This is a genomic window from Martinezella miluonensis (assembly GCF_900094545.1).
Lineage (GTDB): Bacteria > Pseudomonadota > Alphaproteobacteria > Rhizobiales > Rhizobiaceae > Rhizobium > Rhizobium miluonense.
Map to the genome: position 1 here is coordinate 55,306 of NZ_FMAH01000018.1, position 56,796 is coordinate 112,101.

Here is a 56,796-nt window from a genome sequence, read left to right on the forward strand (position 1 = left end):
AGGCTTCAAGGTCATCATTGCCGGCGCCGGCGGCGCAGCTCATCTTCCCGGCATGGCCGCATCCATGACGCCGCTGCCGGTTTTCGGCGTGCCGGTGCAATCGCGTGCGCTGTCCGGACAGGATAGCCTGCTCTCCATCGTGCAGATGCCGGCAGGCATCCCCGTCGGGACGCTGGCGATCGGCAAAGCCGGTGCGGTCAATGCCGCCCTTCTTGCCGCCGCCGTCCTGGCGCTCGGCGACGAAGAGATCGCCGACCGGCTCGACGAATGGCGGGCGCGACAGAGCGCCGCCGTTGCCGAATATCCGATGGACGACCTATGACCGAAAAGACGATCGGCATCATCGGCGGCGGCCAGCTTGGCCGCATGCTGGCCATGGCGGCCGCGCGCCTGAACTTTCGCACCATCATCCTCGAACCGCAGGTCGATTGTCCGGCTGCGCAGGTCGCCAGCGAGCAGATCCTCGCCGCCTATGACGATGCGGCCGCGCTGGCCGATCTGGCGAAGCGCTGCGATGTCGTAACCTACGAATTCGAAAACGTTCCGGTTTACGCTGCCGAAAAGCTTGCTGCAGACGTTGCCGTCTATCCGCCGCCAAAAGCGCTCGAGATGGCGCAGGACAGGCTGACAGAGAAGCGCTTCATCAATGGCTGCGGCATTCCGACCGCCCGCTTCCATGCCGTCGACAGCCAAGCCGACCTCGAAGCCGCGCTCGCCGATTTCGGCGGCCAGGGCGTGCTGAAGACCCGTCGCCTCGGCTATGACGGCAAGGGCCAGCGCGTCTACCGCTCCGCCGCGGACCGCGCCGATGGCGGCTATGCGGCCTTGGGCGGTGTACCCCTTATTCTCGAAAGCTTCGTATCCTTCGAGCGCGAGATTTCGATCATCGCCGCACGCGGCATTGACGGAACGGTCGCCTGCTACGATCCGGCTGAAAACATCCATCGCGGCGGTATCCTCCATACGTCCACGCTGCCTGCCAAAATTTCGGAGCGGACGGCAGCAGTCGCGCGCACGGCTGCGGAAAAGATCCTGACAGCGCTCGGCTATGTCGGCGTGATCGGCATCGAGTTCTTCGTGCTCGCCGATGGGAGCCTGATCGCCAACGAAATGGCGCCGCGCGTGCACAATTCCGGCCACTGGACGGAGGCCGCCTGCATCATCTCGCAATTCGAGCAGCATATCCGCGCAGTCGCCGGCCTGCCGCTCGGAAATCCTCAGCGCCATTCGAACTGCATCATGACGAATCTGATCGGCGACGACATTTTGGCACTGCCGGAATGGCTGCGCCTTGACGATGCGCTTGTGCACCTCTACGGCAAGAGCGAAGCGCGCCCCGGCCGCAAAATGGGCCATGTTACACAGCTTCTCCGCTAACAGCTGCGGGAAAAAGCCCCTGACATGGTTGACAGGCCCCAGGCGACAGGGTATTTGCTCCCCACCCTAAAGAGCGCGCCCCGAGCGCGCTTTTGATTGTTAAAAGATACGGGCGAATGTGACATTCCCCCTCGAACATCGCGGATCAGAAAAATGAAGATCAAGAATTCGCTCAAGTCGCTTAAGGCGCGTCACCGTGACAACCGTCTGGTCCGCCGCAAGGGCCGCATTTACATCATCAACAAGCTGAACCCGCGCTTCAAGGCTCGTCAGGGCTGATTGGCGCGCGGCTCCCATCCCATGGATCGGGCGCTCAGTTTTAGTTGATCGCATCAAATTTGTTTTTGATCTTCGACATTGGCGGGCTACTATGCCCGCCATGCGCGTTTTAGCTTTGTCATATCTAGCCCTGCCGATTCTGCTTGCTCTGACTGCCTTCGCACCTCATGCAGCGTTGGCGGATGAGCCGGTTGCTGTGGAAAAGAAGGATCCCAGTGCTTCCTCCGGCAGCCTCTCGCCCAAGCAGCAGCTCGACAATCTGTTCACGGCGCTGAAGCGCCAGCGAGATCCCGATCAGGCGGGCCTGATCGCAGATCAGATCAATGCCGAGCTCAGCGATTCCGGCAGCGCCACGATCAATCTCCTGATGCAATGGGCCGACAAGGCTATCCTGGACAAGCGCAGCGCCGCTGCCATGGATTATCTCGATCAGGTGATCTCACTGAAGCCCGACTATTGCGAAGGCTGGAACAGGCGCGCGACGCTGAATTTCGCCATCGGCGACTATCGCAAGTCGATGGAAGACATCAATCAGGTCCTGCGCATTGAGCCACGCCATTTCGGCGCGCTGGCCGGCATGGCGACGCTGCTGACCGAACGCGGCAACGATGCACTCGCGCTCAGGGCCTGGGAGCGCTTTCTGGAAGTTTATCCGGCGAATCGCTCGGCGCAGGAAGAAGCAAGCAAACTCTCGGAAAAGATTGCCGGCAGCCGTACCTGATCCCCTACCAAGGGGTGACCATCTTCCGTTGCGGAAACCACCCCAAAAGGGATGAAATGCCGCAGCGCTGCACTAGATTAGTGGTTTGCGATATTTGATCCGTGCCGCGATGATCGATTCTCTACTCACCGCCATTATCACGTTTGTTGTCTTTGCTGCGGGCTTTTCCGCCTACAAGACGCGTGCGATCGAGCAGACCTATCCGAATATCGGCGAGCTGACTGACATCGGCGGCTATCGTTTGAACGCCGTGCATCTGCCGCGCCCGGCGACCGCGGATCTCCCCGCATTGGTCTTCATCCATGGCGCCAGTGGTAATCTGCGCGATCAGTTCGCAGCCTTTGCGGCACCTTTAAGCGGCCGCGCCGAGATGCTGTTCGTCGACCGTCCAGGGCATGGTTACTCCGAACGCGGAACGGCTGAAAACGCCCTTCCCTCCGGCCAGGCCGATGCCGTCGCCAGGTTGATGGACAAGCGCGGCATCAAGAGCGCCATCATCATCGGCCATTCCTTCGGCGGTGCGATTGCTGCCGCTTTCGGCATGCGTCATCCCGAGAAGACAGAGGGGCTGCTGTTTCTGGCACCTGCCACCCACCCTTGGCCCGGCGGCGTCGATTGGTATTACACGCTCGCCGCCATGCCTTTCTTGGGCTGGCTCTTCACGCATTTGTTTGTCATCCCGCTTGGCCTGCGCAGGGTCGAGACCGGCACGCTCAGCATCTTCCGTCCGAACGCGCGACCCGCAGACTATATCATCAAGACGGCGCCAGAGCTGGTGTTGCGGCCACAGACCTTCCGCAACAACGCGGCTGACGTGGTCAACCTCCTTGCCTATGTCTCCGCTCACGCCCCGCGCTATCGCGAGATCAAGGCGCCTACTGTCATCATTACCGGCGACAGCGACGATATCGTACTGGAGGAATTGCATTCGCGCGGGCTTGCGCGGGATATTGTGGGTGCCGAACTCGTCACCATCCGCAACCTCGGTCACAAGCCGGACTACGTCACGACCGATGTCGCAATCGCCGCGATGGAACGATTGGCAGGCCAGCCGCGCGATCTGCAAGTGCTTGCCGCACAGGCGGAAATCCGGATCGCCGACCTGACGGAAGAATCAGCTGAGCCCAGCGCTGTCTCTCAGGCCGTGACGACCTCGTAGCCAGGCATGTCCTCGAATATCCGGCTCTGCGGCACAGCCTCGACCGCCTGCCGCACCGCCTGCAGCATGATCGATGCCAGTCGTTCCGTCGCAGGGCTCGTCTCTGCCTCGGCGCGATGCAATACGAGATCCAGCTTCGGCAAGGCCGGCAGCCCGGCTTGCCCTGGCGTCAGTTGCCGTACCTTCGGAGGCAGGCCGAGCGGGGTGCGCAGCGCCAGGCCGAGGCCCGCCGCCGTTGCCGCCCAAAGGCCTCCGAGGCTGGGGCTGACAAAAGATATCCGCCAGCCTATGCCGGCGCGATCGAGCGTCTTTGTGGCGATGTTGCGTAGCAGGCAGGGCGCCTCGAGCGAGGCAAGCGGCATGGCCTCGCCGCTGTCGGCATGCCATTGCACGTCACCATTCGCCGGACCGACCCAGCAGAGCGGCACTTCAGCGATACGATCCGTATGGGCCGTGCGGAAGCCATCGCTCCAGGCGAGTGCCAGATCGAGCTTGCCTGACGTCACCCGCTCGACCAATTCCACATTACGCACGACGCGCGCCTCGATGCGCACCTTTGGATGGGCGCGCGCGAAACGTCCGAGCACGTCGGGTAGCAGCGTTTCCCCGAAATCCTCCTGCAATCCCAGGCGCACCCAACCCTCAAGCTCGGTCCCGTGCAGCGCGGTAGCCGCCTCGTCATTCAGGTCCAGCAGACGTCTGGCATAGCCGAGCAGGGTCTCGCCGGCATCGGTCAGCGCCAGCCCTCGGCCCGCCTTGCGGAAGATCGGCGTCCCCGCCTGCTCTTCCAGCTTCTTGAGTTGGGCGCTGACCGCAGAGGTCGAGCGCCCGAGCCGGTCTGCCGCCTTGGCATAGCTGCCGAGATCCATGCCGGTGACGAAGCTGCGCAGCACATCGAGATCGAAAATAATCTTCCGCATGGATAACCATCCATATTTTTAGGACTATAAATCCATAATTATCTGATTTTCGGGATGATTATCTGCTGGCATTCTATGATCGTCAAGTGACACGGAAACAGGAGCATCCCATGCCATTCACCCGCATCACCCTTCTGCGCGGCAAGTCGCCGGAATATCTCAGGGCACTGTCGGACAATTTCCACCGTGCTCTGGTCGAAGCCTTCGACGTGCCGCCCACCGATCGCTTCCAGGCCATTCATCAGCTTGAGCCGCACGAACTCGTCTTCGATCGGACCTATTTCGCCAGCACCCCACGCTCGGACAACTACGTCTTCTTCGATGTCACCATCGGCAAGCCGCGCAGCACGGAGGTGAAGAAAGCTTTCTATCACCGGGTCGCCGAACTTCTTGGCGACGCGCCTGGCGTCCGTCCCGAAGACATCATGATCACGATTACGACGGCAACGCGCGAGGACTGGTCTTTTGCCGACGGTCGCGCGCAGATGATCGAACAGGTCTGAGAGCGATGCCCCAGGCCACATCGACCCAATCGCCCGCTGTTCACCGTGCCGGCACGAATATGCGGCCATCGCCCGAAGGCATCGCCACCGCCTCCTTCTTGGTGGAGCCGCTCGTGGAGAGCAGTGAAGACGGTGGGCTGACCGCGATGCGCTGCGCACTCGAGCCCGGCGTCATGACCCGCTGGCATACGCATCCGCACGGACAGATCCTCTATGTCCTGTCCGGCGTCGGCCTTGCCGAACGCTTCGGCGGCCCGACCGAAGAGCTGTATGCCGGCGATTGCATCAGCTTCGCACCGAACGAGCGCCATCGGCACGGCGCGACGCCGGAGAACGCCTTTTCCTATATCAGCATCCAGGCGGCGCAGGATGGAAGCGCCGTGACCTGGCTGGAGGAATGACCATGATCGCCATGCAATATGATTTCCCCCTGCCCGCGGATTACGACATGGCGATCATTGATCGCCGCATCCGCGAGAAAGGTCCCCTGCTCGACAATCTCCCGGGCCTGAAGTTCAAAGCCTACCTGACGGCAAGAAAGGGCGATGCTGTTACAGGGAGCAGGCAGAATCTCTATTCCCCCTTCTACGTCTGGCAGCAAGAGGAAGGCCTGAGCGACTTCGTCTGCGGTCCCGGCTTCCTGGCTCTGACCGAGAATTTCGGCCGTCCCCAGGTCAATACCTGGATCGTCTGGCACGCTGATACGGCTACGGATATTCGCAGCGCCAAGCTCGCCACGCGCGAGGTGGTCGCAATCGAGCCAGACGCATCGCTTGCCGACCTGCGAGGAGAAGAGAGCAAAGCCGTGGCCCAAGCGCTGTCGAATGGCAGCTCGCTCGCCTCGGTCGTCGCCTTCGAGCCGAGCCACTGGACGTTGGTGCGCCTCCATCTCTTGGCCGAGCCACCAAAAGATCCGGCCCAATCCGGGCTTCAGATCTATAATATCGGGCATCTCTCGCTGCCTGGCGGCGCCTGAAGTGTCACGGGGACAATCTCCTTGTTTTAAAGGAAAGGCGGGCGCTCTATGGATGGAAAGTCTTTCTGAATCAGAAGAGTGATCCCTCCATGGTCGATATCGCAATGATCGAAGCCGCCCGCACTCGCCTCGGCGGTCGGGCCCGGCGCACGCCGCTTCTCTCCTCGCCCTTTCTCGATGAGATCGCCGGTCGCCGCCTGTTCGTTAAGGCTGAATGCCTGCAGCATTCCGGCTCCTTCAAGTTTCGCGGCGGCTGGTCGGCGGTTTCGGCGCTGGAACCGGCTGTGCGCGCCAGGGGCGTCATCGCCTTCTCGTCCGGCAACCACGCACAGGGCGTGGCACTGGCAGCAAAGCTGCACGGCGTCCCCGCTGTCATCATTATGCCGACGGATGCTCCGAAGCTGAAGATCGCCAATACCCGCGCCTTTGGCGCCGAGGTCGTACTCTATGATCGCGTCAAGGAAGATCGCGACGAGATCGGCGCACGCATTTCCAGGGAGCGTGGCCTGACGCTCATCAAGCCCTTCGACGAGCCGCAGGTAATCGCCGGCCAGGGAACGACCGGGCTGGAAATCGCCGAACAGGCCGCCGAAGAAGGCATCGAGGCTGCAAGCGTGCTCGTCCCTTGCGGTGGCGGCGGCCTGACCTCAGGCATCGCGCTCGCACTCGAATCCCGTGCACCAGGCCTGAAGGTGCATCCATGCGAACCTCAGGATTTCGACGATACCGCCCGCTCGCTGGCATCCGGCAAGATCGAGCGCAATGCCGCGCTGCAGGGCTCGATCTGCGACGCCATTATCACCCCGCAGCCGGGCAACATCACCTTTCCGATCCTGAAGCGCCTCTGCGGCCCCGGCCTCGTCGTCACCGACGAAGAAGCGCAGAAAGCTATGGCGCTCGCCTTCACCCGCTTGAAGATCGTCGTGGAACCGGGCGGCGCCGTCGCACTGGCCGCAGCGCTTTTCCACAGCAATGATGTCGATGGCGATACGGTGATCGCCGTCACCTCAGGCGGCAATGTCGACAGGGATGTCTTCGAAGCGGCGCTGAGCCGCCACTAAAGCAATTCCAGAAAAACTGCGCAGCGGTTTTCCGCCCGGAATTGCGCGAAAACAAAAGGGCAGAGCGGCTTATTCTGCTCCGCCTCAATTCACAGCGCGACGATAGAGCGCCAGTGATCCGGCAAGAGCCAGCAGCGCGCCGCCACAGGCGCGCTCAAGCCATTTCGCCCCTTCCGACTTCAACACGCGCACAGCCTGCGAGCCGAAAACCGCATAGGCAAACATGATCGTGAAATCGAGCGCAGCGAAGATGACGCCCAGAATGATGTATTGCTGCAGTTGCGGCGCAGAAGGGTCGATGAACTGCGGTAGGAAGGCCGAGAAGAAGAGGTAGCCCTTGGGGTTGGTGACGGCGACCATGAAGCTCTTCAGGCCGATGGCAAAGGCGGTTCCCTTCGGCTGGCTCGCGCCGGCCTGCAAAGCGCCGTCGATGCTCCCCTTTGACCGCAGCATCATGATGCCGAGAAAGGCGAGATAGGCAGCGCCCACCCATTTCAGCGCCGAGAACCAGAATTCGGAAGCCGCAAGCAGGGCGCCAAGACCAATGGTGACGGCGGTGATCAAGACCGCATCGGAAAGAACCGCACCGACCATGCCCGGCAAGGCGCGTTTGACGCCGAAGCGTGAACCGTTGGTCAGCGCCAGAAGCACGGTCGGCCCCGGCGTCGCAATGCCGATGAAAGAAACGGCGACGAAGGCGAGCAGCGTGGTCAGATGCATGATGTCCCTCCTCTTTGGGCGAGGAAGGTTGCATGCGGTGCGGCGGTTAGCAAGTGCCTGCTTGAAGGCTTCCAGTATGCCGAGCCTCTGGCTTATGAACTACTCCGCCAGCCCCGCATCCTTGGCAGCCAAGGCGCCGATGGCCGACCAATCCAGCTCCTCCCCGCCATGCGCAAGCAAGGTCAGGAACCGGTCACGCAGCAGGCTGGCAAGCGGCAATGGCACATTGAGCGCCTCGCCGGCGGCCAGTGCCAGCCGGACATCCTTCTGGCCGAGCGGCGCGGTGAAGCCGGCGGGCTTGAACTTGCGATCCGCGATCAACCCGCCATAGGTCTTGTAGACGGGCGCATTGAACAGCGTCGAGGTCAAGAGATCGAGATAGGCGTGCCTGTCCACACCGCCCTTCTCGACCAGCGCCATGGCCTCGCCAAGCGACTCGATGACGGCGGCGATGAGGAAATTGCCGCTGAGCTTGACGAGATTGGCAGCCTTCGGTTCCTCGCCGAGCACGAAGCTACGCTGACCTATAGCCTCGAAGAGCGGCATGACCGATTGGATCGCGTCGGGCGTACCGGCTGCGGCAACGAAGAGCTTCGCCGCGGCAGCAGCTTCCGGACGACCGAAGACGGGTGCGGAGACGAAACGTTGGCCGGCAGCCGCGTGCTCCTTGGTCAACCGTTCGGACATGGCGACGCTGATCGTGCTTGCGGAGATATGAACTGCACCCTGACCGAGGCTTGCCAGAACGCCACCATCGCCATGAACGACGGCCGACAGCGCATCGTCATGGGCAAGCATCGTAAACACGGCCTTACCGCCGCAAGCCTCCGCCACGGTCGCGCCAACCTTAGCACCCTCGCCGACCAAAGCCTCGGCCTTATCCCGCGAACGATTGTAGACCGTCACTTCGTGCCCGGCCTTGATGAGATTGGCCGCCATGGCGCTGCCCATCTGACCCAATCCGATAAATCCGACTTTCATTGGCATATCTCCTTCTCAATCCGCCTGCTTGGGGTGCCCGCAGGCGCTCGGCTTCAAGAAAAAACCCGCCGTCTTTCGACAGCGGATCTCAGATATTTCAGGGTGCTGCCGCAATCAGATGTCGGCAATTACACGCCGGACTGGCCGTCCGAACCGATATAGGCAATGCGCAGCATGTTGGTAGCGCCCGGCGTGCCGAGCGGAACACCGGCCGAAATGATGATGCGGTCGCCCGGCTTGCCGAAGCCCTCCTCGGCAACGATACGGCAGGCATTGTTGACCATGTCGTCGAGGTCGGTTGCATCATGGGTGACGACGCAGTGCATGCCCCAGACGACGGAAAGGCGGCGTGCCGTCTGGATGATCGGCGACAGCGCCAGGATCGGAACCTGCGGACGTTCGCGCGAGGCGCGCAGGCCGGTGGTGCCGGATGAGGTATAGCAGACGATGGCGGCGAGCTTCAGCGTTTCGGCGATCTGGCGGGCGGCGAGCGAGATCGCGTCGGCGCCGGTTGCTTCAGGCAGAGCGCGCTGGGCATAGATGATGCCCGGATAGTGCGGCTCGCGCTCGATGGTGCCGGCGATGGAAGCCATCATGGAAACGGCTTCGATCGGATAGTCGCCGGATGCGGATTCTGCCGAGAGCATGACCGCATCGGCACCTTCGAAGACGGCGGTTGCGACATCGGAAACTTCGGCGCGGGTCGGAACCGGCGCGGAGATCATCGATTCCAGCATCTGCGTGGCGACGACAACCGGCTTGCCGGAGCGGCGGCAGGCGCGGATCAGCTGCTTCTGAATGCCGGGAACGGCTTCCAGCGGCATTTCCACGCCAAGATCGCCACGGGCCACCATCAGAGCGTCCGAAAGCTCGATGATTTCCTCGATGCGCTCGACAGCCTGCGGCTTCTCGATCTTCGACATCAGGCCCACGCGGCCGTGGGAGATCTTGCGAACTTCCGTCAAGTCTTCCGGGCGCTGGATGAAGGAGAGCGCCACCCAATCGACTTCGTTGGTGGCGAGAACGGCATCGAGGTCGGTGCGGTCCTTATCCGTCAACGCGCCGACGCCGAGCAGGGTGTCGGGCAGGCTGACGCCCTTGCGGTCCGAAATCTTCGTGCCCGAAATAACAGTCGTGACGATGCTCTTGCCATCGCACTTCTCGGCGCGGAGCGCGAGCTTGCCGTCGTCGATCAGCAGGCGGTGGCCCGGCTGGACCGATTCCAGAATTTCCGGATGCGGCAGGTAGACACGCGTGTTATCGCCAGGGATATCCTGATTGTCGAGCGTGAAAGTCTGGCCGGGCTTCAGATCGACCTTGGTTTCAGCAAACTTGCCGACGCGCAGCTTGGGACCCTGCAAGTCAGCGAGAATACCGATCGGACGACCACAGCGCGCTTCAACGGCGCGGATACGCTGAATCAGCGTGCGCATCACATCATGGCTGGCATGGCTCATGTTGATGCGGAACAGGTCCGCCCCGGCCTCATGAAGCTTCTGGATCATTTCCTCGGAAGAAGAGGCCGGACCGAGCGTTGCGAGGATTTTGACTTTTCGGTTTCGTTTCATCAATTCTGGCTTTCCTGGCTGCCCGGGGTATCGGAGAGCTGAACCATCCAGCTCGCCTGACGCCCCGTGTCGTATTCCTTGAATCCCATCTTCTGGTAGCCGCGCGCGTAGCAGTCCTTCACGCCTGGGATCTTGAATTCGTTCTCCGCCACGCACATTTCGACATCGCCGGTCCAGCGGCCGCCGCGGGCCGCATCTTCTGCGTAGAGATAATAATAGCGGGATTGGAGCGGCCCCTCGATCAAGGTGGCGCAGGTGTTGGCCGGAATTTGCCACCAGCCCTCCGTCACCCAGCCTTCCTTGGCGCGATAGCCTATCGCCACACCGACGAGATTCTGCGTACCGTTGCAAGTTCGGAAATCGGCATGAGCGGCATTCGGCAAGAAGAAGAGCGGCGCTGCCGCAGCGAGAATGAGGAACGCGATTCGGGCTAGCGGACCTGACCGCTTAACGAAACGTGGCGCTACTTGGCTGGACACGGCTTCCAATTGGCTCCCGGTTATTCGTTGTTGCGTCTTCTTGCGCCGCCATCCCATGAATGTCAACGCAACTCTAATCGATTATATTTTCTTCACGAGATGCTGACGGCACCACGCGCCGCTCTTCATCCGATCGAAGCTGCAAACCTTGCACCTTCCATCCGCACATGCAATCAAACAAAGAGTTGAAAATTTCAATAATCGACAATCCGCATGACCGACTTCAGACCTTTTGAAATCATACCCGGCAATCGTGACAAAGGCATGGTCATTCTCGGCGACCACGCCATGCGACATCTGCCCGAGCGCTATGGCAACCTCGGCTTGCCGGAAGCCGCTTTTTCCCGCCACATCGCCTATGACATCGGCATCGAAAGCCTGTGCCGCCATCTCTGCGAACGATTGGGCGTGCCGGGCGTGCTCGGCGGTTTTTCCCGCCTGCTGATCGATCCGAACCGCGGCGAGGACGACCCCACCCTGATCATGAAGATCTCGGATGGCGCGATCATATCAGGCAACCATCCGATCACGGATGAAGAATGGAACCACCGCATCAATGCCTTCCACCGCCCCTATCACAAGGCGGTCGACGAGACGATTTCCGCAGTGGCCGAGGCGACGGGCAAAGCACCCCTGGTATTCTCGATGCATTCCTTTACGCCGGCATGGAAGAGTGTGCCCCGGCCCTGGCATGCAAGCGTGCTTTGGGACAGCGACGAACGCGCCGTCGTGCCGCTTCTTGCAAAGCTCGGCGCCGATACCGATCTCGTTATTGGCGACAACGAGCCCTACGACGGTGCCTTGCGCAACGACACCATGTTCCGCCATTGCATGATGAAAGGCATTCCGCATGCGCTGCTGGAGGTCCGACAGGATCTGATCGGCGACGAGGCCGAGGTTATCGAATGGGCCGACCGGCTGGCACCGATCTTCGCCGAGATCAATGCCGATCCGGCATTGCACGAATACAAACGCTATCCTTCGCGCACCGGTCCTTACGAGGCGTGACGCGGCGAGCGAGTCGAGGAGAAAAGAGATGACCGCACTTACCAAGGAACAAGAGACCGAGCTTGAGGCCGCCGCGTTCCGCCGCCTCGTTGCGCACTTGCGCGAACGCAGCGACGTCCAGAACATCGACCTGATGAACCTGGCCGGCTTCTGCCGCAACTGTCTTTCCAACTGGTATCGCGAAGCGGCCGAAGAGGCGGGCCTGCCCGTCAGCAAGGACGAGTCGCGCGAGATGATCTACGGCATGCCTTATGAGGATTGGAAGAACCTGCATCAGAAAGAAGCCTCGCCTGTGCAAAAAGCTTCTTTCGAGCAAAACAAGCCGAAAGATTAACGTTCCCTTCACCAATCCGGCTTGACCTTGCGCGCCATTCGCGGCACGTCAACTGCCCGATCGAATTCGAAATACCGAGCAGGCCCTGAAGCGAAGTGAAGCATCGGCTGACCTACCGATCCCATTTGCGACCGGCTTCAAGCGACACTCTAAGACCCTTTAGGAGAAGTGCATGGAAGAAAATAGCGTCGAGAACGTAGCGGCAGCGGAACTGCGTCAATTCATTGAGCGCATCGAGCGTCTGGAAGAGGAAAAGGCCGCAATCGCCTCCGACATCAAGGACGTGATGGGCGAGGCCAAGGGCCGCGGCTACGATACCAAGGCGATCCGCACCATCATCCGCCTTCGCAAGAAGGACGCGAATGAGCGCCTGGAAGAAGAATCCATCCTTCAGACCTACATGGCCGCACTCGGCATGGAATAATCGAGGCTCTCAACAGCCTTGTGAGACGATCGGGAGCCGGCTTGCCGGCTCCTTTCTTTTTGGCATGGAGCCGGTGAAAGCTCACTCCGCAAACAGGCGGCCGATCAAATCGGCAGCGCTGCCCTGCCAGAGTTCGCCCTTGCCGGTTCCCGACCACAGAGACAGGAAATCTGCCGATCCCTTCGTCGTCGATGCGCCGCGCATATCGCGCGTAAATTTGTTTTGCGCCGGAAAAGGCAGAATGGCATCCGGCTTCCCGTCCATCTCGATCATGAAGCGATTTTCGATGCCGCGTGCAAAACGGCCCGAAAAGACGCGCGTCGTCCGCGTCCTGCGTTCCGGCGTTTCGAGAAGCTTCTTGCGATAGGGAGCCGATGTTCCGGCCTCGATGCAAGCAAGGAAGGCCGTGCCCATCTGGACGGCCTGCGCGCCCGCTTGCAGCGCCGCCCGAATATCACGACCCGTCATGATGCCGCCGGCTGCGATCAGCGGCACACGGATGGTGCCGACGCATTGCGCCAGGAGATCGCGAATGCCGATTTCCGGATCGGCCGCCTTGGCACCGAAAATGCCGCGATGGCCGCCAGCTTCGAAACCCTGCAGCGTCACCGCATCCACGCCGCTCTCTTCCAGCGCCCTTGCCTCATCAAGCGTCGTCGCCGTACCGATCAGCGGAATACCGGCCTTCTTTGCCTCACTTACGTGATCGGCGGCCAGCAAACCGAAGACGAAGCTGAAGCAGGCCGGCTTGACGCGCAGCACAGCCTCGAACTGCGCGTCGAAATCCTCTTCATAGGGAGGGCTAAGCTGCGGCGAAGGCACTTCCAATTCCCGGCGATATCGCGCGGTCGCCTCGACTGCACGCTCAACCCGATCGGCCGCAACCTCCGGGATCAAGTGCGGAATGAAGAGATTGATCGAAAACGGCTTGTCGGTTCGCTGGCGCACCTGGGCCGCGAAGGCTTCGATCGCCGCAGCATTCGAATAGGCGCCGCCCATGGCGCCGAGCGCGCCCGCGGCAGAAGCAGCCGCTACGAGGTCCACGGATGAGGGACCGCCGGCCATCGGCGCGACGATCAACGGATGCTTCAGACCAAGTTGTTGAAAGAGATTACTGTCCATAGGGGCAGACATGTCCGTTTTCCTTTCAGGAATGTCTGTTTAGATCTCAATCCAACATAGGCATTGCAGGGTGGTTTGCCAGAACAATTCCAAGAAAAACGCCTAGCGGTTTTCCGCCTGGAATTTCGTAAAACCTAATAGATAGAATGGGTTAGAAATTTCGCGAGGCGCCGAACCGACCTAAGAGCGACCAAGCGCCGCGGTGCGGGCCTCAATGGCTGCAACCACCGACATCATGTCGAGCCGGCCATTGCCGAGTTCGACGCTCTCCCCATAGAGAGTGCGGCAGAGATCGAGGATCGGCGACGCCATACCGGCGGCGCGCGCCGCCTGCGCGATCAGATTGGTGCTGTTGAACGCGTCGGCGGTTGCCGCTTGCACTGAAAAATCCCGGGCGATGAGCTTCGGAATTTTCACGCGCGCCAGATCGCTGGCCATCGGCCCGGAGTCGATCGCCGCCTGGAACGTCGCAAGATCGAGCCCGTTCCGCTCGGCAAAATGCGCCGCCTCGGCGAGCCCCGCTAGCATCGTGCACAGATAGAGATTGACGGTGAGCTTCATCAGCAGCGCGTTGCCGACCGGACCGCACAGGATCGTTTCGCGGCACATGCGCGCAAGCACCGGCCGCACCTCGGCAACCGTCTCCTCATCGCCGCCAAGCAAAGCAACAAGCTGTGCCGTCTCTGCCGGCTTCCTCGAGCCCGAAACCGGAGCCTCGACATAACGCCCGCGCGCAGCGACGATGTCGGCGGCAAGCTCGCGCGAATAGTCGGGCGGATTGGATCCCATCGAAACGACGATGTGCCCCGCGACCAGCTTGGCAAAGCTCGCTGTCCCGCGCTGCAGCACCGTATCCAGCGCGGTTTCGTTGACAAGCATCAGGATGACGATGCGCGCGCGCTCGAACACTTCCTCGATGCTTGCCGCCACAGCGGCGCCGGCCTCGCGCAGCGGATCGGCCGCTTCCGGCGAACGGTTCCAAACGACGAGTTTCGTGCCTGCTTTCGCGAGATTGAGGGCCATCGGCTGGCCCATGACGCCGAGACCGACAAAACCGATCTCCTCGCCCGGCTCGACGCCGGGACGTTCGCTGACCTTGGTCATCAAGACAACTCCGATTTTTCGGGTGACGATGCGATCTCAGATGTCAGAGCCCGGCGGAAGAGCTCATTGCCTTTCCCGCCGGATATCGATCACGATCCGGTCAGAGCCTGACGCGGATCAAGCGGCTTTCCGCTCAGAACAGGCGGTCGAGCCACTCATTCTTGTCCGGCGCGCGGCCGAACTGGATATCGGTCAGCGCGGCCTTCAGGCGGAGCGTGGTAGCCCCGGCATTGCCGTCGCCGATCGTGAAGTTGTGCTTGCGGCCCTTGACCTTGCCGATCGGCGTCACGACTGCAGCCGTGCCGCAGGCAAAGGCTTCGCGCAGACGTCCGCTCTGGGCGTCAGCCTGCCACTGCTCGATCGAATAGGGCTCCTCGCGAACGGTCAGGCCCATGTCGCGTCCGAGCTTGATCAGCGAGTCGCGGGTGATGCCCGGCAGGATCGTGCCCGTCAGCGGCGGCGTCTGCAGCGAGCCGTCGTCGAAGACGAAGAAGATGTTCATGCCGCCAAGCTCTTCGATCCAGCGCTTTTCGACGGCATCGAGGAAGACGACCTGATCGCAGCCTTCCCGCTGGCCTTCGGCGAGCGCGGAAAGGCTCGCAGCGTAGTTGCCGCCGCACTTGGCAGCACCGGTGCCGCCGGGGGCTGCGCGCGTGTAGTTTTCGGAAACCCAAAGCGTGACAGCCGATGCGCCACCCTTGAAGTAGGAGGCGACGGGAGAGGCAATGACACAGAAAAGGTAGTCGGTCGCGGGCCGCGTGCCGAGCGCGGATTCCGAACCGATCATGAAGGGACGCAGATAGAGCGACGCGCCCTCGGCGGTCGGAATCCACTCGCGATCGATCTTGACCAGTTCACGGACGGACTCGACGAAGAGCCTTTCCGGCAGTGGCGGCATGGCCAGCCGCTCGGCTGAGTTGTGGAAACGCTGCGCGTTGGCGCTCGGGCGGAAGAGCGCCGCCCCGCCGTCAGGCAGGTGGTAGGCTTTCATGCCTTCGAAGATTTCCTGCGCATAATGAAGCACCACGGTCGCCGGATCGAGAGCCAGCGCCTTGCGCGCCTCAATCTTAGCGCCATGCCAGCCGCGGTCCTGCGAATAGCGGATCGTCACCATGTGATCGGTGAATATCCGGCCGAAGCCCGGGTTCTGCAGCAGGGTTTCCCGCTCGCTGGCCGTTGCGGGTTTCGAATTCTTTTCGATGTCGAACGTCAGTGCGTCACCGTTACTCATGGCTCCTCCAATGCTTCATTTGTCGCGGCTTAAGCCGCCCGTCTCCCGAAGGAAGGTTTAAACCAAATCGGGTGGTATTTGATTGCGTTTACGCCTGTTGCCGCGCAAGTTTAAGAGCGCTTTGCGTAAATTTTCGAGCGGAATCGTTATTTTCACGCGGAAGCGCACGGCACTCTCCATCAACTCAGGATCACAGCGCCTTCGCGACCGCCTCGGCCGCAACGACCCCGCTTTCATAGGCACCATGCGCCGTCGAATATCGTGTCTGCGAGCAAGCCTCCCCGGCAAAGAACAGACGATCGTTACAGGGCGCAGCCAGCACGCCGCGCAGGTCGGAGGCGCCGGGGGTAGCATAGGAATAGGAACCGCCGACGAAGGGCTCGCTCGCCCAGGAAGACATGACGAGAGGCGATAGTTTCGCGCCAACATCCGAACCGAAGACACGCTTCAACTGCTCCACGGAGAAATCGAAGGCTGCTTCCATGCCCTGCCGTTCGAGATCGAGCGCAAGATCGCCGGCAAAATAAGCCTCTATGACGGGCGCACCGAACGGCCTCAGCTGATAGGCGCCGGTGCGGCGATCCTGCCGCGACCCCATGACATGCGTGTCCTCGGGGAACATGCCGGGCTCGGACACACGGATGAAAAGCTTGTTTGCCAATCCGAGAGGCAGACGCGAAGCCGCCTCTATCTTTTCCGGCAGCGGCGGCCAGAAAGCGACCCGCTCGGCGGCAAGGACATTGGTGGAGACAGCCACGACAACAGCCTTCGCCTTCAGCTCGCCCTTGCTCGTCGACAGCACAATATGATCGCCGCCGCTATGATCAATCCGGCTGACTTCTGCGCCGAGAATGGTCGGCACCGGCAAACCATAGCTGGCAACAAGCGTGCCGTACCCCTGCCGCACGCGCCAGTCGGGACCTGGCCCGGGATCATAGCGGCCAAGATCGATCACCGAAGACTTCGGCAACTCCGCCCCGGTCATGAATGCGCCGACTGCATAAATCCGCTCGTTCCAGGGAGCGCCAGGCACCAGCATGGTCGACAGATCGGCGTCAGCAACGCCCTCATAGGCATCGACCCGCTCGAAAAATTTGCCCACAGCCGCCGCAGCAGCCTTTGTGGCGGGATCGCCACGCTCGAGCTGCCGGCCGCCGTCGCTCCAGGGAGCGGGCGTGCGATCGACCGTCAGGCCGATCTCCTCTGTGATTTTTGTCCAGGGATTGGTGCTCGCTCCGTGCAGCCAGCCACAGCCGAGGTCAACCGCGGCTCCATCGGCACCGAAAGGATGGATCGTTCGAGCCCGCCCGCCGACGCGATCGGATGCTTCAAGCAGCACGATCGAAAGGTCGGGCCGAAGCACTTGCAGCTGCCGGGCAGTGCCCACACCGGCAGCACCGGCGCCGATCACGGCGATGTCGACATCGCCGCCCCTCCAGGATTCGATGGGCATTCCATTTCCTTTTCGCACAGGCACCTGAAGGCAAAGCGGCTGCAGGATGATGAACGACCCAAAACCCCGCTGAACCGTCAATCCAGACATGCCGACCAATCTGTAGCTGACCTTCGCGCGGCGTGTAAACGGGCACCACAGCGCGGCACACCAAATTGCCGCATTGAGCTACGGCGACGAATGTCGTAGGTGCTTTGGACAATAATGGGGACAAACGTGCGGAAGCGAACCTTTGGGACAACGCAGTGGCTGGTGCGCATTCTTTGCGCCGTCGCATTGCTGTCCGTCGGTTTTGCCCACCGCCCAGCCGTTTCGATCGCGGCTGAACCGCCCCCCTTCGAACTCGCCCAGTATCGTTTGCCCGATGGAACCCTGCCGGTCATCTGCGTCACCGAAAGGACGCCTGACGGTCAGGAGCACAGCAAAGCCTATATGCCGGGATGCGAAGCATGCCGCATTTCCGCCGCCGCCCTGCTCCCTACCCCGCCGACCGACACTTGCGAGCATCTCGCTTTTGTGCGTGAAGATGTCGTCGTTGCCAAAAGCGAGGCATTCCGTCGGCAGCTCTATCCGCCAAACAGCGGCCCGCGCGCTCCCCCCGCCCTCCGAAGCTTTGCCTGAACCCTGCGTCCCGGCCCGCGCCGTGACGCTTGTCGTCAACGGTGGCCAGACCATGCACGAGAGCTGATCGTGCCGGCTGCGGGTAAAGTGCCTTCCTGCCGATGTCACGAAGCTCAGACGGATCGGCTATAGCCGCTCCGCAGGCAACATCGGCACGGGCCGCGACCGGATCGGTCGTATCTCTCCCGCAGACAGGCATCCCTCTTGCAAATTGGATCATTCCGCACCGCCGCATCTTCGGGAAGTCCCCCATGTCTGCCTTCACTGCGACCGAGCCAAGTGCCGTCTCAGCCGATAATATCTCGCTCTACCGAGCGATCTGGCGCTGGCATTTCTTCGCCGGCCTGCTCGTCATTCCCTTCCTGCTCAATCTGGCGATCACCGGGTCCATCTATCTTTTCAAGGACCAGATCGCCGACACCTTCTATGCCCATCGTCACATCGTCGCCGATACCGGCGCAATGCTCCCCCCGCAGAAGATCGTCGACGCGGCGCTTGCGGCAATGCCGGGCGCCAAGGCGACGTCCTACCGGGAGGCCGCCGCCGGAGATCGATCCGCTGTCGTGACGGTGTCGAAAGCCGGCCAATCGACGCTGGTCTACGTCAATCCGCACAATGGCGACGTGCTCGGCTCAGTCGGCTCGAAGCAGGAATTCAGCTGGGTCGTCAAACGCATCCATAGTCTCGAATATTTCGGGACATGGACCAACCGTATCATCGAGATCGTCGGCGGCTTCGCGCTGATGCTGGTCGTAACCGGCATCTATCTCTGGTGGCCAAGACGCCAGACGGGCGGCGTGTTCACGGTGCGGGGTGCGCCTGCGCGCCGCGTCTTCTGGCGCGATCTTCATGCCGTGACCGGCGCCGTCGCGGGCATCGTCATCTTCTTCCTCGCCTTCAGCGGCATGCCCTGGTCGGGCTACTGGGGCGCCAACGTCAATGCGTGGCTGACCTCAAACGATCTCGGCTATCCCGCGGCCCTCTGGGACGAAGTGCCTAAATCCACCAAAGTCACGCAGGATATCGTCAATCGACCCGGCTGGATCGTCGAGAATGCGCCCGTGCCGCTTTCCGATGCGGCAACGACATCGAAGCCGATCGGGTTGGACAAGGCCGTCGAGATCGCCAGAGGGCTGGGCTTAGCTCCGGGCTTCAGCGTCGCTCTTCCTGCCGGCGAAACGGGCGTCTTCACCACCTCGATCTTCCCCGCCGATCTCTCGAAGGAGCGTACCGTCCATATCGATCAATACTCCGGCAAGCCGCTCGTCGATCTCTCCTTCGATCAATATCCGGCGCTCGGCAAGGCGATCGAATGGGGCATCAACGTCCACCAGGGGCAGGAGTGGGGTCTCTTCAATCAGCTGCTGATGCTGGCGACCTGCATTGCCATCATCCTCAGCTGCATCACGGCAGTCATGATGTGGTGGAAGCGCCGGCCTGCCGGTCGTCTCGGCGTGCCGCCCATGCCGCCGCAAAAGTCCGTCTATATCGGCCTGTGGCTGATCGCGATCGTCTTCGGCGCCGCCTTTCCGCTGACCGGCCTCGCCATCGTCGTGATGCTGCTGGTCGATCAAACCATCCTTCGTTTCGTGCCGCCGCTGAAGCGGTTCTTCTCATGAAAGGCTGCGCGGCAGCATCTGCCGCGCAGCACCCAGATCCCCGGAGGAAACCGATCATGAACCGATTTATCAGCTCCCTCATTGCCGTCAGCCTCTGCGTTGCCACTCCCGGGCTGGCTTTCGCCGGCGACGTCACAGTCGGAAATCTCAAGATCGCCGCATCCTATGCGCGCGCCATGGTGCCGGGCGCCGAAGTCGGCGGCGGCTATCTGACGATCACCAATACCGGCAAGACCGACGATCGGCTGATCGCAGCCAGCTCCTCGAGGGCCGGGAAGGTGGAAGTCCATGAAATGAGGATGGACAACGACGTCATGGTCATGCGCCAGCTCGCCGGCGGCCTGCCGCTGCCCGCCGGCAAAACCGTCCAGCTGAAGCCGGGCAGCTATCACCTCATGTTCATGGAGGTCGTCGATCCGTTCAAACAGGGAGAGACGATCAGAGCAAGATTGACCTTCGAAAAGGCCGGCTCGATCGATGTCGATTTCCCCGTGGGTTCGGCGGTCGCCAGCAGGGCTGATAATGGAGGCAAACATGCCAACGCAGCTGAATGAACGGCGCAGCGCCAGCCGCGTCTCTCTTCGGGGCAAACAGGAGAAGCCTATGTTCACCAGCGAATGGTCGATCCCCGCGATCCTGACGATCTTCCTGCTTAGCGTCTGCGGCCTGATCGCTTATTTCACCTGGAGCCTCATTCCTCCGGCGACGGCTGCCGGGAACCAGATGGGTGGACCGTTCAATCTGATCGACGACCGGGGCCAGCCCATCACCGAACAGGCGCTTAAGGGCCATCCGTCGCTGATCTACTTCGGCTATACCCATTGCCCCGATGTCTGCCCTACGACACTGTTCGAGATGGCCGGCTGGCTCAAGACGCTCGGCCCGGAAGCGGACCGGCTGAAAGCCTATTTCTTTTCCGTCGATCTCGAACGCGACACGCCGGAGGTCATGCATAAATACACGGGCAATTTCACCGATCGCATCGTCGGCGTTACCGGCGACGCCGCTGAAATGCAAAAGGCCGTGAAGGGTTGGCGCATCTATGCCAAGAAAGTCCCTTCACCCGACGGCGAATACACCATGGATCACACCGCCTCTGTCCTTCTCGTCGATGCGGGCGGCAATCTGCGCGGGCTGATCGCCTATGGCGAAGACAATGCCGTCGCACTGCAAAAGATTCGCAATCTTCTGAAATGACCGGCCCCGGTCGTCCGCATAGGTCGTGTCGGCCAAGATCCAGACACGATATTCCCGGCGACATCAGTCGCCACCAGACTTGGCGCAGCCCCCTGCGGCGCCTCAACCCGAAAGGAAGACTGACATGCCTCGAATGAAGAAGCTGCTGTTTGCTACCCTTGCGGCCTGCATGGCCCTGACCGGTCAGGCCTTTGCGCACGCTCACCTCAAGTCCTCCACCCCTGCAGCCGACAGCACCATCAAGCAGGCACCGTCTGAACTGGATCTCACCTTCAGCGAGGGCCTCAATCCGAAGTTCAGCGGCGTGACCGTTACCAGCCCGGACAGGAAGACCGTGAAAACAGGCGCTTCCATGCTGATGGATGGCGACAAGACGCTGATGGTGCCCCTGAGCGACACGCTCGCGCCCGGCAAATATACGGTCGAGTGGCACGTGCTCTCAACCGATGGTCATAAGACCAACGGCAGCTACAGCTTCACCGTTGCCCCCTGACCGGACATGTCCGGGGCGGCTGATGGCCGCTCCGGCAACATTCGCCGGATAGAGTACGGTCGATGCCGCCGACTATCCGAATACGCATTTCCTGACGAAGTGCAGCCAACTGTCGTTGCGCCGAACGGTCGCCCGCGGCAAGCCGAACAGATCGTCCTGCGGCCGTGCCCTTCCGCGCTTTGTCGTGGTCGCGGCACTATAACCGGCCTCATAGGTCAGCTTTCGATCCACCTGGGTTTCATCGCCATAGGGAAAGCAAAAGGACGAAACGTCGACGCCAAGCAAATTCTCGAGCAGGCCGCGGGAATCAGAGATCTGGCGGCGTGCCTCCGTCTGCGACAATTGCGGCAAGTGAACATGGTCAAGCGTGTGCGAGCCGATCTCGTGCCCAAAGCTGCTCCAGCGGCGCAATTGCTCGACCGACATGCACGCCGCAGGCGCCACGCCCAGCGGGACGTCCCAGACATTGCTCCCGCCGATCTGATTCGCGACCACGAAGTTCGTCGCGGTGAAGCCGAACTCCTGCAGCACAGGCAGCGCATTCTCATAGACATTGAGATAGCTGTCGTCGAAGGTGATGGCGGCAACCTTGCCGGCCTTCTCCCCGGCGATGTAGGGCAGCGCCTCGCGCAGCGACAGGCCCTTAATTCCAAGCCTTTTCAGCCATTCCATCTGGCGACGGAAAGCCTCCGGATGGACGACCATGCTTCTGAACGGTGCCTTGCCGGAAGGCGGCACGGCAATCTGATGGTATGCGAGGATTGGAACGGCCAAGTTGATCGTCTCAGATGGGGTTGCGCGAGCGCAGTGCAATTCTTGCACGATATAGCGGCCGCAACACCTCTCTGGAAAGCCTTTCCATCAATGTCCGCCGGCTCTTGATGGTGCTGCCGCCGAGCCGCGAGGAGATTTCATGCACGCCACCAGGCAGGACGGAGAGCGGTGAAACCTGCGTGAGCCAGCGCATCTGCACGGTCGTATCGACCGGACGGTCGAAAACGGCGGTTACTTCCAGCAGACGGATGGCGGCATCGCGGCTTACAAGCTGCGCCACCATACCAAGGCCGACGCGGGTCGGCCGAATGACGTCGGTCTTGTCCTGCGTCAAGACGCACTTGCCATCTTCCTTGCCCATACGGAAGGGAAAGCGAATGAAGGCGCCGGGCGCAAGGCAGGCCTTGGCAGCCGCAAAGGCCGCAGGGAACAAATCGTCGATCTCGACATCGTCTTCGAATATGAGGCCCGCATCGATCCCCTGTTCGACAATGGCTGCCCAAGCCTTGCGGTGCGACAGGAAGCAGGCGATCTCGCCGGTGCTCATCTCGAAGGGATAGGACGGCGCGTGAAGCCGGCGGCGATACACCCCATCTATCTCTGCCTTGCTCAAGCTACGGCCGTCGACCGCTTCGACGATTTCGCTGGGAACCGGAAGGCGCGCCATCAGTCTTTCGACCTGCGGCATGCGGTCGCGAGCGCGATCCAGATGGACGACGAAGCCACGGATGACCGGTTGGCCCGGCTCCGACACATGATCGAATCCGAATCCCGCACGTGATCTTTCAAGCGGTATCACCGAAGACGGGTTTAATCCGCGATTCTGCATCAAATAATATCCCGATGTTGTAAAGGCAGGCTCTAGCAATCGTGAATGAAGGCGGGCTTAGGTAAAAATGAGCCAAAACTGAAAACCGCGATGTCCAGCCATACTACACACAGCTTAACGCAGATCTATTGGCGACAGTCAAACAAGTATACTGATTCGACCGCTCGTCATTTTGTCTTCGACCCAACGGCGTTCGTTCAGCAGAGAATGGCGCTTCCACCCTTCCCAACTGAAACCGCACAATTTCACCTCCCATTCGCGGGCGGAAAGTATCGAAAGCATGTATCGAATGCCGAAGAAGCTGGCGCTCGGAGCAGCCCGACGCATCTGGCACTCGGCGACCCCAAGTTCCGCGCAGCCATCGATATAGAACTGCGGCGGCATGATTCGGACTTCCTTGCCCGCAATGCCGGCCAGCTTGATCATTCGCATCATCCATCGCCCTTGCGACCGCCCTTCAGCCGCGAGAGGAAGCGAGACCTGCGGCAATATTTGCCGACAATATGGGGGTGATAGGCAAGAACGATCTTCTTGGCGGCTCGGAAGGTGGCGCTGGTCAGGAATGCCGGATCGATCAATCGGCGCGGCATCCGTCTGCTGGACGCTGCGAGCATGAGGATATCCGTGCGTGAGCCACTCATGCCGGCAGAAGCCTTTGGTTCCTCGAGGCGCATCGTGAACTCCGCATTGTCAACGATCTCGGATAGATCGCGATGCAGCTTTCCGTTGCCGATGATGACCGCCGTCTTGCGCATAAATTGAAAACGCCCGCCTTTCTATCATGCCGTGCAGCTGCGGATATGAATGAAAATTGAGTCAATAATAATGCCAAATAGATGAAATCGTACGGCAACCAGAAAGATCGAGGGCTATTGGCGACAGGCAATAACCGGAGCAAGCCATGCGCTTTGCATCGGAAAGCGCATGGGGCGCGGCGACATGCTCCCACGTTGATCCTGCTGAAGCCGAAATCTTGCCTCGAAATGCAAAGGGGAGCCCGAATGGGCTCCCCTCAAGCTACGCGTTCTGGAATGCAAGGGTCTATTCGACCGAGTTGAACTTCTTCACCTGGAGGAAATTCACGGCCGAACCGCTGAAGCGTTCCGGGTCGATCGAAGCCGTCTGCATCTTGAAGCCATCGGTATAAACGGCTGTCGGCTGGGCACGGAGTGCCGGGCTTACGAAACGCGGCGCCTTGACCGGACGGTTGGCAATCTCGACGCGGGCCTTTGCGATCGCCCACTGGGAAATCATCTTTTCGGTCAGCCTCGGTGCCGTCGTGATCGTGGCGTGGCCGGCATCTGCGTCAACGGCATCCTGCTTGTTCGGTCGTCCACCCTTGGCTGCGATACCGGCGGCAATCGGACGTTCCTGCGGCCTTGCCGCATCGAAGCTGTCATTGAAACGGCGGCTGCTGGCCTTGACCTCATTGCGGATCGGCGCCAGTGCGGCCACCTGCATCGGCATCTGCTGCGCCGGTCTCTGTTGCGGCAGGACCGACGCAATCGCCTGCGCGGCATCGTTACCACCCGCAGCGCCATTGCTCGGCGGCGCAATCTGATCCTTCGACGCGACGTCGTTAAGCGGCGGGTTTACAGGAGCTTCAGCGCTGGCAACCGATCGATCGGGCCGGCTCTGCTCCAGGGCCGCAACGATCGCAGGCGAAAGCGTATTCGCATCGGCCTGGTCGTCGAGGGATTCCTGATCGGCATTGGCGGAAGCCAAAAGATTTTCCGCAATTTCAGGACGTTGTGCCGGCAAAGGCACGGCCGCCAATTGGCCCCTCATGTCAGCCTCGGCCGACGCCACTTCGGCATCGCCGGGCGCACGGCGCTCAAGCAAGGACGGCACCGGCACGCGATAGGAGCGAAGATCGGCATATTGCTGCTGCTCGTCCGCATCCGGCATGGCTGCAGCAAGCGCAGCCTGCGCATCGTTGCGCGGCGGCGATACGAGAGCGGAGGCGACTTCGCTGCCAGCCGGCTGATTGCCAAAGGCCGGACGAACCTGCGGAACAGGTGCGTTTATGCTCGCAACCTGAACCTGGGGCTGAGCAGCTTGTTGCGTCTGGACAGGGCTGCTGTCGTCGCCATCATCACTCGCGGCCGGAGCCGGTTGGCCCTTGCGGCTAGCCGAAGCAACAGCCACCGGTGCTGCCGCCGTTCCGCTTTCTGCATTGTCCTCTTCTTCATCAGCACCGCCGCCGATGCCAAACAGGCGGGCGAAGAAGCCGCGCCGCGGCGAAGAAGAACTGGCGATCTGGATATCGTCCGACGACATGCGGCGCTTGTAGTCAGCCACGGCCTCCTGATAGCCCGGCAGCGGACGGCCGTCAGCAGGAATGTGCATCGTCTTGCCGTTCGGGAACAGGCGGACGAGATCCTGGCGATCCATGCGCGGCCAAGCGCGCACGCCGCCGACATCCATGTGCACGAAGGGCGAGCCAGATGTCGGGTAATAGCCGACGCCGCCCACCTGCAGCTTCATGCCGATTTCGCGCAGCTTGGAAAGCTTGACGTCCGGAAGATAGAAATCCATCGCATTGCCGAGCATGTGCTGGCTTTTCTTGGCAACGCCGGTATGGGAGGAGCGCGTGCGCAGCATCTCGTTGGTGCCCGGAGACCGGAAACCGCAGATCACGTAGATGAATTCGTGCGAACCGCTTTCGCGGTAGGCTTCCCAGATGAGGTCGAACAGGCGCGGGTTCATCTTGGTCGGCTGGTTCTTGCGCCAGTCGCGCAGAATGCGGTTCAGCTTTTCCAGGCCATCCGGATCGAACTTGCCATTGCGCTTGTAGGTGATGACGGCCTTTTCGCCGGTATGGACGTAATAGATCTTCAGGCTGCGGGTTTCACCGCCAGCCTGGGAGGGTGTGCTAACGAATACAGGGGTAGAAACAGCCAAAGCAAGGAGGCCAACGGCTGCAACCTTGGCCACCTTGCGAAATAAGTCCGAGCACGCAGAAAACCCGCTCAAGCTTTTAGGCTTGGTATTTCCACTCAAATTCGGCAATTCGATCCCCGTCCGACAGACAATGTCGCATCGTGTTCCAAATGGCTGTCAATTGCGGTGACACGATGACAAAAATGCCACACATGATCGCCCTCTTCATACATGGTGAACGATGCACTAACAAGTGCTTTACGACGGGTAACAAAATATGCTTGCTTAAACGTTAAGCTTTCCTTCATGCGGCGCTTTTTTGCGGGTCATCCGGGTCTATCCCGTAATCCTTCAACTTGCGATAGAGAGTCGAGCGCCCGATCCCGAGTTTCCTCGCGACCTGACTCATCTGCCCCCGATAGAATTTAAGGGCGAATCGGATCAACTCTTCCTCGACATCCGCCAGTTTTCGTACATCTCCTGAAGTATTTGTACTGACTATGACATTGTCGGAGCCGGTCGACAGGGCATCGCCGACGGGAAGCGCAGAGGTTGCAGTCATATCGGATGAGACGACGCGCATGCCGCGTTCCATTCGCTCTCCGGCTGCAACTTCCGCGGCGTGAGCCTGCGAATTATCCACAACTAAGGTCGGATGCTCATTGGCGAAATAGCCGGGCAATTGTGCCGCGATTTGCGGAAAATCACTATCAAGCAGCTCCGGCCCTTCGGACAGGACGACGGCCCGGAAGACGGCATTTTCAAGCTGGCGGATATTTCCCGGCCAGTCGTAGGCCGTCAGCAGAGCAAGCGCACTGTTGCTGATCGAGAGCGGATAGTCGAGCTTTTGCTCAAGCGCAAAGCGATCGGCAAAGGCACGTGCCAGATGCGGAATATCTTCCTTGCGGCGGCGCAGCGCCGGCATGGTGATTGGGAAAACGTTAAGGCGATAGTAGAGATCCTCGCGGAACCGACCGGCCTTTACCTCTTCGATCAGGTCCTTGTTGGTCGCCGAAATCAGCCGGACGTTGACCTTCTGCGCGACGCGCGCGCCAACGGTCTCGATTTCACCCTGCTGCACTGCGCGCAGCAGCTTGACCTGGACTTCCAGCGGCAGGTCGCCGATTTCGTCGAGGAACAGCGTACCGCCGTCGGCTTCCATGAACTTGCCGACATGACGCTCGGTCGCGCCGGTGAACGCGCCCTTCTCATGCCCGAACAGGATGCTTTCGACCAGATTGTGTGGGATCGCGCCGCAGTTGACGGTCACGAACGGCTTGCCGGCGCGGTCGCTGGCAGCCTGGATGGCGCGCGCAACGAGCTCCTTGCCGACGCCGGATTCGCCTTCGAGCACAACCGGGATATTCGATTGCGCCGCACGATGCGCAAGATCGATCACGCGCATCATCGCGGGACTTGCCGAGACGATGTCGTCAAAGCTGATGGCGCTGGAGCGCGACTTGCGCCCGGCGCGGGCTTTTGCCTCGCGCTGGTCGAGCTTCAGAGCATTGGCGATCGACGCTGCAATGCGCTCCGGCGAAACGGGCTTGACGACGAAATCGAAGGCGCCGGCCCGCATGGCCTGCACGACCGTATCGATGCCGCCCTGCCCCGTCTGCACGATGACAGGCAGGTCGATCCCCATATCGTTCAGCGCGCTCAGAAACTCGATGCCGTTCATTTCCGGCATCATGAGATCGAGCACGATCACACTGATCTGATCGCTGTTGCGCTTCAGAACTTCAAGGCCGAAACGGCCATTCTCCGCCAGATGGGCAACGTGTCCGTGCCGCTCGATAGCATTTTTCAGCAGACGACGTTGAATCGGATCATCCTCAACAACGAGAATCTGCGCGCCACCCTTGGCGCTATTATAAACGGTCATTGGTGCCTCACTTCATGCGAAACCTGACACGAACATTCGCAGAAAGGCTTGAACATGAAGTTTTGCCAAATCATCGCATTTTAATCATTATGACGAATGTAACAGCGCCTGTGATTCAACCCGTCGGTGTAGGAAAATCAGGCCTTGCAGCAGGCTTTCCGGCCGAATAGACACGATCGGACCGGACGTTTCGAAATAATAAAGCAGAGGAAATATCGCCCATGAGCCCGACCTCGCTCCGTCAATCCCTTAATTTCTCCGCAAGCCAGGCTGCCGCGAGCAGCGCTCTTGGAGATCTGCCCGCCTGGAAGCTCAGCGACCTCTATCCCTCCTCCACCTCCCCTGCCTTTGTCGGCGACATGGAGAAGGCCGGCAAGATGTCGATCGCCTTCGAGGAAAAGTGGAAGGGAAAGCTCACCGAAGCAGCCAACAAGACCGGCGACGCCGGTATCGGCGCCGCCATCAGGGAATATGAGGCGCTAGACGATATCATGGGCCGCCTCGGTTCGTTCGCTGGACTCACCTATTTTTCCAATACTATCGATCCGGCCAACGGCAAGCTCTATGGCGACGTTCAGGCGAAGCTGACGGATTACGCCGCTCACTTGCTGTTCTTCCCGCTCGAGCTGAACCGCATCGACGACGCGACGATGGACGCCTGCATGGCGAGCGACCCCGCCGCCGGCCACTATCGCCCTTGGATCGTCGATCTGCGCAAGGACAAGCCGCATCAGCTGGACGACAAGCTGGAGCAGCTGTTCCTGGAAAAATCCATGACGAGCGCCGCCGCTTTCAATCGCTTGTTCGACGAGACGATGGCGGAGCTGCGCTTCGAGATCGACGGCGAGAAGCATCCGCTGGAAGTCGCCTTGAACATGCTGCAGGAGCAGGATCCGGAAGTGCGCCGCAAGGCGGCCATGGCGCTTGCCGAAACGTTCAAGGCCAACCTGCGCACCTTCACGCTCATCACCAACACGCTCGCCAAGGACAAGGAAATCTCCGACCGCTGGCGCGGCTTCGAGGATATCGCCGATAGCAGGCATCTGGCCAACCGCGTCGAGCGCGAAGTGGTGGACGCATTGGCCGCCGCCGTGCGCGACGCCTATCCGCGGCTTTCGCACCGCTACTACAAGATGAAGGCCAAGTGGCTCGGCATGGAACAGATGAATTTCTGGGACCGCAATGCGCCGCTGCCGGAAACGCCCAATGCGCTGATCCCCTGGAGCGACGCGAAAGACACGGTTCTTTCCGCCTACGGCAATTTCTCGCCGGAAATGGCTGATATCGCCAAGCGCTTCTTCGACGAGGAATGGATCGATGCGCCGGTGCGTCCCGGCAAGGCGCCAGGCGCCTTCGCGCATCCGACAGTGCCGTCTGCCCACCCTTATGTTCTCGTCAACTATATGGGCAAGCCGCGCGATGTCATGACGCTGGCGCACGAACTCGGCCATGGCGTGCATCAGGTGCTGGCCGGCGGCCAGGGCGCGCTGATGTGCCAGACGCCGTTGACACTGGCCGAAACCGCCTCCGTCTTCGGCGAAATGCTGACATTCCGCGCCCTGCTCGACAAGACTAGCGACAAGCGCGAACGCAAGGCAATGCTCGCCCAGAAGGTGGAGGACATGATCAATACGGTCGTGCGCCAGATCGCCTTCTACGAATTCGAGCGCAAGCTGCATACCGCCCGCAAGAGCGGCGAGCTGACATCAGACAATATCGGCGAGCTGTGGCTCTCGGTACAGGCCGAAAGCTTAGGCCCGGCCATCAGGATCTCCGAGGGTTACGAGACCTACTGGGCCTATATCCCTCACTTTATCCACTCGCCCTTCTACGTCTACGCCTATGCCTTCGGCGATTGCCTGGTGAACTCGCTCTATGCGGTCTACCGCAATGCCGAGAAGAGTTTCCAGGACAAGTATTTCGAGCTCTTGAAGGCCGGTGGCACCAAGCATCACTCCGAACTCCTGAAGCCTTTCGGCCTCGATGCCACCGATCCGTCGTTCTGGAGCAAGGGTCTGTCGATGATCGAAGGGCTGATCGACGAGTTGGAAGCGCTAGATAGCAACTGAGATCTCTCGCCTGCTCTGAGAAGAAACAGGTCAGGTATTTTCGCCATAGCAGCACCGCCGCGCGTAGCCCCTCACCCTAACCCTCTCCCCGCTTGCGGGGAGAGGGAACCGGTTCAACATCAGCCGCACTGTCCTCGTTCAAATCACGGGGAGTGGCTGCGGTAACTCCCTCTCCCCGCAAGCGGGGGAGAGGGTTAGGGTGAGAGGCCATGCGCGAAGACGCATCAGGCGCAATCAAGCCTGAGATCGACTGAACAAAAAACTGGACTAAAATCCGCGCATGGCCGACAGCCGACACTACGTCCTCTTCAGGGACGACAGCACAGGACAGATGATGATCTTTGCCGATCCCGCAGAGATCATTACGGCCCGCACGCGTGCGCAGTTCTTCGACGCGCTGGAGCGGATGGAGAAAGCCAGGCAGGATGGAAAATGGCTGGCGGGCCATATGGCCTATGAAGCCGGCTATCTCTTCGAGGAAAAGCTTGCGGCCTTCGTTGAAGAGGACCGGGAAGCGCCACTGCTCTGCTTCGGGGTTTTCGACGCCCCGGCGGCTGGCGACCATCCGCTTAGCGAACCCATGCAGCGCCGCGAAAATCAGGAATTCCTGACCGAGCCGAAAGCCGCCTGGGATTTCCCAATATATAAGGAGAGGTTCGAGAGGCTGCACCAGCATCTCCGCCTGGGCAACTGCTATCAGGCAAACCTCACCATGCCGATCCATGCCCGCTGGAATGGTGACGCGCGGGCGGCCTTCTGGTCGCTGATCGAGCGGCAGCCCGTGAAATACGGTGCGCTCGTCGAACTCGGCGGACCGATTATCCTGTCGCGCTCCCCGGAGCTCTTCTTCCGGACCGATGAGGAAGGCTGGATCGAGACGCATCCGATGAAGGGCACGGCCAAGCGCGGAGCGAATGCCGCTGAGGATGACGAGATCATCGCCGCGATGCTTGCCGACGAAAAGACGCAGGCGGAGAACCGCATGATCGTCGATCTCCTGCGCAACGACATCTCCCGCGTCACCGAGGTCGGCACGCTTGAAGTGCCCAAGTTGTTCGAGATCGAGACCTATCCCACTCTGCACCAGATGGTGAGCCATGTGCAGGCTAAGCTGCTCTCCGGCATGACAATCCGCGACCTTTTTGCAGCACTCTTCCCCTGCGGCTCTATCACAGGCGCGCCGAAGATGCGGGCGATGGAAATCCTGCATGAGCTCGAGGACAGTCCACGCGACGCCTATTGCGGCGCGATCGGCATGATCTCGCCGACTGGCGCCATGCGTTTTTCGGTGGCGATCCGCACGATCACGCTTTTCGAAGACGGCCGTGCGGTGTTCAATGTCGGCGGAGGCATCGTCTTCGATTCGACGGCGGAAGCGGAATATGAGGAGTGCCTCCTCAAGGCGCGCTTCGCCGTGGGGGACCGATGGATCGACCTGTAGAGGATTTTTGCCTGATCGAGACGCTGCGCTACGAGCCGGAAACCGGCTTCGTCCGTCTGCGCCTGCATCTCGCCCGACTGCAGCGCTCCGCCCGCCGCCTTGGTTTCTCGGCTCCGCAAAACGTGCTTGGAAAACTGGAGCATGCGGTTTCCGGCGCCAACGCGCCCTTGAGGGTCCGGCTGACGCTGGATCGCGAGGGACAAACGGCGGTAACGACGGCCCCCTTTACCCCGCTGCCGCCCGATATCGTCTGGCGCGTCCGCATCGCCGCAACCCGGCTCGATTCCGCCGACAAGCTTCTGCGCGTCAAGACCACGCGCCGGGCGGTTTATGAAGTGGCACGCGCCGAATATCGCCCCGACGAGGCGGACGAGGTGTTGCTGCTCAACGAGAAGGGCGAGGTTTGCGAGGGCACGATCACCTCCGTCTTCCTTGATGACGGCCAGGAGATATTGCGCACGCCGCCGATCTCCTCAGGCCTGCTTGCCGGCGTATTGCGCACGGAATTGATCTGCCAGCGCAAGGCCCGTGTCGGACGCATCCGGCTCGACGACCTGAAAGATCGCACTCTTTATGTCGGTAACTCCCTGCGCGGCCTGATCCGCGCGCAACTCCTGTGGAATTGATTGCATGTTCATTCTCTCGCTTACCTACCTCAAGGGCAATGACGAAGCCGACAAACACATGGAGCCGCATATGGCCTGGGTGAAGGAAGGATATGCCAAGGGCTGGTTCCTTGCGTCGGGCCGCAAGGTGCCGCGCACCGGCGGCGTCATCTTCGCCCGTGGCGATCGCGCCGATCTGGAAGCCTATGTCGCCTCCGATCCCTTCACCATCCATGGCGTCGCCGCCTATGAGGTTCAGGAAATCGCCCTCACCACCGTCATCGACGGATTGGAAACCTTGAGAGCCTGATTGACGGGAGACGCCTCTAACCCTATTCCGCTTTGGTCAGCGAAAACCAACCTTGAAGGCAACAAACTCGTCGCATATGGCGTGTATGTTGGCCGCACTTGACTTTGCCCGGCTAACCCTGAACAGCTCTTTATTGTGACATCAAATTATGATTAGAGCCGCTCACCCCGCGTTTTAGCGCAAACTCTGATTGAATTTCGTGAACCGAACGGCGTCCCGCCTTTCGAAGGAGAAAAGAATGACGAAACACAACTATCCGGTATATGCCGAAATTACCGGTCCGATCGTAATGATCGGCTTTGGCTCCATCGGTCGCGGCACCCTGCCCCTGATCGAGCGCCATTTCAAATTCGACAAGAGCCGGATGGTCGTGATCGACCCGCAGATGGATGCCGAGCACCTGGCGATCCTGGAAAAGCATGGCGTCCGTCATATCCAGGAATATGTCACCAAGGACAATTACAAGGATCTCCTGAAGCCGCTCCTGACGGAAGGCGGCGGCCAGGGCTTCTGCGTCAACCTCTCGGTCGACACCGGCTCGCTCGATCTGGTCAAGCTGTGCCGCAAGCTCGACGTCCTCTACATCGACACCGTCGTCGAACCCTGGCTCGGCTTCTATTTCGACAAGAGCCTGAAGAACGCCGACCGCACGAACTATGCGCTGCGCGAAACCATGCGCAAGGAAAAGGAAAAGAACCCGGGCGGTTCGACGGCCGTTTCCACCTGCGGTGCCAATCCGGGCATGGTCTCCTGGTTCGTCAAGCAGGCGCTCGTCAACCTCGCCAAGGATATCGGCGTGAAGTTCGAAGAGCCGGATCAGCACGACCGCGAAGGTTGGGCCAAGCTGATGAAGAAGGTCGGCGTCAAGGGCGTCCACATTGCCGAGCGCGACACGCAGCGCACCAAGCATCCGAAGCCGCTCAACGTCTTCTGGAACACCTGGTCGGTCGAAGGCTTCATCTCCGAAGGTCTGCAGCCGGCCGAACTCGGCTGGGGCACCCATGAAAACTGGATGCCGAAGAACGCCAAGAAGCACAAGAAGGGCTGCCAAGCCGCCATCTATCTGGAGCAGCCGGGCGCCAACACCCGCGTTCGCACCTGGTGCCCGACGCCTGGCCCGCAGTACGGCTTCCTGGTCACGCACAACGAATCGATCTCGATCGCCGACTTCTTCACGGTCCGCGACAAGGACGGCGAAGTCACCTTCCGCCCGACCTGCCACTATGCCTACCATCCCGCCAACGATGCCGTGCTCTCGCTGCACGAAATGTTCGGCAATGGCGGCACCCCGCAGCCGGTTCACCACGTTCTTGACGAGGACGAACTGGAAGACGGCATCGACGAACTCGGCGTGCTGCTCTACGGCCATGACAAGAACGCCTACTGGTACGGTTCGCGCCTGTCTCTGGAAGAGACCCGCCGAATCGCTCCCTACCAGAACGCCACCGGTCTGCAGGTGACCTCGGCCGTTCTCGCCGGCATGGTCTGGGCACTCGAAAACCCGACCGCCGGCATCGTCGAAGCCGACGAGATCGACTACAAGCGTTGCCTCGAAGTGCAGCTGCCCTATCTCGGTCCGGTTGAGGGTCATTACACCGACTGGACCCCGCTCGACGGCCGTCCGGGCCTGTTCCCGGAAGACATCGACGCGAAGGATCCCTGGCAGTTCAAGAACATCCTCGTTCGCTAAAAGGAATAGCATTCGCGAAACGCAATGCTCGAATGCCCGCACAGGTCGTGCGGGCATTTTTGTTACGCAAGCGGGATAAATCAAGCAGTTGCCTTCTGACGCCTTGCTTTAACCCAATAGCCGCGCCATCTTTCTCGCAACCGACACGACACCACTCCGCCCTTCATCGCGGGAGACCTTTATGAAGCTCAGAACCACCCTTTCCCTCGTTGCTGCCGCAGCAGCCCTGTCCGCCTGTGTCGATTTCGGCGGATCGAGACCGCCTCCGATGACAATGAACTCAGGTGCACAGTCGCGGACAAACTCGGTAGAAGGCAGCTGGGCCGATTCAAACGGCCTGAATTCGACGTTCAATGCCGGTCGGTTCGAGACGCACACGACCGACGGCACGAACCAGCAGATGGCTTCGGGAACCTACACGACCGACCCCTCTGGCGTGATCCAGATCAATCTCTATTCGAACATCAAGCGCACCAGCTCCAAGGTGAATTGCTTCATGGCGAACCCAGGTCAACTGAACTGCACCTCCGAGACGGGCGGACACTTCTCTCTCAATCGCCAGGGCTGAACGGCCCGGGCGGACGGATAGGGCACAATGCGCGGGATGATGGTTCTCTATCTGGCCCTCATCGCAGCCCTGCCCGTCGCCCTTCTGGCGATGGTCGTTCCCGTCAACAGCTATCGGGCTCAAGGCATCGAGGCACTCGATTGCGACGGGCCGATGAGCGTTCTCATGTACGCCGTGCCAGCCCTGCTGATCTATGGCGCCGGCGCGATCCTGCTTTATCGGGATCGCCGTCGGCGTTTTCATGTCGTCGCAGCACTCTGCTGCCTGCTCGTTTTCTGCTCCCTCGGCTGGAAGGTTGCCTCGGCACTACGGGAGTCCTATGGAAGCGCCTCCATCGAGGCATGCGCCTCCTCGTAAAATCCTAATGAAGCCAACAGCTTTTGCTTGCACTCGCTCCGCCGTGATGAAAACATTCGCGAGGGACCGCCATGGGGCATGGGCGGACCGGACTGCAACGACGAACAGGAGAGACAGATGAAGCAGCCCTTCGGAGCGGGTCTTTTGGCCGCCACGCTGCTGGCGCTCAGCAGCAGCGCCGCCTTCGCGGACTATCAGCTCAATATCCTGCACTTCAACGATTTCCATTCGCGCGTGGAGTCGATCAACAAATTCGATTCGACCTGCTCCGCAGCCGAGGAAGCCAAGAACGAATGCTTCGGTGGCGCGGCGCGGCTGAAAGCCGCCATCGACCAGAGGCGCGCAGCTCTTGCCGGCCAGAATGTGGTGGTGCTCGACGCCGGCGATAATTTCCAAGGCTCCCTGTTCTACACGACCTATAAAGGAGCAGCCGAAGTCGAGTTCATCAACGACATGAAGATCGACGCCATGACCGTCGGCAATCACGAATTTGATGATGGCGAAGGTCCGCTTGCCGCCTTCCTCGACAAGGCCCAGTTCCCCGTCGTGACTGCCAATCTGGTGATCGACGACCAGTCGAAGCTTGGCAATCGCATCAAGAAATCGATCGTTCTCAACATTGGCGGGCAAAAGATCGGCATCGTCGGCGCCGTGACCACCGAAACGCCCGAAGTCGCCTCCCCTGGCCCACATGTCAAAGTCACCGACGATGCCGCCGCCATCAGCGCCGAGGTGGACGCGCTGAAGTCACAAGGCATCAACAAGATCATCGCGCTCACCCATGTCGGCTATCCGCGCGATGTCGAAAAGATTGCCAAGATCGCCGGTGTCAGCATCGTCGTCGGCGGTCACTCGCATACGCTGCTGTCGAATACGGATCCGAAGGCGGCCGGCCCCTATCCGACCATGGTCGACAATCCGGCAGGCTACAAAGTGCCGGTGGTTCAGGCCGCGTCCTACAGCAAATATCTCGGCGATCTTGTCGTCACTTTCGACGACAATGGCGCGGTCAAGGACGCCAAGGGCGACCCGATCCTGCTCGATGCCTCCATCAAGCCAGACCCCGCCATTGCCGCCCGCGTCCAGGAAATGGCCAAGCCGATCGAAGAGCTGCGCAAGAAGGTCATTGGCAACTCGCAGGCTCCGATCGAGGGCGCGCGCGAAATCTGCCGCGTGCAGGAATGCTCGATGGGCAACCTCGTCGCCGACGCGATGCTCGACCGCACCAAGGGGCAAGGCATTTCCATCGCCATCCAGAACGGCGGCGGCCTGCGCGCCTCCATTGGCGCCGGTGACGTCAGCATGGGCGACGTGCTGACCGTGCTGCCCTTCCAGAACACGGTCGCGACCTTCCAGCTGACCGGTGCCGGCGTGAAGGCAGCGCTCGAAAACGGCCTCAGCCAGATCGACGACGGTGCCGGACGCTTCCCGCAGGTTGCCGGTCTCAAATACAGCTTCGACAAATCCAAGCCCGCTGGCAGCCGTCTTGTATCCGTCGAGGTGCAGGAAGGCACGGAATTCAAGCCGCTGGACCCGGAAAAGACCTACGGCGTCGTCAGCAACAACTACATGCGCGCCGGCGGCGACGGCTACACGGTCTTCGCCAAGGATGGCAAGAATGCCTATGATTTCGGCCCCAATCTGGAATCGGTGGTCGCCGACTATCTTGCCGCGCACAATCCTTACAAGCCCTATACGGACGGTCGCGTAACTCAGGTCGCCCCAGCTCAGGCGGCAGCACAGCCGGAGCCGGCAAAGCCCGCCGATACCAAGCCGCAAGCCGCACCGGAGCAAAAGCCGGCACCGGCCGCTGCCGAAAGCACCGCCGCCGCGCCCGCAGCGGCGCCTGCCTCTTCGGCTCCCGCCATGACCACGCCAAGCACGACCATGCCGGCAAACCCGACGCCTGCACCAACCGTTCCGGCAAATTCGGATCCGGCAAAGTCGGCGCCTGCGACGTCAGCCCCCGCGGCTAAAACACCGGCTCCCGCGGCTGAAACGCCGGCCGCTTCCGCACCGGCGGCCACAGCTCCGGCAGCCGCCGCGCCGCAAGCCACGGTCAGCGAACCGCCGAAAACACCGACGACGCATGTCGTCGTCGCCGGCGACACTCTCTGGAATCTCGCCAAGACCTACTACGGCAGCGCCAAGCAATGGCACAAGCTTCTGGCCGCCAACCGCAACATCAAGCCGCATCATCTGTCGGTCGGCGAAAAGTTGAGGATTCCAGCCGAGTAAGGACGATTTGTCTCGCATATCCCAGCCGGTCCGGGCTTCCCCGGGCCGGTTTTTGTTCCTATGTGAAGTGCTTCGTATCTTGAGAGGAATTCAATCGATGACAGCAAACCCGACCGCGCTTCCGTCCGATCACCCAAGCGTGAAATACGGCAAGGTTGGCGTGCTGCTCATCAACTTGGGAACACCCGACGGCACCGACTATGCCTCGATGCGCCGCTACTTGCGCGAGTTTCTGACCGACCGCCGCGTCATCGAATGGTCGCGCTGGAAATGGTACCCGATCCTGTTCGGCATCGTGCTCAACACCCGACCGCGGAAGGTCGGCAAGGCCTATGAGACGATCTGGAACAAGGAGAAGAACGAAAGCTATCTGCGCACCTATACGCGCAACCAGTCCGATCTGATGGCCGAGCGCCTGCGCGACCTGCCCAATGTCCGGGTGGATTGGGCGATGCGTTACGGCCAGCCCTCGATCGCAGACCGCATCCAGGCGCTGAAGGATGAGGGATGCGAGCGCATCGTGCTCTTTCCGCTCTATCCGCAATATGCGGCAGCAACGACGGCAACCGTCAACGACAAGGCGTTCGAAAAGCTGGCGACGATGCGCTGGCAGCCGGCGATCCGAACCGTGCCGCAATATCACGACGACGAGACTTATATCGAAGCGCTTGCCAGCTCCGTGACCCGGCACCTCTCGACGCTGGACTGGCAGCCCGAAAAGATCCTCGCCTCCTTCCACGGCATACCGATGTCCTACTTCAAGCTGGGTGACCCCTATTATTGCTTCTGTCAGAAGACCGGCCGCCTGCTGCGCGAGAGACTTGGTCTTTCAGAGGATCAGCTTACGGTCACGTTCCAGTCCCGTTTCGGCCCGGAGGAATGGCTGCAACCCTACACCGACAAGACGGTGGAAGAGCTGGCCAAAAACGGCACCAAGCGCATCGCCGTGCTCAATCCGGGCTTCGTCTCGGACTGCCTGGAGACGCTGGAGGAGATCGCCGAGCAGGCAGCCGAATCCTTCCATCACAATGGCGGCGACAAGTTCACCCATATTCCCTGCCTTAACGACAGCGAAGACGGCATGAACGTGCTGGAAAAGGTCGTGCGGCGAGAGCTGCTCGGCTGGGTTTGAGAACCCGCCGGCAGCAATGCCGGCGATGCAGGTCTATTGAAGCTGCGGCTTCTTGAGGAAGCTGCCGCGATCGCCAGATTTGACGCGCAGCCAAGCCTCGCGGCCGTCGCGCAGCACCCGCATCGGGATCTCGGCGCCCGCCGGTCCGCTCTGCCATATCTTGCGGTAGAAATCGGCGAGCCCGTCGACCTCCCCATCGCGAACCTCGGAAATGACGTCGCCCCGGCGTAACCCTGCCTTGGCCGCAGGCCCGCCTTCAGTGACGCTCATGACGACGACCTCGCCGTTGCTTTCCGCGGAAAAAGCGCCAAGCCAAGGCCGCGGCGGCTTGTTGACCCGGCCGCGCTTGATCAGGTCGTCCAGGATCGGAATCAGCAGGTTGATCGGCACGATCATGTTGATGTCGGCACTGTCACCATTCTGGGTCGCCATCTGCAGGTGCAGCGAACCGATGCCGAGGAGCTTGCCATCCTCGTCGAGAAGCGCAGCTCCGCCCCACGCGGGATGGGCCGGTGCCGTGAAGATCGCCTCGTCGAGCAGATATTCCCAATAGCCGGCGAATTCCTGCTTGGCGACGATCTTCGCCTCGACGAACTGGCCGATCCCGTCGGCGACGACAACTTCATCGCCGATCTCCGCCTTGCTGGCATCGCCGAATTCGAGGGCTGGCACGTCGAGCGGGCCGAGCGCCTGCACCAGGCCGAACCCGGTTTCCTGATCGTAAGCCAGGGCATGGCCAGGCACCACGCGACCGCTATTGGTCGTCAGCCAGACCTCGTCCGCTTCGGTGATCAGATAGCCGATCGTCAAGACCAGGCCGTTTCCCCGGATGACCACACCGCTGCCTTCCCTGCGGATGCCGAGCGTTGTCGCCGTAAAAGCATCTTCCGGAATTGACGCGTGTACGGCCACGACCGACCGCAAGGTCCTATCTATGTTCATAGCCTCACCCCGATGATCCGCAATGGCTTGGCTCGAAAGGCTGCGTGGCAGCGGAGCCGGAAATTCACTTGATAAGGTATGAAGATCAATCGTCCGGCGCAAGACCTTGATCGCGATAGATTGATCGAACCATGCCGCCGCGGCAGGCTTGAACACCCGTCGCAGCCCCATTCCTCACTTGCCGAGAACATGCTAACCCACCACATCTGATTGAGCTGCTGCCTCCTATGCTCGGCCGAGCGTTAGAGGCAGAACGGCGGCGATTTACGCGACGCGGCCCCCGCTGCAGGCGGGCGCGTCCATGGAGGAGTTCGATGGTGGTCGGTGGTTTCAGCATTGTTGTGATTGCCCTGGTGGTCTTGGTCATCCTGGTGCTGTTTGCGGGCATCAAGACCGTGCCGCAGGGCTATCGGTACACGATCCAGCGCTTCGGCCGCTATATCCGAACACTGGAACCGGGGCTCAACCTGATCGTGCCCTTCATTGACACGATCGGCGTCCGGATGAACGTGATGGAGCAGGTGTTGGCCGTTCCAACCCAGGAAGTCATCACCAAGGACAATGCAAGCGTCTCCGCCGATGCGGTGGCTTTCTTCCAGGTGTTGAATGCAGCGCAGGCCGCCTATCAGATCACCAATCTCGAAACCGCGATCCTCAACCTCACCAAGACCAACATCCGTACCGTCATGGGTTCGATGGATCTGGATGAGCTTTTGTCCAACCGCGACGCCATCAACGAGCGATTGCTGCGCGTGGTCGATGAGGCGGTGGAACCTTGGGGCATCAAGGTGACGCGCGTCGAAATCAAGGACATCCAGCCGCCGAAAGATCTGGTCGACGCCATGGGCCGGCAGATGAAGGCCGAGCGTGAAAAGCGTGCCCAGGTTCTGGAAGCGGAAGGCCTGCGCAATGCGCAGATCCTGCGTGCAGAAGGTGCCAAGCAGGCCGCCGTCCTGCAGGCCGAAGGTCAGCGCGAAGCGGCCTTCCGCAATGCCGAGGCCCGCGAACGTCTGGCCGAGGCCGAGGCGAAGGCGACCCGAGTGGTGTCCGAAGCCATCGCCGAAGGCAACGTGCAGGCGATCAACTATTTCATCGCGCAAAAATATACCGAAGCCCTGACCGCGATCGGCTCGGCCGGCAATTCGAAGATCGTGCTGATGCCGATGGAAGCCAGCGCCATTATCGGCTCGCTCGGCGGTATCGGCGCCATCGCCCGCGAAGTTTTCGGCGACAATGGCGACGGCAACGGCGCGCCGCAGCCTTCCCGTCCGCGCTCAGGCTCCACACGCACCACGCCGTCGATCAATCCGCTGACATCAAAGGAGAGCTGAGATGTTCGACAGTCTCGTCGTCGAGCTCGGTCCCTGGAGCTGGTGGCTGGTCGGTCTGGTGCTGCTTGCCGCCGAGTTGATCCTGCCGGGCTTCTTCCTTGTCTGGATCGGGCTTGCCGCCATCATCGTCGGGGCCTTGTCGCTGCTCTTCTGGACGAGTGCCTTCTGGGTCTGGCAAGTGCAGGGACTTGTCTTTGCCGCTACGGCCGTGATCGTCACCCTGCTCGGCCGCCGCTATCTCTACAACAACAACCAAGTCACGGACGAGCCCTTCCTGAACCAGCGCAGCGCCGGCCTGGTCGGGCGCACGGCAACGCTCGATCAGCCGATCAAGGAAGGCCGGGGACGCGTTCGCCTGAACGATACCTATTGGACGGTCAGCGGGCCGGACTTGCCGGTCGGCACCCGCGTCAAGATCGTCGCCAGCAACGGTCGAGAGCTCACGGTCGAACCCGTCTGATCAGGCCACACCGATCCGCAGCAGATCGTGAAAATGCACGACGCCGATCGGCCGCCGTGCGTCATCGATGACGATAAGCGCCGAGATATTGTGGCGATTGAGCACGGCCATGGCGCTCGTCGCCAGTGTCGTTTCCTTCACCGTCTTCGGATTGCGGGTCATCACCTCGTCCACGCGCATATCGGCAAGGCTGGTGCCGAGATTGCGGGCGATATCGCCATCGGTGACGATGCCGCACAGACAGCCGTCGTCGTCGATCACGCCGACGCAGCCGAAACGCATTTTTGAGAGCGTCATCGCTGCTTCCGGCATGCCGGTGCCAAGGCGAACCAGAGGCACGCGGTCGCCCTTGTGCATAATATCGGCGACATGCGAGAGGCTGGCACCCAGCTTGCCGCCAGGATGGAAGGTGCGGAAATCCTCGGCCGTGAAGCCGCGCGCTTCTAGCAGAGCCACGGTCAGCGCATCGCCAATGGCCAATTGCAGCAGCGTCGATGTCGTCGGTGCCAGTCCGTGCGGACAGGCTTCCTGCTCCTTGGGCAGCAGCAGCACCACATCCGACTCACGCGCGAGCGTCGAGGTCTCGCCGGCGGTGATGGCGATCATCGGGATGGAGAAGCGGCGGGAATAGCTGATGATGCCGCGCAGCTCGGCGCTTTCACCTCCCCAGGACATCGCAATGATGACGTCGTCCTGCGTGATCATGCCGAGATCGCCGTGATTGGCCTCGACCGGGTGGACGAAGAAGGCTGGCGTGCCTGTGGAGGCCAGACTTGCGGCGAGCTTGTTGCCGATATGGCCGCTCTTGCCGACACCGGTGATAACGACGCGGCCGCTGATGTCGCCGATGATCTCCACCGCGCGGCTGAAAGGCTCGGCCAGACCGTCGCTCAGCGCATGTTCCAGCGCTTCCATACCCCGTCTTTCGGTCTCGATCGTTCGCATCGCGGACTCGATCGCGCCGTTCTCGACGAATTTCACAGCTCTCTTATTCATGAGGGAGGCCTAACGCTTTTCCGCAAATCTGTCCACCGTAGATCGACCTGTGCCAACAGCGCGGTGCACTGCTCGACCTCGATAATATTGCCGCTGCGATCCGCACAACCGCTCTTCAGCAACCAAGCGTTAACCACACGGCTTTACACTTGGGTAAGGATTTATGCATTTCCAGCAAGGTCAGATATAGACAACATGAACATCGGCAAGAACAAGGCGGGTAAAAGTGCCCTCCGGCTGACGGCATGGGCGACATCCGCCGTGCTGGGCTGGAGTGTCGTATTCGCCGCGCCGATGTCTGCCGACGCCCAGGCACTCGCACCTGACCAAGGCCTCGACGATCCGTTGGCACTACCGAGCTCAAGCACTGCGCCCGACCGGACGGCAGCATCAGCAGCCGATGCGCAGGCGGCACAGTCCGCGAACCAGGTCTCCAGCACCAATGCGGACGCGCCACCGAACATGCGCCTTCGCCTCGAGGGCGTCGATCCGACCACGACGGGCTCCACGCTCGGCGACGATCTGCGCCGCGTCAACTCACGCGAGCCCGCCATCGATGGCTTGAGGACGCGAGCGCATCCCGATCGCGCCGATGCGCAAGGCATACCGCTCGGCACGTTCACCCTGCGCCCCTCGGTCAATCAGTCCATCAATATGGAGCGGAATAAGACCGGCTCCACCGAGAACAACCGCACCTTCCTGCAGACGGACCTGCGCAGCACGCTGACATCGGATTGGGATCGGCACGCCTTGACCATCACCGGCGAAGGCGTCTGGCAGAAGAACCTCAGCGGCGCCGGCGCGGAACAGCCGGTGGTCACGATCAATGCCGACCTGCGGCTCGACCTTCCCGCCAACACCACCGCCCACGTCACCGCCGGCTACCAATTCTATCGGGAAGATACCAACGACCCGAACGCCATAGCCGGCGCTTCGAAACAGTCCGCCGTCAATCAGTTCTCCACCGGGCTCTCGCTGGAACGTGACTTCGGCCTGCTACGCGGCACGACCGCCGTCGCGCTGACCCGAACGGTCTATTCCGATGCCGTGCTCTCTGACGGGACCCAGGTCACACTCAGCGACCGCGACCAGACGGCCGGCACATGGCGCGGCCGCATCGGTTACGAGCTCTCGCCGGTGATCATTCCCTTCGTAGAAGCCGACCTCGGCGTCGCGGTTTACGACCAGACGCGCGACAGCAACGGCTATGCCCGCTCGAACCAGAGCTATGGTGGCAAGGCCGGCGTCGAATTCGATCTCGGCGAAAAATTGAAGGGCGAGCTCGGCTTCGGCTATCAGCATACGGAATTCGACGATGCGCGCCTTGCCTCGATCGACTCGCCGACGATCGACGGCAGCCTCGCCTGGTCGCCGCAGCGCGGCACCGATGTCAGCATCGGCCTTTCCAGCACGGTTCAACCGTCGACCACGCCCGGCCTGGGCGGCTATACCGCTTACCGCCTCACAAGCACCGTGAGCCATCAGCTGCGCGACGATCTCACCGCCAAAGTGACGGGCGGAACGATCTGGCGTGATTATCCTTCCGGCGGCAGTGTGGCCGACGAGACCGAATATGACGCAGCACTCGGCCTGACCTGGGGGATCAACCGCTATCTCGATCTGACGGGCAATATTGGCTACCAGCTGACCACCAGAAAAGCCGGCGACGACACGCGGCAGCTCCAGGCCGGTGTCGGCTTGACGGTGAAGCGCTAATCGCGCCGCGATCCCCATCGAAACCTGTCCGGTTCTACAATGAAAAAGCCCGGCATAGCCGGGCCTAACTTTTCATTTTCGATGAATCGGCAGCTTACTTCAAAGCAGCGATCAGCCCCTTCAGCTCATCTTCGATGGTCGGGCGGATATCCGCGCGCGAAAGAGCAAACGCGACGTTGGCGAGAATGAATCCATCCTTTGCGCCGCAGTCGAAGGTCTGGCCCCGGAAGTGGTAGCCGGCAAAATCCTGAGACTGTGCGAGCTTCAGCATGCCGTCGGTCAGCTGAATCTCGTTGCCGGCGCCGCGCTCTTGGCTCTCCAGGATGCGGAAGATTTCCGGCTGCAGGATGTAGCGGCCGTTGATGAAAAAGTTGGACGGAGCCGTGCCCCTGGCGGGCTTTTCGACCATTTCCGTGATGCGGAAACCGCTGCCGATCGTATCGCCGACGCCGACGATGCCGTATTTGTGGGTTTGATCGGGAGCGCATTCCTCAACGGCGATGACGTTGCCGCCGCTCTGCTCGTAAAGCTCGATCATCCCCTTCATGCAGCCCTTTTCGGCTCGCATGACCATGTCTGGCAGCAGCAGCGCGAAAGGCTCGTCGCCGACGATCTCGCGGGCGCACCAGACGGCGTGGCCAAGACCGAGCGGCTCCTGCTGGCGGGTGAAGCTGGCCGTGCCTGCTTTCGGCAGCAGGCCGTTCAGCAGCGACAGCTCGGCATTCTTGTTGCGCTGGCGCAGCGTATGCTCCAGCTCGAACTGAATATCGAAATAATCTTCGATGACGTGCTTGCTGCGGCCTGTCACGAATACGAAATGCTCGATCCCGGCTTCCATCGCCTCGTCGACGACGTACTGAATCACCGGCTTATCGACGACGGTCAGCATTTCCTTCGGCACCGCCTTGGTCGCCGGCAAGAACCGCGTCCCTAGTCCTGCGACCGGAAATACTGCCTTACGAACCTTCTTATGCTGTCCCACTCATACCTCCTGGGCATTCAATAATTGGCGCCAAGCCATTCTAAAGGTCAGTAGATTAAATTTGCTACTGTTTTGCAAATAATGACTGACCGGCACTTCCATGGTAAAGAATTTGTTGACTTCGTTCGTTTAGTGTCAAGCTTGGGCCGATGCTACGCGCATCGCCGCACCGAAATCCAACGATTGATGGACAAGGCTGTCGATGACCGTAAACCGCAAACACTCCCTTCTTGGTCTCGCTCTGGCGCTCGCGCTCGGTGCCTTCGCGGGACTTGCTCCCGTTAACGCCAATGCTGACCCAGGGTTCCAAAAATGGATCGCGGGCTTCTATACGACCGCCGCAAAGAGCGGCATTACGCAATCGACCTACCGCAATGCATTTGCCGGTGTGACGGACCCCGACCCCACAGTCCTTGAAAAAGCGCAGTATCAACCGGAATTCAAATCCCAAATCTGGGATTACCTGGATTCCCGCGTTAATCCGTATACGGTCGATATTGGCCGGAAGATGGCGGTCAAATACGCGTCCACACTGCGCGCGCTCGAGCAGCATTTCGGCGTGGATCGAAATATCATTCTCGCCATCTGGTCGATGGAGTCGAACTATGGCGCCGTTCTCGCCAAGAACGACCGGCTGCATTACGTGCCGCGCGCGCTGGCGACGCTTGCCTATGCCGATCCGAAGCGGGCCGGCTACGCCAAGAAGCAGCTCATCGCCGCGCTGAAGATCCTGCAGAAGGGCGACATCTCGCGCAAGGATTTGAACGGTTCCTGGGCCGGCGCCATGGGGCACACCCAGTTCATCCCGACCAGCTACCTGCTTTATGCGGTTGATGCCGATGGCAGCGGCCATGCCGATATCTGGAACTCCATTCCGGACGCCTTGGCGACGACAGCCAATCTTCTCGCGAAGAATGGCTGGGACACCGGCCGTACCTGGGGCTACGAAGTCGTCGTGCCCGCCGGCGGCCACGCTCAGACCGGCAAGACGCACACCATCGCTCAATGGGCGGCGCTCGGCTTCGTACGCCCCAACGGCAAGGGCTTCCGCCAGACCTCCGACCGCGCACAGCTGAAGATACCGGGCGGCCCGAACGGCCCCGGCTTCCTGATGACCGGCAACTTCTTCACCGTCAAACGCTACAACGCATCGGACAGCTATGCCCTAGCGGTCGGCCTGCTTGCCGATCAGATCGCCGGCTATGGCGGCATGCAGCAATCCTGGCCACGTCCGAGCGGCACGCTGAACGTGCAGCAGAAGTTCGAGCTGCAGACGCGATTGAAGCAACTCGGCTATTATGACGGCGTCGTCGACGGCAATTTCGGCTCCGGCTCGAAGGCTGCGATCGCTGCGGTTCAGCAGCGCATCGGCATGGATGCCGATGGCGAACCCTCGATGAATCTCTTGAACGCGCTGCGCAAATAGGCCGCCGCCATCTGTCGAATCCGGGATCGCTGGACGAGGGAGCCGCCCTCATGCCACCATGGGCCGTGAGCGGAAAGAAATGATGATAGAGCGACCTGCCCGCGCGACCATGGCAAGCCTGAGGGCCATCTTCACGGCGTTCCTTGCGGCCGTCACCGCCTACGGCTGCCTGTCTCCGGCGGCCGAGGCGCAGGAGCGGCCACGCAAGAACCTGCTCGACATGCTGTTCGGCACCCGCGAACCGGATTATCCCGACCAACCCGAGCAGCCGCCCCCACGAAGAAAGAGCCAGCCGCGCAAGCGACCAACGCCGCCGCCGCGCCAGCCGGTGGTGGTTCAGCCGGAAACGCCGCCGGCTGCGGAAAAACTGCCGGACGCCAAGACTATCCTCGTCGTCGGCGACTTTCTGGCAAGCGGGCTCGGAACCGGATTGGAAGACGCCTTTTCCGCCTCACCGGGCGTGGTCATTCAATCACGCGGCAACGTCGCCTCCGGCCTCGTCCGCCAGGACTATTACAACTGGCCGCAGCAATTGTCCGGAATGATGGATCAGCTGAAGCCGGCAATGGTCGTCGTCATGCTCGGCGCCAATGACCGCCAGCCCATCATCGGTTCCGGTCTCAACGAAAAATACGGCACGGACCCCTGGTTTATTGCCTATGAGGAACGTGTACAGCAGTTCGCCAAGCTGGTGACGAACCGCCATATACCCCTCCTCTGGGTCGGCCTGCCGCCTTTCGGCTCGGACCAGCTGACGGCGAGTGCGGTCAAGCTCAACCACCTCTATCAAAGCCAGATGGCTGCCGTCGGCGGAGAATACGTCGACATCTGGGACGGCTTCACCAATCAGAGCGGCGAGTTCGTCGTTACCGGCTCTGATATCAACGGCCAGCAGGTGCGTCTCAGAACCGCCGACGGCGTCAACATCACCGCGGCAGGCAAGCGCAAGATCGCCTTCTATGTCGAAAAGCCGGCACGCCGGCTGCTGGGCAATCAGGCAAGCCCCGATATTACGCGGCTCGATACCAGTAGCCCGCTGCCGGCGCAGCAGGCGAGCTTGCCCGGGATCGAGCCGGAGAAAGTCACCAGCACCCCGCCGATGAGCCTCTCCGACCCCGAGCTCGATGGTGGCTCGCAGCTGCTTGGAAACACGCCCGCACCGGCCTCCCCGGCAGCGTCGCCGCGAGATCTTCTGGTCGACAAGGGCCAGATGGCCCCCGCTCCCACAGGTCGCGTGGACGATTACCGCTTGCAAGGATCGGTTGCACGGTAAGTACCTCGGATGCCGTTTGACAACATCGCGGCCTATCAATAGAAAAATGCCATGAGCACCGACCGTGCAGATCACATCGATCTTAACCGCACCTGCCTGCAGGCCGTGGTTTTGCGCGCTTTCTCCGGCCGAGGTCTCCGCGTCCAGTCGTGACGACCGGAGGCTTTGCGCGTCCGGCCATTGCTGGACGTAAAGCCCCTCACTCCAAAACATCAACGTTGCCCATGGAGAATGGCACGTGCTCAATATCTATAACGTCAACTCGCTCGTTCACTGGGAAGAGCGAGACATCCGGCTGCGCGACGATCTCGTCCGGTTCTTTTCCGATGAAGTCGCCAGCTTTCTGCGATGCGCAAATTCCGCCTGGGATATCCGAAGGGTCGAAGCTCCTACCCTGATGCCGAGAAATCTGGTCTCCGATGCCTATTCCAATGCAGACATTTGGGTGCAGGAACGGATATCGGAGACCGACACCGAACTCGTGCTGCGGCCGGAAACGACACCGTCCACTTATATCTACATGCAGCATCTTCTCGGAAATCACTCGAAAACGCGCCTGCCCTTGTGTGTCTGGCAGGCCGGAAAATCCTACCGCCGCGAACAGGAGCAACCGAGCAAGCATGTGCGGCTCAAGGAATTCTGGCAGCTCGAATTCCAATGCGCCTTTACCGCCGACAGCGGCAACGACTATCACGCGGCGTGCTTGGAGCCGGTTCGGCGCATGATCGGTTCGGTGATCCATCTGCCGACGAGGATCGTTCCGTCCGATCGCTTGCCGGCCTACTCTGAGATCACGATGGATATAGAGGTCGACAACGGCGACAAATGGATAGAGGTCTGCTCCATCTCGAGGCGCACGGACTTCCCTCAACGTTATCGCAATCAGGCAAGGAAGGGACCGGCGACCGAGCATGATGTCACCGTGCTCGAGATCGCCATCGGGCTCGATCGCTGCATCTATAACTGGAACATCGCTGCAGACAGATAAGAGAAAGGCCGGGTTCCTTGCGAACCCGGCCTTTCCAATTGCTGCTCAAAAATATCGGTCAGGCTTACCGCGGCAGAACCGTCGAGCCCATCAGGGTCTCGTCGATCGCGCGGGCCGCCTGACGCCCCTCGCGGATCGCCCAGACCACCAGCGACTGGCCGCGGCGCACGTCGCCGGCAGTCCAGAGCTTGTCGACCGAAGTTTTGTAGTCCTTGTCGTCGGCGACGACGTTGGTCGAGCCGCGGCGGTCGGTGTTGAGCGTCAGCTTGCCATCGAGCTCCTTGAGCACGCTGTCGGTGAAGGGACCGCGGAAGCCGATGGCGATGAAGGCGAGATCGGCGCGGATGACGAATTCCGTACCGGCGATCGGCTCGCGGCGCTCATCGACTTCGCAGCACTTCACGCCGGTCAGCACGCCGTCTTCGCCGATGAACTCCAGCGTCGCGACCTGGAATTCGCGAACGGCACCCTCGGCCTGCGACGAGGAGGTGCGCATTTTCGTTGCCCAGAAGGGCCAGACGGCGAGCTTGTCTTCCTTTTCCGGCGGCTGCGGGCGGATGTCTAGCTGGGTCACCTTCACGGCGCCTTGGCGGAATGCCGTGCCGACGCAGTCCGAAGCGGTATCGCCGCCGCCGACGACGACGATATGCTTGCCGCCTGCCAGGATCGGATCGGCGGACCAGCCGGCACTGTCAATGTTCTCACGGCCGACGCGGCGGTTCTGCTGCACGAGATACGGCATGGCGTCATGAACGCCGGCGAGGTCCACGCCGGGGATGCCGGCCTCGCGCGGGGTTTCGGAGCCGCCGCAATAAAGCACGGCATCATGATCGGCCAGAAGCTGCTCGATCTTGACGTCGACGCCGACGTTGACGCCGCAATGAAAGGTGACGCCCTCGCCCTTCATCTGTTCGACGCGGCGGTCGATGAAGTTCTTCTCCATCTTGAAGTCGGGAATGCCGTAGCGCAGCAGGCCGCCGGGCTTGCTCTCGCGCTCGTAGAGATGAACCTCATGACCGGCGCGGCCGAGCTGCTGGGCAGCCGCCATGCCGGCGGGACCGGAACCGATGATGGCGACCTTCTTGCCGGTATGCACCGTTGCCGGCTGCGGACGAATGAAGCCAAGTTCATAGGCCTTGTCGGCGATCGCCTGCTCGACCGTCTTGATAGCGACCGGTGCATCCTCGAGGTTCAGCGTGCACGCTTCCTCGCAGGGTGCGGGGCAGACGCGGCCGGTGAATTCCGGGAAGTTGTTGGTCGAATGCAGGTTGCGGATCGCCTCCTCCCAGTTGTTGTTGTAGACGAGATCGTTCCAATCCGGAATTTGGTTGTGCACCGGGCAGCCGGTCGGGCCGTGGCAATAGGGAATGCCACAGTCCATGCAGCGCGCTGCCTGTTTCTGCACTTCCTGGTCCGACATGGGGATCGTGAATTCGCGGAAATGCCGGATGCGATCCGATGCCGGCTGATACTTGCCAACCTGACGGTCGATCTCCAAGAAGCCTGTTACCTTGCCCATGCTTTCGTTTCCTCACTCAAAAAGAGGAGCCGAGGCTCCCGTACCTGAGGGTAAATCCCGTTGCCCTGTCCGGCACTTTAATTCAAATCCGATTCCGCTATTCGACAGTTGCGATCGCCGTGATCAGCGACCGCAATGTGAGGCGAAATCCTCGACTGGCTTGGCGAGCCGGGGCGGATTACTCCGCCGCCACGCTCATGCGACTGCGCTCCATTTCCTCAAGGGCACGGCGGTACTCGACCGGCATGACCTTGCGGAATTTCGGGCGATAGTCGGCCCAGTGATCAAGGATCTCCTTGGCTCGCGTCGAGCCCGTATAGTGGAAATGGTTCGAAATCAGCTGGTAGAGACGCTCTTCATCATGGCGCGTCATGTCATCCGAGACGTCCACACGCCCCTTGTGCATGATGTCGCCGCCGTGATGATGCAGCTTCTCCAACAGTTCGTCCTCTTCGGGAACCGGCTCCAGCTCGACCATGGCCATGTTGCAGCGACGGGCGAAATCGCCAATTTCGTCGAGCACATAAGCTACGCCCCCCGACATGCCGGCTGCGAAGTTACGTCCTGTCTCGCCGAGCACGACGACGACGCCGCCGGTCATGTACTCGCAGCCGTGATCACCCACGCCTTCGACGATGGCGACCGCACCGGAGTTTCTGACCGCAAAGCGCTCGCCCGCGACGCCGCGGAAGTAGCACTCCCCTTCGGTCGCACCGTAAAGCACGGTGTTGCCGACGATGATCGAGTGTTCGGCCTTAATCTTCGAATTCTCCGGCGGGCGGACGATGATGCGGCCGCCCGAAAGGCCCTTGCCGACATAGTCGTTGCCATCGCCGATGAGGTTGAAGGTCACGCCGCGCGCCAGGAATGCGCCGAACGACTGGCCGGCGGTGCCCTTGAGCGTGACGTTGATCGTATCATCCTTCAAGCCGCGATGGCCGTAGCGCTTGGCAACCGCGCCCGAAAGCATGGCGCCGGCCGAACGGTCGACGTTCTTGATGTCGACCTCGAAGGCAACTGGCGTCTTCGAAGACAGGGCAGGTTCGGCCTTCTCGATCAGCTTGCGGTCGAGAATGTCGTCGATCGGATGCTTTTGCACGGTCGTCCAATAGGTCTCTTCCTTCGGCGCATCGACCTTGTGGAAGATACGGCTAAAGTCGAGGCCCTTGGCCTTCCAGTGGGCGAGCATGTCGTCCTTTTCCAGAAGCTCGGAAGCGCCGATGATGTCGTCCAGCTTGGCAACGCCAAGCGAGGCAAGGATCTCGCGCACTTCTTCGGCAACGAAGAAGAAGTAGTTGATGACATGCTCCGGCGCACCCTTGAAGCGCTTGCGCAGCACCGGATCCTGGGTGGCGACACCGACCGGACAGGTGTTCAGGTGGCACTTGCGCATCATGATGCAGCCGGCTGCAATCAGCGGCGCGGTAGCAAAGCCGAACTCGTCCGCACCCAGCAGCGCGCCGATGATGACGTCGCGGCCGGTCTTGAGGCCACCGTCCACCTGCAGGGCGATGCGCGAACGCAGCCCGTTCAGCACCAGCGTCTGCTGGGTTTCGGCAAGGCCGATTTCCCAAGGCGAGCCAGCATGCTTCAGCGAGGTCAGCGGCGAAGCGCCGGTGCCGCCGTCATAGCCCGATACGGTGATATGATCGGCACGCGCCTTGGCGACACCGGCGGCAACCGTGCCGACGCCGACTTCCGAGACGAGCTTGACCGATACATCCGAGGTCGGGTTGACGTTCTTCAGGTCGAAGATCAACTGTGCCAGATCTTCGATCGAATAGATGTCATGGTGCGGCGGCGGCGAGATCAGGCCGACGCCCGGCGTCGAGTGCCGGGTCTTGGCAACCGTCGCATCAACCTTGTGGCCGGGCAGCTGGCCGCCTTCGCCGGGCTTGGCGCCCTGGGCCACCTTGATCTGCAGCACATCGGCATTGACCAGATATTCCGTCGTCACGCCGAAGCGGCCAGACGCGATCTGCTTGATGGCGGAACGTTCCGGGTTCGGCGAACCGTCGACGAGCGGCATATAACGGTCGGACTCCTCGCCGCCTTCGCCAGTGTTCGACTTGCCGCCGATGCGGTTCATGGCGATCGCCAGCGTCGTGTGCGCCTCGCGGCTGATCGAGCCGAAGGACATGGCGCCCGTCGAGAAACGCTTGACGATATCGACCGCCGGCTCGACCTGGTCGACCGAGATCGGCTTGCGGCCGAGCGCTTCCGCGCCCTTGATCGTGAAGAGACCGCGGATGGTGTTCATGCGAAGCGCTGAATCATTGACCATTTCCGAGAATTCGCGATAGCGATCCTCGGCATTGCCGCGTACGGCATGCTGAAGGGCGGCCACCGCATCCGGCGTCCAGGCATGACTTTCGCCGCGCATGCGGTAGGCATACTCGCCGCCGATGTCGAGCGTGCTCGCCAGCAGCGGATCACGGCCGAAAGCAGAGTTGTGACGCGCGACGGTTTCCTCGGCGATCGTATCGAGACCAATACCTTCGATCATCGTCGCCGTGCCGAAGAAGTACTTGTCGACCAGTTCCTGCTGCAGGCCGATCGCATCGAAGATCTGCGCGCCGCAGTAGGACTGATAGGTCGAGATACCCATCTTCGACATGACCTTGAGGATGCCCTTACCGACCGCCTTGATGTAGCGGTACACGACTTCCGACGCGTCCACTTCCTTCGGGAATTCGCCGCGCTGATGCATGTCGAGCAGCGTGTCGAAGGCCATATAGGGGTTGATCGCTTCCGCACCGTAGCCGGCCAGCAGGCAAAAATGGTGCACTTCGCGCGGCTCGCCGGTTTCGACGACGAGACCGACCGAGGTGCGCAGACCCTTGCGGATCAGGTGATGATGCACGGCCGCCGTCGCCAGCAGCGCCGGGATGGCGATACGGTCCGGTCCGATCTGACGGTCGGAAAGCACGATGATGTTGTAGCCGCCGCGGACGGCGGCTTCCGCCCGTTCGCAGAGACGGTCGAGCATCTCGGGCATGCCTTCGGCGCCACGTTCGACATCATAGGTGAAGTCGAGCGTCTTGGTGTCGAAGCGATCCTCGGTGTGACCGATCGAGCGGATCTTTTCGAGATCGCCGTTGGTCAGGATCGGCTGGCGCACTTCCAGGCGCTTGGCATTGGCCATGCCGGTATGGTCGAGCAGGTTCGGGCGCGGGCCGATGAAGGAGACGAGGCTCATGACGAGCTCCTCGCGGATCGGATCGATCGGCGGGTTCGTCACCTGCGCGAAGTTCTGCTTGAAGTAGGTGTAGAGCAGCTTCGGCTTGTCGGACATGGCGGAGATCGGCGTATCGGTCCCCATGGAGCCGACAGCCTCCTGCCCTGTCGTCGCCATCGGCGACATCAGGAGCTTGGTATCTTCAAGCGTATAGCCGAAAGCCTGCTGGCGGTCGAGCAGCGACACGTCGCGGCGCAGCGCCCGCGGTTCCACCGGCTTCAGATCCTCGAGAATCAGCTGCGTGCGCTTGAGCCAGCTCTGGTAGGGATGCTTGCTTGACAGTTCCGACTTCACCTCGTCGTCGGAGATGATGCGACCCTTTTCCATATCGATCAGCAGCATCTTGCCTGGCTGCAGACGCCACTTCTGGATGATCTTCTCTTCGTCAACAGGCAGAACACCGGCCTCGGAGGCCATGATGATGCGATCGTCGTTGGTAACGAGATAGCGGGCCGGACGCAGGCCGTTGCGGTCGAGCGTCGCGCCGATCTGCTTGCCGTCGGTGAAGGCGACAGCGGCTGGGCCATCCCACGGCTCCATCAGGGCGGCGTGATACTCGTAGAATGCCTTGCGCTCGGCAGCCATCAGCTGATTGCCGGCCCATGCCTCAGGGATGAGCATCATCATGGCATGCGCCATGGAATAGCCGCCGCGCACGAGGAATTCGAGCGCGTTGTCAAAACAGGCCGTATCCGACTGTCCTTCATAGGAGATCGGCCAGAGCTTGGAGATATCTTCGCCGAAGAGTGGCGAGGATACCGACGCCTGGCGGGCAGCCATCCAGTTGACGTTGCCGCGCAGCGTGTTGATTTCGCCGTTGTGCGCGACCATGCGGTACGGATGCGCCAGCTTCCACGACGGGAAGGTGTTGGTCGAGAAACGCTGGTGCACGAGAGCAACCGCCGTTTCGAAGCGCGGGTCAGACAAGTCCTTATAATAGGCACCGACCTGATAGGCGAGGAACATGCCCTTGTAGACGATGGTCGAGCTCGACAGCGACACGGGATAGAAGCTGCTCTCCTCACCCTCGTATTCCGCATAGATGCGGTTGGAGATCACCTTGCGCAGGGTGAAAAGACGGCGCTCGAACTCCTCGTTCGTGCCGGCATCGCGACCGGCGCCGATGAAGACCTGCACATGATGCGGCTCGGTGGCAGCAATGTCAGGCGCCTTCGACAGCGATGAGTTATCAACAGGCACATCGCGGAAGCCGAGCAGAACCTGGCCTTCCTCGACAACGACCTGCTTGATGGCGGTCTTGAAATGCTCGATCAGCGCCTCGTCGCGGGGCAGGAAGAAATGGCCGACGCCATATTCGCCCGCCTTCGGCAGGATGACGCCCTGCTTGGCCATCTCCTCGCGGAAGAAACGGTCGGGGATCTGCACGAGGATGCCCGCGCCGTCGCCCATCAGCGGGTCAGCGCCGACGGCACCGCGATGCGTCAGGTTCTCGAGAATGAACAGGCCGTCGCGCACGATCTGATGCGACTTGCGGCCCTTCATATGCGCGACGAAGCCGACGCCGCAGGCGTCATGCTCGTTGCGCGGATCGTAGAGGCCTTGTTTCGGCGGGATGCCGACGGCGCGTTTCGACGTCTTGGCCGTCGCTGCAGCATTGGCTACAGCGGTCTGGTCAAAACTCGTGAACGTCTTCCTGTTCGTCATCGTCTTCCCTCCGGTAAGGCCCGCCTCGCGGGCGCTCCTTCGTCTCGCGCGGTCCGTTTCCGGCGCCGACGCGCGACAGCTCTGTTGCATTGTGAAGATCCGGCCGCGAACCATGGCCCCGCTATGGAGCCTGTCGTCAGCGTTCCGCGCCTTGCTATTCCACCGTCGCCCTGCCCGGCGCCTCGGAGGCGTTAAGGACATGCTCCCGGCAATTATAGCCCGAAATCCCGACATCGTCAGGACCCTCTGGCACATCTTCGGCTTCGGCAGCCAAAATAGGACAGCAACCCTGTCCTAATTCATCAGTTCTATGCCAGAAAGCTTCTTCCTTCGCAAGAGCAAAACGGCAAAATTTCGTCAAGGAGAGACGGAAGATTGCCTATGCTGCATAAATCGAGCAATAAAGTTTCGCTGCGGCGCATCATTTTATTTGTTGATTGCGCAGATCAATTTCTGTGATGGGTTCTTCAAGTTCTTGCTCTTGATAGGTTTTTGCATTGGCTTAATGTCCGGCCGACCCTATTTATGCCACGCGCAGTTCACTCTTTTTAATTGGTGCATTTCCATGTTTTTTGCCTCCGATAACTGGGCCGGCGCCCACTCCAAGATCGCTGAACGTCTCCTTGCCGAGTCAGGAGGCTTTGCCACTGCCTATGGCTTGAGCGACCTGGACCAAAAGGTCGAAGCCAAGTTCAGCGAAATCTTCGAGCGTGAGGTTGCAGTCTTCTTCGTCGCGACGGGCTCTGCCGCCAATTCGCTGTCGCTCGCCAGCGTCCAGAAACCGGGCGGCATCACCTTTTGCCATAGCGAGGCACATGTCGCAGAAGACGAATGCGGTTCACCGGATTTCTTCAGCTCCGCGCGGCTGGCGACGGTCAAGGGCGCAGCCGGCAAGATTGACCCTCAGGCGCTTGCCGCCAAGATTGCCCGTTTCCCGCAGGATGCGGTGCATCACGGTCGCGCCGCTGCCGTGACGATCACGCAGGCGACGGAAATCGGTACGGTCTATTCGCTCGACGAGATCGACGCCGTCGCCGCTGTGGCCAAGGCGAACGGCCTGCCGCTGCATATGGATGGTGCGCGTTTCGCCAACGCCCTGGTCGCGCTCGGCGTCAGCCCAGCTGAGATGACCTGGAAGCGCGGCGTCGACATTCTTTCCTTCGGCGGCACCAAGAACGGCTGCTGGTGCGCCGAGGCGATCGTCATCTTCGATCCCGAGCAAGCAAAAGAGATGCACTTCATCCGCAAGCGCGCCGCACAGCTTTTCTCCAAGTCGCGCTTTATCGCCGCCCAGTTCGACGGCTATTTCCAGGATGGTCTCTGGCTCGATCTGGCCCGCCATTCTAACGGCATGGCCGATCGCCTGCGCGCCGGCATCGAAAAGACCCGTGGCGCCCGCGCTGCCTGGCCGACGATCTCGAACGAGGTTTTCGCGATCATACCGAAATCAGCCTCTAAGGCCGCCGAGGACAAGGGGGCCAAATTCTACGAATGGCCGATCTCGGAATCGCAGCCGGATCTGGTCGGCGATGATGAAACGCTGATCCGTCTCGTGACCAGCTTCGCCACAACCGAAGCCGATGTGGCGAACTTCCTCGCCTGCCTGGGCTAATGACCTATTACGGGTAAAAAAGAGCGCCGCATCAGTCCGTCAGGGCAGATGCAGCGTCTCGGACCGCGGCCCCCTCACCTTGGCCAGAATGTCCTCCGACAAAGCTTTGACAAGAAGCTGATCCGCGCCCTTGCGCGGCACGAGCACGAATTCGACGTCTTCCAGAGCCGGCAGCCATCCCGGCGCAATCTCCATCAATCCGGCAGGCGCCATGCTCTTGGGCTGAACGAGAACGCCCATGCCGGCGCGCGCCGCGGCCGTCAGTCCGCTGAGGCTGCCACAGGTACAGACGATCCGCCACGGCATCTGCTGCCGGCGTAGCGCCTCCAGTGCAACGGCACGGGTGACACTCGGCACGGGAAAGGCGATCAATGGTAGCGGCGATTCGAGCCTGCGGATACGCTCCGGATCGCGCGCCAGCCAGACCAGCGGCTCGCGATAGACGAGCGTTCCCCTGATATCGCCGAGCCGGCGCTTGGCCAGCACCAGATCGAGATCGCCATTGTCCTGCATTTCA

General features: G+C 61.1%; 53 protein-coding genes and 2 pseudogenes (2 of these 55 cut by a window edge). 33 read left to right on the plus strand and 22 right to left on the minus strand.

Going from position 1 to position 56,796, the window contains the following annotated elements; genetic code table 11:
• The 5 genes from purE to GA0061102_RS16095 form a co-directional block, all read left to right on the plus strand.
• Positions 1–322: the 3' portion of a 5-(carboxyamino)imidazole ribonucleotide mutase gene (gene purE / locus GA0061102_RS16075; protein ID WP_092850848.1), read on the plus strand. It extends 173 nt beyond the left edge of the window; only the last 322 of its 495 coding nucleotides appear in the window; its start codon lies off the left edge, out of view; the stop codon is at positions 320–322.
• On the plus strand, positions 319–1,377 hold the full coding sequence (locus GA0061102_RS16080) for a 5-(carboxyamino)imidazole ribonucleotide synthase (RefSeq protein WP_092850665.1): 1,059 nt from the start codon (positions 319–321) through the stop codon (positions 1,375–1,377). The genes purE and GA0061102_RS16080 overlap by 4 nt, the downstream gene beginning before the upstream one ends.
• A gap of 153 nt (positions 1,378–1,530) precedes the next feature.
• Positions 1,531–1,656: a type B 50S ribosomal protein L36 gene (gene ykgO / locus GA0061102_RS16085; protein ID WP_003566454.1), complete on the plus strand. Its 126-nt coding sequence runs from the start codon at positions 1,531–1,533 to the stop codon at positions 1,654–1,656.
• A 91-nt stretch (positions 1,657–1,747) separates the two neighbouring features.
• The gene (locus GA0061102_RS16090) at positions 1,748–2,377 is read left to right on the plus strand and encodes a tetratricopeptide repeat protein (RefSeq protein ID WP_092850671.1); all 630 of its coding nucleotides are present in this window, start codon (positions 1,748–1,750) and stop codon (positions 2,375–2,377) included.
• 109 nt (positions 2,378–2,486) lie between these two features.
• Positions 2,487–3,536 carry an alpha/beta fold hydrolase gene (locus GA0061102_RS16095; protein ID WP_092850849.1) on the plus strand — a complete coding sequence of 350 codons (1,050 nt, stop codon included), beginning with the start codon at positions 2,487–2,489 and terminating at the stop codon, positions 3,534–3,536.
• Here the strand turns inward: GA0061102_RS16095 and GA0061102_RS16100 are convergent.
• A complete protein-coding gene (locus tag GA0061102_RS16100) occupies positions 3,515–4,456 on the minus strand; it encodes a LysR substrate-binding domain-containing protein (protein ID WP_092850674.1) in 942 nt (313 codons plus the stop codon). The two genes, GA0061102_RS16095 and GA0061102_RS16100, sit on opposite strands and share 22 nt — an antisense overlap.
• Positions 4,457–4,566: 110 nt before the next feature.
• On the opposite strand from GA0061102_RS16100, the gene GA0061102_RS16105 reads away from it, so the two are divergent.
• The 4 genes from GA0061102_RS16105 (at position 4,567) to GA0061102_RS16120 (ending at position 6,996) form a co-directional block, all read left to right on the plus strand.
• Positions 4,567–4,959: a tautomerase family protein gene (locus GA0061102_RS16105; protein WP_092850677.1), complete on the plus strand. Its 393-nt coding sequence runs from the start codon at positions 4,567–4,569 to the stop codon at positions 4,957–4,959.
• Positions 4,960–4,964: 5 nt separating this feature from the next.
• Positions 4,965–5,360 (plus strand): cupin domain-containing protein, encoded by a 396-nt coding sequence (locus GA0061102_RS16110; RefSeq protein ID WP_092850680.1) that lies wholly within the window; start codon positions 4,965–4,967, stop codon positions 5,358–5,360.
• A gap of 2 nt (positions 5,361–5,362) precedes the next feature.
• Positions 5,363–5,935: a DUF4865 family protein gene (locus GA0061102_RS16115; protein WP_092850683.1), complete on the plus strand. Its 573-nt coding sequence runs from the start codon at positions 5,363–5,365 to the stop codon at positions 5,933–5,935.
• Positions 5,936–6,024: 89 nt separating this feature from the next.
• Complete coding sequence (locus tag GA0061102_RS16120) at positions 6,025–6,996, plus strand: threonine ammonia-lyase (protein WP_092850686.1); 972 nt, start codon at positions 6,025–6,027, stop codon at positions 6,994–6,996.
• A gap of 84 nt (positions 6,997–7,080) precedes the next feature.
• Here the strand turns inward: GA0061102_RS16120 and GA0061102_RS16125 are convergent, their stop codons facing one another.
• The 4 genes from GA0061102_RS16125 to GA0061102_RS16140 all read right to left on the minus strand — a co-directional run bounded on the left by GA0061102_RS16125 (position 7,081) and on the right by GA0061102_RS16140 (position 10,753).
• Positions 7,081–7,716 carry a LysE family translocator gene (locus GA0061102_RS16125; protein ID WP_092850691.1) on the minus strand — a complete coding sequence of 212 codons (636 nt, stop codon included), beginning with the start codon at positions 7,714–7,716 and terminating at the stop codon, positions 7,081–7,083.
• A gap of 99 nt (positions 7,717–7,815) precedes the next feature.
• Positions 7,816–8,697, minus strand: a complete 882-nt coding sequence (locus tag GA0061102_RS16130; protein ID WP_092850697.1) for an NAD(P)-dependent oxidoreductase — start codon at positions 8,695–8,697, stop codon at positions 7,816–7,818.
• 128 nt (positions 8,698–8,825) lie between these two features.
• Positions 8,826–10,265: a pyruvate kinase gene (gene pyk / locus GA0061102_RS16135; RefSeq protein WP_092850704.1), complete on the minus strand. Its 1,440-nt coding sequence runs from the start codon at positions 10,263–10,265 to the stop codon at positions 8,826–8,828.
• Positions 10,265–10,753, minus strand: a complete 489-nt coding sequence (locus tag GA0061102_RS16140) for a DUF1036 domain-containing protein (RefSeq protein WP_092850707.1) — start codon at positions 10,751–10,753, stop codon at positions 10,265–10,267. Before GA0061102_RS16140 ends, pyk begins: the two co-directional genes overlap by 1 nt.
• Before the next feature lie 204 nt (positions 10,754–10,957).
• Between GA0061102_RS16140 and GA0061102_RS16145 the strand changes: the two genes are divergently transcribed.
• From GA0061102_RS16145 to GA0061102_RS16155, 3 genes are all read left to right on the plus strand, one after another.
• Positions 10,958–11,752, plus strand: coding sequence for an N-formylglutamate amidohydrolase (locus GA0061102_RS16145; RefSeq protein ID WP_092850710.1), 795 nt, complete (start codon positions 10,958–10,960; stop codon positions 11,750–11,752).
• A gap of 28 nt (positions 11,753–11,780) precedes the next feature.
• Positions 11,781–12,086, plus strand: coding sequence for a DUF1244 domain-containing protein (locus GA0061102_RS16150; protein ID WP_092850712.1), 306 nt, complete (start codon positions 11,781–11,783; stop codon positions 12,084–12,086).
• A gap of 172 nt (positions 12,087–12,258) precedes the next feature.
• On the plus strand, positions 12,259–12,510 hold the full coding sequence (locus tag GA0061102_RS16155; protein ID WP_004117455.1) for a DUF2312 domain-containing protein: 252 nt from the start codon (positions 12,259–12,261) through the stop codon (positions 12,508–12,510).
• 81 nt (positions 12,511–12,591) lie between these two features.
• Here the strand turns inward: GA0061102_RS16155 and GA0061102_RS16160 are convergent, their stop codons facing one another.
• The 4 genes from GA0061102_RS16160 to GA0061102_RS16175 all read right to left on the minus strand — a co-directional run bounded on the left by GA0061102_RS16160 (position 12,592) and on the right by GA0061102_RS16175 (position 17,420).
• On the minus strand, positions 12,592–13,644 hold the full coding sequence (locus tag GA0061102_RS16160) for an NAD(P)H-dependent flavin oxidoreductase (protein ID WP_167667993.1): 1,053 nt from the start codon (positions 13,642–13,644) through the stop codon (positions 12,592–12,594).
• 168 nt (positions 13,645–13,812) lie between these two features.
• Entirely contained in the window at positions 13,813–14,736 is a 924-nt protein-coding gene (locus tag GA0061102_RS16165) for an NAD(P)-dependent oxidoreductase (protein ID WP_092850718.1), read from the minus strand.
• Positions 14,737–14,869: 133 nt separating this feature from the next.
• Positions 14,870–15,967, minus strand: a complete 1,098-nt coding sequence (locus tag GA0061102_RS16170; RefSeq protein WP_092850721.1) for a branched-chain amino acid aminotransferase — start codon at positions 15,965–15,967, stop codon at positions 14,870–14,872.
• Between the two features lie 190 nt (positions 15,968–16,157).
• Positions 16,158–17,420 (minus strand): flavin monoamine oxidase family protein, encoded by a 1,263-nt coding sequence (locus GA0061102_RS16175; protein WP_092850724.1) that lies wholly within the window; start codon positions 17,418–17,420, stop codon positions 16,158–16,160.
• Between the two features lie 204 nt (positions 17,421–17,624).
• On the opposite strand from GA0061102_RS16175, the gene GA0061102_RS16180 reads away from it, so the two are divergent.
• The 5 genes from GA0061102_RS16180 (at position 17,625) to copC (ending at position 21,350) form a co-directional block, all read left to right on the plus strand.
• On the plus strand, positions 17,625–18,041 hold the full coding sequence (locus GA0061102_RS16180; RefSeq protein ID WP_092850732.1) for a hypothetical protein: 417 nt from the start codon (positions 17,625–17,627) through the stop codon (positions 18,039–18,041).
• 251 nt (positions 18,042–18,292) lie between these two features.
• The gene (locus GA0061102_RS16185) at positions 18,293–19,660 is read left to right on the plus strand and encodes a PepSY-associated TM helix domain-containing protein (RefSeq protein WP_092850738.1); all 1,368 of its coding nucleotides are present in this window, start codon (positions 18,293–18,295) and stop codon (positions 19,658–19,660) included.
• Positions 19,661–19,716: 56 nt separating this feature from the next.
• On the plus strand, positions 19,717–20,214 hold the full coding sequence (locus GA0061102_RS16190) for a copper chaperone PCu(A)C (protein WP_245298027.1): 498 nt from the start codon (positions 19,717–19,719) through the stop codon (positions 20,212–20,214).
• A 49-nt stretch (positions 20,215–20,263) separates the two neighbouring features.
• On the plus strand, positions 20,264–20,857 hold the full coding sequence (locus GA0061102_RS16195) for an SCO family protein (RefSeq protein ID WP_092850746.1): 594 nt from the start codon (positions 20,264–20,266) through the stop codon (positions 20,855–20,857).
• Positions 20,858–20,981: 124 nt separating this feature from the next.
• Positions 20,982–21,350: a copper homeostasis periplasmic binding protein CopC gene (gene copC / locus GA0061102_RS16200; RefSeq protein WP_092850749.1), complete on the plus strand. Its 369-nt coding sequence runs from the start codon at positions 20,982–20,984 to the stop codon at positions 21,348–21,350.
• Positions 21,351–21,422: 72 nt separating this feature from the next.
• Here copC and GA0061102_RS16205 read toward each other — a convergent pair whose 3' ends face one another.
• The 7 genes and pseudogenes from GA0061102_RS16205 to GA0061102_RS16225 form a co-directional block, all read right to left on the minus strand.
• On the minus strand, positions 21,423–22,124 hold the full coding sequence (locus GA0061102_RS16205; RefSeq protein WP_092850752.1) for a polysaccharide deacetylase family protein: 702 nt from the start codon (positions 22,122–22,124) through the stop codon (positions 21,423–21,425).
• A 10-nt stretch (positions 22,125–22,134) separates the two neighbouring features.
• The gene (locus GA0061102_RS16210; protein ID WP_092850761.1) at positions 22,135–22,953 is read right to left on the minus strand and encodes a glycosyltransferase family 25 protein; all 819 of its coding nucleotides are present in this window, start codon (positions 22,951–22,953) and stop codon (positions 22,135–22,137) included.
• Positions 22,954–23,091: 138 nt separating this feature from the next.
• On the minus strand, positions 23,092–23,379 hold the full coding sequence (locus GA0061102_RS33980; RefSeq protein ID WP_342588037.1) for a hypothetical protein: 288 nt from the start codon (positions 23,377–23,379) through the stop codon (positions 23,092–23,094).
• 5 nt (positions 23,380–23,384) lie between these two features.
• Positions 23,385–23,708, minus strand: coding sequence for a hypothetical protein (locus GA0061102_RS33985; RefSeq protein ID WP_342588038.1), 324 nt, complete (start codon positions 23,706–23,708; stop codon positions 23,385–23,387).
• A gap of 286 nt (positions 23,709–23,994) precedes the next feature.
• Positions 23,995–25,965: a peptidoglycan L,D-endopeptidase MepK gene (locus GA0061102_RS16220; protein WP_092850767.1), complete on the minus strand. Its 1,971-nt coding sequence runs from the start codon at positions 25,963–25,965 to the stop codon at positions 23,995–23,997.
• A gap of 175 nt (positions 25,966–26,140) precedes the next feature.
• Positions 26,141–26,362 (minus strand): annotated as a pseudogene (locus tag GA0061102_RS34055) (helix-turn-helix domain-containing protein); the annotation flags it as partial.
• Positions 26,363–26,469: 107 nt separating this feature from the next.
• Positions 26,470–27,721: pseudogene (locus tag GA0061102_RS16225) on the minus strand (sigma-54-dependent transcriptional regulator); the annotation flags it as partial.
• 221 nt (positions 27,722–27,942) lie between these two features.
• On the opposite strand from GA0061102_RS16225, the gene GA0061102_RS16230 reads away from it, so the two are divergent.
• From GA0061102_RS16230 to hemH, 9 genes are all read left to right on the plus strand, one after another.
• The gene (locus GA0061102_RS16230) at positions 27,943–29,790 is read left to right on the plus strand and encodes a M3 family oligoendopeptidase (RefSeq protein WP_092850774.1); all 1,848 of its coding nucleotides are present in this window, start codon (positions 27,943–27,945) and stop codon (positions 29,788–29,790) included.
• A 280-nt stretch (positions 29,791–30,070) separates the two neighbouring features.
• Positions 30,071–31,231: an aminodeoxychorismate synthase component I gene (locus GA0061102_RS16235; protein ID WP_092850776.1), complete on the plus strand. Its 1,161-nt coding sequence runs from the start codon at positions 30,071–30,073 to the stop codon at positions 31,229–31,231.
• Positions 31,216–31,857 (plus strand): aminotransferase class IV family protein, encoded by a 642-nt coding sequence (locus tag GA0061102_RS16240; RefSeq protein WP_092850778.1) that lies wholly within the window; start codon positions 31,216–31,218, stop codon positions 31,855–31,857. The genes GA0061102_RS16235 and GA0061102_RS16240 overlap by 16 nt, the downstream gene beginning before the upstream one ends.
• Positions 31,858–31,861: 4 nt before the next feature.
• Positions 31,862–32,146 (plus strand): YciI family protein, encoded by a 285-nt coding sequence (locus GA0061102_RS16245; RefSeq protein ID WP_092850780.1) that lies wholly within the window; start codon positions 31,862–31,864, stop codon positions 32,144–32,146.
• A gap of 238 nt (positions 32,147–32,384) precedes the next feature.
• Positions 32,385–33,836 carry a homospermidine synthase gene (locus tag GA0061102_RS16250; protein ID WP_092850782.1) on the plus strand — a complete coding sequence of 484 codons (1,452 nt, stop codon included), beginning with the start codon at positions 32,385–32,387 and terminating at the stop codon, positions 33,834–33,836.
• Between the two features lie 181 nt (positions 33,837–34,017).
• Positions 34,018–34,404, plus strand: coding sequence for an outer membrane lipoprotein Omp10 (gene omp10 / locus GA0061102_RS16255; protein WP_092850785.1), 387 nt, complete (start codon positions 34,018–34,020; stop codon positions 34,402–34,404).
• A gap of 27 nt (positions 34,405–34,431) precedes the next feature.
• The gene (locus GA0061102_RS16260) at positions 34,432–34,761 is read left to right on the plus strand and encodes a hypothetical protein (protein ID WP_092850790.1); all 330 of its coding nucleotides are present in this window, start codon (positions 34,432–34,434) and stop codon (positions 34,759–34,761) included.
• Between the two features lie 117 nt (positions 34,762–34,878).
• Entirely contained in the window at positions 34,879–36,999 is a 2,121-nt protein-coding gene (locus tag GA0061102_RS16265; RefSeq protein WP_092850794.1) for a 5'-nucleotidase C-terminal domain-containing protein, read from the plus strand.
• Between the two features lie 97 nt (positions 37,000–37,096).
• A complete protein-coding gene (gene hemH, locus GA0061102_RS16270) occupies positions 37,097–38,131 on the plus strand; it encodes a ferrochelatase (RefSeq protein WP_092850798.1) in 1,035 nt (344 codons plus the stop codon).
• Between the two features lie 33 nt (positions 38,132–38,164).
• On the opposite strand, the gene GA0061102_RS16275 is transcribed toward hemH, so the two are convergent.
• On the minus strand, positions 38,165–39,073 hold the full coding sequence (locus GA0061102_RS16275; RefSeq protein ID WP_092850850.1) for a S1C family serine protease: 909 nt from the start codon (positions 39,071–39,073) through the stop codon (positions 38,165–38,167).
• A gap of 314 nt (positions 39,074–39,387) precedes the next feature.
• Between GA0061102_RS16275 and GA0061102_RS16280 the strand changes: the two genes are divergently transcribed.
• The gene (locus GA0061102_RS16280) at positions 39,388–40,404 is read left to right on the plus strand and encodes an SPFH domain-containing protein (protein WP_092850805.1); all 1,017 of its coding nucleotides are present in this window, start codon (positions 39,388–39,390) and stop codon (positions 40,402–40,404) included.
• A gap of 1 nt (position 40,405) precedes the next feature.
• Positions 40,406–40,864, plus strand: a complete 459-nt coding sequence (locus tag GA0061102_RS16285; protein WP_092850807.1) for an NfeD family protein — start codon at positions 40,406–40,408, stop codon at positions 40,862–40,864.
• Here the strand turns inward: GA0061102_RS16285 and GA0061102_RS16290 are convergent, their stop codons facing one another.
• Complete coding sequence (locus GA0061102_RS16290) at positions 40,865–41,860, minus strand: KpsF/GutQ family sugar-phosphate isomerase (RefSeq protein ID WP_092850809.1); 996 nt, start codon at positions 41,858–41,860, stop codon at positions 40,865–40,867.
• A 195-nt stretch (positions 41,861–42,055) separates the two neighbouring features.
• Here GA0061102_RS16290 and GA0061102_RS16295 point away from each other — a divergent pair, with 195 nt between their 5' ends.
• Positions 42,056–43,576, plus strand: coding sequence for an outer membrane beta-barrel protein (locus GA0061102_RS16295; RefSeq protein WP_092850811.1), 1,521 nt, complete (start codon positions 42,056–42,058; stop codon positions 43,574–43,576).
• 94 nt (positions 43,577–43,670) lie between these two features.
• Here the strand turns inward: GA0061102_RS16295 and galU are convergent, their stop codons facing one another.
• Positions 43,671–44,558, minus strand: coding sequence for a UTP--glucose-1-phosphate uridylyltransferase GalU (gene galU / locus GA0061102_RS16300; protein ID WP_092850814.1), 888 nt, complete (start codon positions 44,556–44,558; stop codon positions 43,671–43,673).
• Positions 44,559–44,760: 202 nt separating this feature from the next.
• Here galU and GA0061102_RS16305 point away from each other — a divergent pair, with 202 nt between their 5' ends.
• The 3 genes from GA0061102_RS16305 to GA0061102_RS16315 all read left to right on the plus strand — a co-directional run bounded on the left by GA0061102_RS16305 (position 44,761) and on the right by GA0061102_RS16315 (position 48,245).
• Positions 44,761–45,984, plus strand: a complete 1,224-nt coding sequence (locus GA0061102_RS16305; RefSeq protein ID WP_092850816.1) for a lytic murein transglycosylase — start codon at positions 44,761–44,763, stop codon at positions 45,982–45,984.
• 82 nt (positions 45,985–46,066) lie between these two features.
• Positions 46,067–47,257 carry an SGNH/GDSL hydrolase family protein gene (locus tag GA0061102_RS16310; protein ID WP_092850851.1) on the plus strand — a complete coding sequence of 397 codons (1,191 nt, stop codon included), beginning with the start codon at positions 46,067–46,069 and terminating at the stop codon, positions 47,255–47,257.
• A 238-nt stretch (positions 47,258–47,495) separates the two neighbouring features.
• Positions 47,496–48,245: an aminoacyl--tRNA ligase-related protein gene (locus tag GA0061102_RS16315; RefSeq protein WP_092850818.1), complete on the plus strand. Its 750-nt coding sequence runs from the start codon at positions 47,496–47,498 to the stop codon at positions 48,243–48,245.
• A 64-nt stretch (positions 48,246–48,309) separates the two neighbouring features.
• Here GA0061102_RS16315 and GA0061102_RS16320 read toward each other — a convergent pair whose 3' ends face one another.
• Together GA0061102_RS16320 and gltB are read right to left on the minus strand one after the other, a co-directional pair.
• On the minus strand, positions 48,310–49,764 hold the full coding sequence (locus tag GA0061102_RS16320; protein WP_092850820.1) for a glutamate synthase subunit beta: 1,455 nt from the start codon (positions 49,762–49,764) through the stop codon (positions 48,310–48,312).
• A 178-nt stretch (positions 49,765–49,942) separates the two neighbouring features.
• Positions 49,943–54,667, minus strand: coding sequence for a glutamate synthase large subunit (gltB, locus tag GA0061102_RS16325; RefSeq protein ID WP_092850822.1), 4,725 nt, complete (start codon positions 54,665–54,667; stop codon positions 49,943–49,945).
• Positions 54,668–55,232: 565 nt separating this feature from the next.
• Between gltB and GA0061102_RS16330 the strand changes: the two genes are divergently transcribed.
• On the plus strand, positions 55,233–56,279 hold the full coding sequence (locus tag GA0061102_RS16330; RefSeq protein ID WP_092850824.1) for a threonine aldolase family protein: 1,047 nt from the start codon (positions 55,233–55,235) through the stop codon (positions 56,277–56,279).
• A gap of 39 nt (positions 56,280–56,318) precedes the next feature.
• Here the strand turns inward: GA0061102_RS16330 and GA0061102_RS16335 are convergent, their stop codons facing one another.
• On the minus strand, positions 56,319–56,796 hold the 3' portion of the coding sequence (locus GA0061102_RS16335; protein ID WP_092850826.1) for a LysR substrate-binding domain-containing protein. Its footprint extends 395 nt past the window's final position; 478 of the gene's 873 nt are visible here — the last part of the coding sequence; the start codon falls outside the window, past its right edge — the gene reads right to left on this strand; it ends in the stop codon at positions 56,319–56,321.

Bases quoted from the DNA above. Each gene is read 5' to 3' on its own strand.
- GA0061102_RS16240 (WP_092850778.1), top strand. From the start codon at position 31,216: ATGGATCGACCTGTAGAGGATTTTTGCCTGATCGAGACGCTGCGCTAC.
- copC (WP_092850749.1), top strand. From the start codon at position 20,982: ATGCCTCGAATGAAGAAGCTGCTGTTTGCTACCCTTGCGGCCTGCATG.
- GA0061102_RS16210 (WP_092850761.1), bottom strand. From the start codon at position 22,953: ATGCAGAATCGCGGATTAAACCCGTCTTCGGTGATACCGCTTGAAAGA.
- gltB (WP_092850822.1), bottom strand. From the start codon at position 54,667: ATGACGAACAGGAAGACGTTCACGAGTTTTGACCAGACCGCTGTAGCC.
- GA0061102_RS16130 (WP_092850697.1), bottom strand. From the start codon at position 8,697: ATGAAAGTCGGATTTATCGGATTGGGTCAGATGGGCAGCGCCATGGCG.
- GA0061102_RS16260 (WP_092850790.1), top strand. From the start codon at position 34,432: ATGCGCGGGATGATGGTTCTCTATCTGGCCCTCATCGCAGCCCTGCCC.
- GA0061102_RS16310 (WP_092850851.1), top strand. From the start codon at position 46,067: ATGATAGAGCGACCTGCCCGCGCGACCATGGCAAGCCTGAGGGCCATC.
- GA0061102_RS16320 (WP_092850820.1), bottom strand. From the start codon at position 49,764: ATGGGCAAGGTAACAGGCTTCTTGGAGATCGACCGTCAGGTTGGCAAG.
- GA0061102_RS16080 (WP_092850665.1), top strand. From the start codon at position 319: ATGACCGAAAAGACGATCGGCATCATCGGCGGCGGCCAGCTTGGCCGC.
- GA0061102_RS16145 (WP_092850710.1), top strand. From the start codon at position 10,958: ATGACCGACTTCAGACCTTTTGAAATCATACCCGGCAATCGTGACAAA.
- GA0061102_RS16120 (WP_092850686.1), top strand. From the start codon at position 6,025: ATGGTCGATATCGCAATGATCGAAGCCGCCCGCACTCGCCTCGGCGGT.
- GA0061102_RS16090 (WP_092850671.1), top strand. From the start codon at position 1,748: ATGCCCGCCATGCGCGTTTTAGCTTTGTCATATCTAGCCCTGCCGATT.
- GA0061102_RS16295 (WP_092850811.1), top strand. From the start codon at position 42,056: ATGAACATCGGCAAGAACAAGGCGGGTAAAAGTGCCCTCCGGCTGACG.
- ykgO (WP_003566454.1), top strand. From the start codon at position 1,531: ATGAAGATCAAGAATTCGCTCAAGTCGCTTAAGGCGCGTCACCGTGAC.
- GA0061102_RS16305 (WP_092850816.1), top strand. From the start codon at position 44,761: ATGACCGTAAACCGCAAACACTCCCTTCTTGGTCTCGCTCTGGCGCTC.
- GA0061102_RS16290 (WP_092850809.1), bottom strand. From the start codon at position 41,860: ATGAATAAGAGAGCTGTGAAATTCGTCGAGAACGGCGCGATCGAGTCC.
- GA0061102_RS16155 (WP_004117455.1), top strand. From the start codon at position 12,259: ATGGAAGAAAATAGCGTCGAGAACGTAGCGGCAGCGGAACTGCGTCAA.
- hemH (WP_092850798.1), top strand. From the start codon at position 37,097: ATGACAGCAAACCCGACCGCGCTTCCGTCCGATCACCCAAGCGTGAAA.
- GA0061102_RS16235 (WP_092850776.1), top strand. From the start codon at position 30,071: ATGGCCGACAGCCGACACTACGTCCTCTTCAGGGACGACAGCACAGGA.
- GA0061102_RS16330 (WP_092850824.1), top strand. From the start codon at position 55,233: ATGTTTTTTGCCTCCGATAACTGGGCCGGCGCCCACTCCAAGATCGCT.
- GA0061102_RS16245 (WP_092850780.1), top strand. From the start codon at position 31,862: ATGTTCATTCTCTCGCTTACCTACCTCAAGGGCAATGACGAAGCCGAC.
- GA0061102_RS16105 (WP_092850677.1), top strand. From the start codon at position 4,567: ATGCCATTCACCCGCATCACCCTTCTGCGCGGCAAGTCGCCGGAATAT.
- GA0061102_RS16165 (WP_092850718.1), bottom strand. From the start codon at position 14,736: ATGACCAAGGTCAGCGAACGTCCCGGCGTCGAGCCGGGCGAGGAGATC.
- pyk (WP_092850704.1), bottom strand. From the start codon at position 10,265: ATGAAACGAAACCGAAAAGTCAAAATCCTCGCAACGCTCGGTCCGGCC.
- GA0061102_RS16125 (WP_092850691.1), bottom strand. From the start codon at position 7,716: ATGCATCTGACCACGCTGCTCGCCTTCGTCGCCGTTTCTTTCATCGGC.
- GA0061102_RS16160 (WP_167667993.1), bottom strand. From the start codon at position 13,644: ATGTCTGCCCCTATGGACAGTAATCTCTTTCAACAACTTGGTCTGAAG.
- GA0061102_RS16180 (WP_092850732.1), top strand. From the start codon at position 17,625: ATGGGGACAAACGTGCGGAAGCGAACCTTTGGGACAACGCAGTGGCTG.
- GA0061102_RS16285 (WP_092850807.1), top strand. From the start codon at position 40,406: ATGTTCGACAGTCTCGTCGTCGAGCTCGGTCCCTGGAGCTGGTGGCTG.
- GA0061102_RS16265 (WP_092850794.1), top strand. From the start codon at position 34,879: ATGAAGCAGCCCTTCGGAGCGGGTCTTTTGGCCGCCACGCTGCTGGCG.
- GA0061102_RS16115 (WP_092850683.1), top strand. From the start codon at position 5,363: ATGATCGCCATGCAATATGATTTCCCCCTGCCCGCGGATTACGACATG.
- GA0061102_RS16175 (WP_092850724.1), bottom strand. From the start codon at position 17,420: ATGCCCATCGAATCCTGGAGGGGCGGCGATGTCGACATCGCCGTGATC.
- GA0061102_RS16250 (WP_092850782.1), top strand. From the start codon at position 32,385: ATGACGAAACACAACTATCCGGTATATGCCGAAATTACCGGTCCGATC.
- GA0061102_RS33985 (WP_342588038.1), bottom strand. From the start codon at position 23,708: ATGCGCAAGACGGCGGTCATCATCGGCAACGGAAAGCTGCATCGCGAT.
- GA0061102_RS16195 (WP_092850746.1), top strand. From the start codon at position 20,264: ATGTTCACCAGCGAATGGTCGATCCCCGCGATCCTGACGATCTTCCTG.
- GA0061102_RS16280 (WP_092850805.1), top strand. From the start codon at position 39,388: ATGGTGGTCGGTGGTTTCAGCATTGTTGTGATTGCCCTGGTGGTCTTG.
- GA0061102_RS16190 (WP_245298027.1), top strand. From the start codon at position 19,717: ATGAACCGATTTATCAGCTCCCTCATTGCCGTCAGCCTCTGCGTTGCC.
- GA0061102_RS16110 (WP_092850680.1), top strand. From the start codon at position 4,965: ATGCCCCAGGCCACATCGACCCAATCGCCCGCTGTTCACCGTGCCGGC.
- GA0061102_RS16170 (WP_092850721.1), bottom strand. From the start codon at position 15,967: ATGAGTAACGGTGACGCACTGACGTTCGACATCGAAAAGAATTCGAAA.
- GA0061102_RS16230 (WP_092850774.1), top strand. From the start codon at position 27,943: ATGAGCCCGACCTCGCTCCGTCAATCCCTTAATTTCTCCGCAAGCCAG.
- GA0061102_RS16150 (WP_092850712.1), top strand. From the start codon at position 11,781: ATGACCGCACTTACCAAGGAACAAGAGACCGAGCTTGAGGCCGCCGCG.
- GA0061102_RS33980 (WP_342588037.1), bottom strand. From the start codon at position 23,379: ATGATCAAGCTGGCCGGCATTGCGGGCAAGGAAGTCCGAATCATGCCG.
- GA0061102_RS16100 (WP_092850674.1), bottom strand. From the start codon at position 4,456: ATGCGGAAGATTATTTTCGATCTCGATGTGCTGCGCAGCTTCGTCACC.
- GA0061102_RS16095 (WP_092850849.1), top strand. From the start codon at position 2,487: ATGATCGATTCTCTACTCACCGCCATTATCACGTTTGTTGTCTTTGCT.
- GA0061102_RS16275 (WP_092850850.1), bottom strand. From the start codon at position 39,073: ATGAACATAGATAGGACCTTGCGGTCGGTCGTGGCCGTACACGCGTCA.
- GA0061102_RS16185 (WP_092850738.1), top strand. From the start codon at position 18,293: ATGTCTGCCTTCACTGCGACCGAGCCAAGTGCCGTCTCAGCCGATAAT.
- omp10 (WP_092850785.1), top strand. From the start codon at position 34,018: ATGAAGCTCAGAACCACCCTTTCCCTCGTTGCTGCCGCAGCAGCCCTG.